General features: G+C 33.4%; 60 protein-coding genes (1 of these 60 running past the window's edge). 24 read left to right on the top strand and 36 right to left on the bottom strand.

What is annotated here, in order from left to right:
- The 4 genes in view from GW846_04355 to GW846_04340 are tightly spaced (at most 60 nt apart) and all read right to left on the bottom strand, a layout consistent with a single transcriptional unit that may run on beyond the window.
- On the bottom strand, positions 1-943 hold the 5' portion of the coding sequence (locus tag GW846_04355) for an NTP transferase domain-containing protein (GenBank protein ID NDK09987.1). It extends 242 nt beyond the left edge of the window; the window shows 943 of its 1,185 coding nt (coding positions 1-943); it begins with the start codon at positions 941-943; its stop codon lies off the left edge, out of view.
- Between the two features lie 59 nt (positions 944-1,002).
- Entirely contained in the window at positions 1,003-1,266 is a 264-nt protein-coding gene (locus GW846_04350; protein NDK09986.1) for a hypothetical protein, read from the bottom strand.
- Between the two features lie 60 nt (positions 1,267-1,326).
- Positions 1,327-1,899: a hypothetical protein gene (locus tag GW846_04345; GenBank protein NDK09985.1), complete on the bottom strand. Its 573-nt coding sequence runs from the start codon at positions 1,897-1,899 to the stop codon at positions 1,327-1,329.
- 16 nt (positions 1,900-1,915) lie between these two features.
- On the bottom strand, positions 1,916-2,506 hold the full coding sequence (locus GW846_04340; GenBank protein NDK09984.1) for a hypothetical protein: 591 nt from the start codon (positions 2,504-2,506) through the stop codon (positions 1,916-1,918).
- A gap of 297 nt (positions 2,507-2,803) precedes the next feature.
- On the opposite strand from GW846_04340, the gene gyrA reads away from it, so the two are divergent.
- On the top strand, positions 2,804-5,257 hold the full coding sequence (gene gyrA, locus GW846_04335; protein ID NDK09983.1) for a DNA gyrase subunit A: 2,454 nt from the start codon (positions 2,804-2,806) through the stop codon (positions 5,255-5,257).
- Positions 5,258-5,287: 30 nt separating this feature from the next.
- Here the strand turns inward: gyrA and GW846_04330 are convergent, their stop codons facing one another.
- On the bottom strand, positions 5,288-9,202 hold the full coding sequence (locus GW846_04330) for a hypothetical protein (GenBank protein ID NDK09982.1): 3,915 nt from the start codon (positions 9,200-9,202) through the stop codon (positions 5,288-5,290).
- Between the two features lie 198 nt (positions 9,203-9,400).
- Here GW846_04330 and GW846_04325 point away from each other — a divergent pair, with 198 nt between their 5' ends.
- Entirely contained in the window at positions 9,401-11,314 is a 1,914-nt protein-coding gene (locus tag GW846_04325; protein ID NDK09981.1) for an alanine--tRNA ligase, read from the top strand.
- Positions 11,315-11,330: 16 nt separating this feature from the next.
- Here GW846_04325 and GW846_04320 read toward each other — a convergent pair whose 3' ends face one another.
- Complete coding sequence (locus GW846_04320) at positions 11,331-11,798, bottom strand: hypothetical protein (GenBank protein NDK09980.1); 468 nt, start codon at positions 11,796-11,798, stop codon at positions 11,331-11,333.
- Between the two features lie 88 nt (positions 11,799-11,886).
- On the opposite strand from GW846_04320, the gene GW846_04315 reads away from it, so the two are divergent.
- The 3 genes from GW846_04315 to GW846_04305 all read left to right on the top strand — a co-directional run bounded on the left by GW846_04315 (position 11,887) and on the right by GW846_04305 (position 16,079).
- Positions 11,887-12,909 carry a YvcK family protein gene (locus GW846_04315; protein NDK09979.1) on the top strand — a complete coding sequence of 341 codons (1,023 nt, stop codon included), beginning with the start codon at positions 11,887-11,889 and terminating at the stop codon, positions 12,907-12,909.
- A 181-nt stretch (positions 12,910-13,090) separates the two neighbouring features.
- The gene (locus tag GW846_04310) at positions 13,091-14,365 is read left to right on the top strand and encodes a ribonucleotide reductase (protein NDK09978.1); all 1,275 of its coding nucleotides are present in this window, start codon (positions 13,091-13,093) and stop codon (positions 14,363-14,365) included.
- Positions 14,366-14,408: 43 nt separating this feature from the next.
- The gene (locus GW846_04305) at positions 14,409-16,079 is read left to right on the top strand and encodes a ribonucleoside-diphosphate reductase subunit alpha (GenBank protein ID NDK09977.1); all 1,671 of its coding nucleotides are present in this window, start codon (positions 14,409-14,411) and stop codon (positions 16,077-16,079) included.
- Positions 16,080-16,145: 66 nt separating this feature from the next.
- Here the strand turns inward: GW846_04305 and GW846_04300 are convergent, their stop codons facing one another.
- The 3 genes from GW846_04300 to GW846_04290 are packed head-to-tail and all read right to left on the bottom strand — an operon-like array spanning position 16,146 to position 17,515.
- Entirely contained in the window at positions 16,146-16,703 is a 558-nt protein-coding gene (locus GW846_04300) for an NADAR family protein (GenBank protein ID NDK09976.1), read from the bottom strand.
- Positions 16,704-16,737: 34 nt separating this feature from the next.
- On the bottom strand, positions 16,738-17,112 hold the full coding sequence (locus GW846_04295; GenBank protein ID NDK09975.1) for a hypothetical protein: 375 nt from the start codon (positions 17,110-17,112) through the stop codon (positions 16,738-16,740).
- 34 nt (positions 17,113-17,146) lie between these two features.
- Positions 17,147-17,515: a hypothetical protein gene (locus GW846_04290; GenBank protein NDK09974.1), complete on the bottom strand. Its 369-nt coding sequence runs from the start codon at positions 17,513-17,515 to the stop codon at positions 17,147-17,149.
- 137 nt (positions 17,516-17,652) lie between these two features.
- Here GW846_04290 and GW846_04285 point away from each other — a divergent pair, with 137 nt between their 5' ends.
- Positions 17,653-18,567, top strand: a complete 915-nt coding sequence (locus GW846_04285; protein NDK09973.1) for a hypothetical protein — start codon at positions 17,653-17,655, stop codon at positions 18,565-18,567.
- A 20-nt stretch (positions 18,568-18,587) separates the two neighbouring features.
- On the opposite strand, the gene GW846_04280 is transcribed toward GW846_04285, so the two are convergent.
- The 7 genes from GW846_04280 to rsmH all read right to left on the bottom strand — a co-directional run bounded on the left by GW846_04280 (position 18,588) and on the right by rsmH (position 24,551).
- Positions 18,588-19,955, bottom strand: coding sequence for a hypothetical protein (locus GW846_04280; protein ID NDK09972.1), 1,368 nt, complete (start codon positions 19,953-19,955; stop codon positions 18,588-18,590).
- 62 nt (positions 19,956-20,017) lie between these two features.
- A complete protein-coding gene (locus GW846_04275; GenBank protein ID NDK09971.1) occupies positions 20,018-21,271 on the bottom strand; it encodes a hypothetical protein in 1,254 nt (417 codons plus the stop codon).
- Between the two features lie 100 nt (positions 21,272-21,371).
- Positions 21,372-21,548, bottom strand: coding sequence for a hypothetical protein (locus GW846_04270; GenBank protein NDK09970.1), 177 nt, complete (start codon positions 21,546-21,548; stop codon positions 21,372-21,374).
- A gap of 39 nt (positions 21,549-21,587) precedes the next feature.
- Positions 21,588-22,496, bottom strand: a complete 909-nt coding sequence (locus GW846_04265; protein ID NDK09969.1) for a hypothetical protein — start codon at positions 22,494-22,496, stop codon at positions 21,588-21,590.
- Between the two features lie 2 nt (positions 22,497-22,498).
- A complete protein-coding gene (gene recR, locus GW846_04260; protein NDK09968.1) occupies positions 22,499-23,107 on the bottom strand; it encodes a recombination protein RecR in 609 nt (202 codons plus the stop codon).
- A 109-nt stretch (positions 23,108-23,216) separates the two neighbouring features.
- Complete coding sequence (locus tag GW846_04255) at positions 23,217-23,585, bottom strand: hypothetical protein (protein ID NDK09967.1); 369 nt, start codon at positions 23,583-23,585, stop codon at positions 23,217-23,219.
- A gap of 24 nt (positions 23,586-23,609) precedes the next feature.
- Positions 23,610-24,551 (bottom strand): 16S rRNA (cytosine(1402)-N(4))-methyltransferase RsmH, encoded by a 942-nt coding sequence (gene rsmH / locus GW846_04250; GenBank protein ID NDK09966.1) that lies wholly within the window; start codon positions 24,549-24,551, stop codon positions 23,610-23,612.
- Positions 24,552-25,012: 461 nt separating this feature from the next.
- Between rsmH and sufC the strand changes: the two genes are divergently transcribed.
- Genes sufC through GW846_04215 form a run of 7 tightly spaced genes read left to right on the top strand, consistent with a single transcriptional unit; the run spans position 25,013 to position 30,150 of the window.
- The gene (gene sufC, locus GW846_04245) at positions 25,013-25,612 is read left to right on the top strand and encodes a Fe-S cluster assembly ATPase SufC (GenBank protein NDK09965.1); all 600 of its coding nucleotides are present in this window, start codon (positions 25,013-25,015) and stop codon (positions 25,610-25,612) included.
- Positions 25,613-25,628: 16 nt separating this feature from the next.
- Positions 25,629-27,026: a Fe-S cluster assembly protein SufB gene (gene sufB, locus GW846_04240; protein ID NDK09964.1), complete on the top strand. Its 1,398-nt coding sequence runs from the start codon at positions 25,629-25,631 to the stop codon at positions 27,024-27,026.
- 13 nt (positions 27,027-27,039) lie between these two features.
- Positions 27,040-27,435, top strand: coding sequence for a hypothetical protein (locus GW846_04235; protein NDK09963.1), 396 nt, complete (start codon positions 27,040-27,042; stop codon positions 27,433-27,435).
- 1 nt (position 27,436) lies between these two features.
- Positions 27,437-28,117 carry a SufD family Fe-S cluster assembly protein gene (locus GW846_04230; GenBank protein ID NDK09962.1) on the top strand — a complete coding sequence of 227 codons (681 nt, stop codon included), beginning with the start codon at positions 27,437-27,439 and terminating at the stop codon, positions 28,115-28,117.
- A gap of 1 nt (position 28,118) precedes the next feature.
- Complete coding sequence (locus tag GW846_04225) at positions 28,119-29,345, top strand: aminotransferase class V-fold PLP-dependent enzyme (protein ID NDK09961.1); 1,227 nt, start codon at positions 28,119-28,121, stop codon at positions 29,343-29,345.
- A gap of 4 nt (positions 29,346-29,349) precedes the next feature.
- Positions 29,350-29,751: an iron-sulfur cluster assembly scaffold protein gene (locus GW846_04220; protein NDK09960.1), complete on the top strand. Its 402-nt coding sequence runs from the start codon at positions 29,350-29,352 to the stop codon at positions 29,749-29,751.
- Between the two features lie 3 nt (positions 29,752-29,754).
- Positions 29,755-30,150: an Rrf2 family transcriptional regulator gene (locus tag GW846_04215; GenBank protein NDK09959.1), complete on the top strand. Its 396-nt coding sequence runs from the start codon at positions 29,755-29,757 to the stop codon at positions 30,148-30,150.
- A gap of 47 nt (positions 30,151-30,197) precedes the next feature.
- Here the strand turns inward: GW846_04215 and GW846_04210 are convergent, their stop codons facing one another.
- Positions 30,198-30,698, bottom strand: a complete 501-nt coding sequence (locus tag GW846_04210; protein ID NDK09958.1) for a multicopper oxidase domain-containing protein — start codon at positions 30,696-30,698, stop codon at positions 30,198-30,200.
- A 94-nt stretch (positions 30,699-30,792) separates the two neighbouring features.
- On the bottom strand, positions 30,793-31,494 hold the full coding sequence (locus GW846_04205; protein NDK09957.1) for a 50S ribosomal protein L1: 702 nt from the start codon (positions 31,492-31,494) through the stop codon (positions 30,793-30,795).
- Between the two features lie 202 nt (positions 31,495-31,696).
- Here GW846_04205 and GW846_04200 point away from each other — a divergent pair, with 202 nt between their 5' ends.
- Positions 31,697-32,713, top strand: a complete 1,017-nt coding sequence (locus tag GW846_04200; protein ID NDK09956.1) for a hypothetical protein — start codon at positions 31,697-31,699, stop codon at positions 32,711-32,713.
- A gap of 97 nt (positions 32,714-32,810) precedes the next feature.
- Entirely contained in the window at positions 32,811-33,245 is a 435-nt protein-coding gene (nrdR, locus tag GW846_04195; GenBank protein ID NDK09955.1) for a transcriptional repressor NrdR, read from the top strand.
- Here the strand turns inward: nrdR and yidD are convergent.
- Positions 33,242-33,484, bottom strand: coding sequence for a membrane protein insertion efficiency factor YidD (gene yidD / locus GW846_04190; GenBank protein ID NDK09954.1), 243 nt, complete (start codon positions 33,482-33,484; stop codon positions 33,242-33,244). The two genes, nrdR and yidD, sit on opposite strands and share 4 nt — an antisense overlap.
- A gap of 65 nt (positions 33,485-33,549) precedes the next feature.
- Between yidD and ruvA the strand changes: the two genes are divergently transcribed.
- Both ruvA and GW846_04180 read left to right on the top strand, forming a co-directional pair.
- On the top strand, positions 33,550-34,149 hold the full coding sequence (gene ruvA / locus GW846_04185) for a Holliday junction branch migration protein RuvA (GenBank protein ID NDK09953.1): 600 nt from the start codon (positions 33,550-33,552) through the stop codon (positions 34,147-34,149).
- Position 34,150: 1 nt separating this feature from the next.
- Positions 34,151-35,167: a hypothetical protein gene (locus GW846_04180; protein NDK09952.1), complete on the top strand. Its 1,017-nt coding sequence runs from the start codon at positions 34,151-34,153 to the stop codon at positions 35,165-35,167.
- Positions 35,168-35,220: 53 nt separating this feature from the next.
- On the opposite strand, the gene GW846_04175 is transcribed toward GW846_04180, so the two are convergent.
- Positions 35,221-35,778: a prepilin-type N-terminal cleavage/methylation domain-containing protein gene (locus GW846_04175; protein NDK09951.1), complete on the bottom strand. Its 558-nt coding sequence runs from the start codon at positions 35,776-35,778 to the stop codon at positions 35,221-35,223.
- A 227-nt stretch (positions 35,779-36,005) separates the two neighbouring features.
- Between GW846_04175 and tig the strand changes: the two genes are divergently transcribed.
- Positions 36,006-37,322, top strand: coding sequence for a trigger factor (gene tig / locus GW846_04170; protein NDK09950.1), 1,317 nt, complete (start codon positions 36,006-36,008; stop codon positions 37,320-37,322).
- Between the two features lie 36 nt (positions 37,323-37,358).
- Here tig and GW846_04165 read toward each other — a convergent pair whose 3' ends face one another.
- Positions 37,359-37,916 carry a methyltransferase domain-containing protein gene (locus tag GW846_04165; GenBank protein ID NDK09949.1) on the bottom strand — a complete coding sequence of 186 codons (558 nt, stop codon included), beginning with the start codon at positions 37,914-37,916 and terminating at the stop codon, positions 37,359-37,361.
- Between the two features lie 125 nt (positions 37,917-38,041).
- Here GW846_04165 and GW846_04160 point away from each other — a divergent pair, with 125 nt between their 5' ends.
- The 3 genes from GW846_04160 (at position 38,042) to GW846_04150 (ending at position 42,169) form a co-directional block, all read left to right on the top strand.
- Positions 38,042-38,404 carry a hypothetical protein gene (locus GW846_04160; protein NDK09948.1) on the top strand — a complete coding sequence of 121 codons (363 nt, stop codon included), beginning with the start codon at positions 38,042-38,044 and terminating at the stop codon, positions 38,402-38,404.
- A 1-nt stretch (position 38,405) separates the two neighbouring features.
- Complete coding sequence (locus tag GW846_04155) at positions 38,406-38,804, top strand: hypothetical protein (protein ID NDK09947.1); 399 nt, start codon at positions 38,406-38,408, stop codon at positions 38,802-38,804.
- A gap of 119 nt (positions 38,805-38,923) precedes the next feature.
- Positions 38,924-42,169, top strand: coding sequence for a leucine--tRNA ligase (locus tag GW846_04150; protein NDK09946.1), 3,246 nt, complete (start codon positions 38,924-38,926; stop codon positions 42,167-42,169).
- A 49-nt stretch (positions 42,170-42,218) separates the two neighbouring features.
- On the opposite strand, the gene GW846_04145 is transcribed toward GW846_04150, so the two are convergent.
- From GW846_04145 to GW846_04130, 4 genes are read right to left on the bottom strand one after another with little or no spacing between them, the layout of a single operon-like run.
- Entirely contained in the window at positions 42,219-42,917 is a 699-nt protein-coding gene (locus GW846_04145; GenBank protein NDK09945.1) for a hypothetical protein, read from the bottom strand.
- Position 42,918: 1 nt separating this feature from the next.
- Positions 42,919-43,569, bottom strand: a complete 651-nt coding sequence (gene trmD, locus GW846_04140) for a tRNA (guanosine(37)-N1)-methyltransferase TrmD (protein ID NDK09944.1) — start codon at positions 43,567-43,569, stop codon at positions 42,919-42,921.
- Positions 43,569-44,144, bottom strand: coding sequence for a hypothetical protein (locus GW846_04135; GenBank protein ID NDK09943.1), 576 nt, complete (start codon positions 44,142-44,144; stop codon positions 43,569-43,571). The genes trmD and GW846_04135 overlap by 1 nt, the downstream gene beginning before the upstream one ends.
- Before the next feature lie 59 nt (positions 44,145-44,203).
- Positions 44,204-45,328 carry an aminoacetone oxidase family FAD-binding enzyme gene (locus GW846_04130; GenBank protein ID NDK09942.1) on the bottom strand — a complete coding sequence of 375 codons (1,125 nt, stop codon included), beginning with the start codon at positions 45,326-45,328 and terminating at the stop codon, positions 44,204-44,206.
- Positions 45,329-45,456: 128 nt separating this feature from the next.
- Between GW846_04130 and GW846_04125 the strand changes: the two genes are divergently transcribed.
- Positions 45,457-46,686 (top strand): hypothetical protein, encoded by a 1,230-nt coding sequence (locus tag GW846_04125; protein ID NDK09941.1) that lies wholly within the window; start codon positions 45,457-45,459, stop codon positions 46,684-46,686.
- Positions 46,687-46,749: 63 nt separating this feature from the next.
- On the opposite strand, the gene GW846_04120 is transcribed toward GW846_04125, so the two are convergent.
- Together GW846_04120 and dnaK are read right to left on the bottom strand one after the other, a co-directional pair.
- On the bottom strand, positions 46,750-47,286 hold the full coding sequence (locus GW846_04120) for a hypothetical protein (protein ID NDK09940.1): 537 nt from the start codon (positions 47,284-47,286) through the stop codon (positions 46,750-46,752).
- A 585-nt stretch (positions 47,287-47,871) separates the two neighbouring features.
- Positions 47,872-49,767: a molecular chaperone DnaK gene (dnaK, locus tag GW846_04115; GenBank protein NDK09939.1), complete on the bottom strand. Its 1,896-nt coding sequence runs from the start codon at positions 49,765-49,767 to the stop codon at positions 47,872-47,874.
- Positions 49,768-49,989: 222 nt separating this feature from the next.
- Between dnaK and GW846_04110 the strand changes: the two genes are divergently transcribed.
- Positions 49,990-50,289: a hypothetical protein gene (locus GW846_04110; protein NDK09938.1), complete on the top strand. Its 300-nt coding sequence runs from the start codon at positions 49,990-49,992 to the stop codon at positions 50,287-50,289.
- A 39-nt stretch (positions 50,290-50,328) separates the two neighbouring features.
- Here GW846_04110 and rplT read toward each other — a convergent pair whose 3' ends face one another.
- From rplT to GW846_04065, 9 genes are all read right to left on the bottom strand, one after another.
- Positions 50,329-50,676, bottom strand: a complete 348-nt coding sequence (rplT, locus tag GW846_04105; GenBank protein ID NDK09937.1) for a 50S ribosomal protein L20 — start codon at positions 50,674-50,676, stop codon at positions 50,329-50,331.
- Positions 50,677-50,725: 49 nt separating this feature from the next.
- Positions 50,726-50,920, bottom strand: coding sequence for a 50S ribosomal protein L35 (gene rpmI, locus GW846_04100; GenBank protein ID NDK09936.1), 195 nt, complete (start codon positions 50,918-50,920; stop codon positions 50,726-50,728).
- A gap of 19 nt (positions 50,921-50,939) precedes the next feature.
- Positions 50,940-51,452: a translation initiation factor IF-3 gene (gene infC / locus GW846_04095; GenBank protein NDK09935.1), complete on the bottom strand. Its 513-nt coding sequence runs from the start codon at positions 51,450-51,452 to the stop codon at positions 50,940-50,942.
- Positions 51,453-51,468: 16 nt separating this feature from the next.
- Positions 51,469-51,774, bottom strand: coding sequence for a 30S ribosomal protein S20 (locus tag GW846_04090; GenBank protein NDK09934.1), 306 nt, complete (start codon positions 51,772-51,774; stop codon positions 51,469-51,471).
- A gap of 123 nt (positions 51,775-51,897) precedes the next feature.
- Positions 51,898-54,267, bottom strand: coding sequence for a phenylalanine--tRNA ligase subunit beta (gene pheT, locus GW846_04085; GenBank protein ID NDK09933.1), 2,370 nt, complete (start codon positions 54,265-54,267; stop codon positions 51,898-51,900).
- Positions 54,268-54,382: 115 nt separating this feature from the next.
- On the bottom strand, positions 54,383-55,291 hold the full coding sequence (locus tag GW846_04080) for a hypothetical protein (protein NDK09932.1): 909 nt from the start codon (positions 55,289-55,291) through the stop codon (positions 54,383-54,385).
- 113 nt (positions 55,292-55,404) lie between these two features.
- Positions 55,405-56,391: a recombinase RecA gene (recA, locus tag GW846_04075; protein ID NDK09931.1), complete on the bottom strand. Its 987-nt coding sequence runs from the start codon at positions 56,389-56,391 to the stop codon at positions 55,405-55,407.
- 117 nt (positions 56,392-56,508) lie between these two features.
- A complete protein-coding gene (locus GW846_04070; GenBank protein NDK09930.1) occupies positions 56,509-56,736 on the bottom strand; it encodes a hypothetical protein in 228 nt (75 codons plus the stop codon).
- Between the two features lie 12 nt (positions 56,737-56,748).
- Positions 56,749-57,357: a 3'-5' exonuclease gene (locus GW846_04065; GenBank protein NDK09929.1), complete on the bottom strand. Its 609-nt coding sequence runs from the start codon at positions 57,355-57,357 to the stop codon at positions 56,749-56,751.
- A gap of 153 nt (positions 57,358-57,510) precedes the next feature.
- Here GW846_04065 and GW846_04060 point away from each other — a divergent pair.
- Positions 57,511-57,671, top strand: a 161-nt coding sequence (locus GW846_04060; GenBank protein NDK09928.1) for a hypothetical protein, incomplete at its 3' end; no start/stop codon positions are given.

Below are 57,671 nucleotides of genomic sequence, written 5' to 3'. Positions count from 1 at the left end.
AGGAAAGATGAGGTATTTTTGTATTGTCTCAGATGTAGCTATTTTTTACTTCAACTGAAAATCATATTTTTCCTCCTTCTCATAGTGAAGTATTTCATCTTACATAAGCATTTGGCCCAATGATTGTATTTTTTCCAAAATAACAATTTCATTCTATATACGTTCCTGATTTTATTACGGCTCATTCTTCAAGAATAATATTTCATTGTATTTGAACATTCTCTTCTATTATTCATCTAATATCTGATGATTTCAGATTTTCTAGATAATATTTATTGGCATCAAGGAGATTCCACGCATATCCTATATCAAGTATATCCTCAGTCAGTCTTTGGAGATAGAAGTCATGTGTATTTATGAATTTTTGAATTGCATCGGTTATTTCATATTCTCCTCTTGGAGAAACACTAATGTCTTTGGCAAGAGAAATAATCTCTCCTGATACGAGAAATCATCCCATATTAGCAAGATTTCCTATATGAGTATCAGGTTTTTCTACTATTTTTATTGCTTTGCCGTTTTTCTCTTCAAATATTCAGTATATTTCAGGATTAGATACTTCTTTTACAAGACATCAAAATTGACATGTAGATATAAGTGTTTCTAATGTTTGTTTTGGGTAAATTGAATCTCAGTAGAGTATAATTACTTTTTCATCTTGCTGTATACCATTAATATCAGATATGGCAGCTCATGTTCCAGCAGTATCTCACTGTATATGGTAGCTCAGCTTCATGTTTCAAAAGCTCTTTCAAAATGCTTGTTGAAATAACTCATGTTTATATTTCACTACGATAATACATTCTTCTACTAATTCACTGAGTATTTCTAAATTATATTGTATGAGAGGTTTTCAGAGTATTTTTATAAGTGGTTTTGGAGTTGTGTCAGTAAGAGGTCGAAGTCTAGAACCTTCTCCAGATGCGAGTATTATTGCTTTCATAATATTTATAATAAAAAAACTTTCTCAGATATTGTATCGAGAAAGCAGATGAGGGCAAACTAAGTCTTTGTATTTTCTTGAGTATCTCAACTTCCATTTCAATTGGGAGAATAGAGTTTCACAGTGTATGGAGATGAATTGAGATTACAATCAGTTCCAGTAACTCCGGATAAATAACAGATTTCTTCAATTATTTCTTTTGTTTTACATTGCACAATTATTATATCTCAATCTTGTTTGGATTCACACGTTCATTCTGCTGCAACTCAAGTAGCTGTTCAAAGAGCTAATCAAGCTCAAAGTATCATTCATTTAAAATTCATAGAAGAATTTAGGAGTTAAAAACACTGGCTCATTTATATTATATCACTTCACTCTCTTTTTTATATTTGTTCATCTCTTTGACAAAATTTAATTTTTTCAGTTATTACTTTCTTTGAAGTGTTTCAATCAAAAGGTGATAGAAAAAATGTATGTGTATCTCTCATATTTTCACTACACTGAACTCATGTTTCATCTATTTGAGTTTCTTCGCTACAGGTAAATACATTTTTATTTCAAGAACAATCATATGATTCTGGAAGTATTGTATAGACTCAGTTTCAATTGGCATTAAATTGACCAGTTTTTTTATTCATGAATATTTCCAAATCTACATCTCAATCATTATCCGCATCTATAGATAATGCTTTGTCTAGAGCTCAATATCCCATTCATAACAAGTCTGTAATTTCTCAACTACTACTCACTACATAATTTCATGTTGCAGCTAATTTGAGCTCATCCATTTTTTGTTTATTCACACAAGTTAAAATAGTTCAAATATCTATTTTAGTAGCTCAACAAAAATCTCAAACATCAAAAAATTTTACATTATTTATTTCTTGTGAAGATTCTTGTGCAATTGCTCACGTTCCAGATAATGCAATTACTGTAGCTCATAGTAAATTTTTCATATTATTTTTAATAGTATTATAATGCTGTTGATAGATCGTATTGTGTTGTATATGTTGATGTATTATTAATAATCTCATCAGGATCTCATTCAATTTCTCTCTCTTTGTATAAATCTAGAGTGATTGAATCAGTAAGTCTTGAAACAACGGGAGAGTATGGAACAGCTAGAGTTTTTCACTCATTACAGGTTCCTAATCAATGTGATATAACACAATCAATTACTTCATCTAATTTTCAATAACTTACTTGTCATTCTACCAAATTTCACTGCAAACTATTGCTTATAAATTTTTCATTCACACCGTCTCAATCTAGGTCGATGCTTTCATTTATTATAACTCAACTTGGAATTTCAAATTCTTGTCTAATTATTGCAATCATAGCATCAGCGGTATCTCCACGCAGAATGCTTATTGCTTCTCAGATTTCTACAAAATCCATATCTGGTAATCACTCAGTCTTGGTGCAAGTCACGATTGTATTTTCATCTCACATAATTGCAGCACAACCCAGTGGAATCTCAAGCATTTTCAGCTCTTTATTTTCTTGTCACACTGCTGACGTTCAAGTTAAAATAATTGCAGCAGCTCACAGTATGTTTTTCATATAATAATAAATTATTAAATAAATTTATACATATTAAATATATAATTTATATATTGTCAAATAATATTTGTAGTATAAGTTGATAAAGCTCTCTTTTTCCTTGCGAAAAGCCAATATTTTGGTATATTAGGTATAGTAAAATACACAAAAGTGAGAACTTATTTCTTATAATATTAATACATGGCTGAGCAAGATAATTTGAATGCAGACGGAGCATTAAATACAGATGAACAAGAACCAATAATCCCTCAGGGTTTAGTATATACCTGAGATAGTGCTCGAAGTATTTCTGAGGAAATGGAGAGTTGTTATATGGAGTATGCGATGAGTGTTATCGTAAGTAGAGCGCTTCCTGATGTTCGTGATGGTTTTAAACCAGTTCACAGAAGGATTTTGTATTCTATGCATGAACAAGGACTTCGTCCAAGTGCAAAGTACAGAAAATCAGCTACCGTAGTCGGGGATGTACTGTGAAAATATCACCCACATGGTGATAGCTCTGTGTATGAAGCGATGGTTCGTATGGCTCAGGATTTCTCACTTCGTTACCCGCTTGTGGATGGTCAAGGGAACTTCGGTTCTATGGATGGTGATGGAGCTGCTGCGTATAGATATACGGAAGCAAAAATGACAAAGATGGCTGAAAATATGCTGATTGATATCGAAAAAGAAACGGTAGATTTCAGAGATAACTTTGATACAACGAGACAAGAGCCTACCGTTATGCCAGCTCGGATTCCTAATCTCCTTATGAATGGAGTTATGGGTATTGCTGTTGGTATGGCTACAAATATTCCTCCTCATAATCTCACTGAACTTCTTAAGGCTATTAAGCATCTCTTGCTTTCAGAAAATGTCGGCGAAGTGACGATTGAAGACCTCATGGAATTTGTTCAAGGTCCAGATTTTCCAACGGGTGGTATTGTATATGATAAAGAAGCTATTCTTACTGCCTATTCAACTGGTCGAGGATCAGTAACAGTGAGGTGAGTTGCAACTATTGAAGAAAATAAAAAAGGGAGAAAAATTATTCATATCTCAGAAGTTCCATACGGGATGAATAAATCGACATTTATAGAAAAAATGGCTGATCTTGTTCGTGATAAAAAAATAGTAGGGATTTCAGATATCAGAGATGAATCATCTAATAAAGATGGAGTTCGAGTTATCGTAGAACTCAAAAAAGATAGTTTTCCTAAAAAAGTTCTCAATCAACTCTACAAACTTACAACCCTTCAAACAAGTTTTGGGTTTAATATGATTGCTCTCTGAGAAAGAGGGATTCAGCCAAAACTCTACAACTTAAAAGAAATGCTGATTGAGTTTATCGACCATAGAAAAGAAGTAGTAACTCGTAGAACTATTTATGAACTGAGGATCGCTGAAGCAAGAGCTCATATATTAGAAGGACTTAAAAGAGCTCTTGATCATATTGATGAGATTATCAAAACAATTCGAGCGAGTCAAGCTCGAGACGACGCGAAGCAAAACCTGATGGCTAAATGGGATTTCTCTGCACTTCAAGCTGATGCAATTTTAGAAATGAGACTGCAAAAACTTGCTGGTCTTGAACGTCAAAAAATAGAGGATGAACTGAATGAAAAACTTATTTTGATAACAGACCTTAAAGATATCCTCGCAAAACCTGAGAGAGTTATATCTATTGTTGATGGAGAAATCGACGTTATTCAAGAATCATTTGGAGATGAGAGAAAAACTCGAGTGAATGCTGGAAAAGTTTGAGAGTTTAATGCTAAAGATACGATTCCTAATGAGGACATCGTTATCGTACTTTCAAAAAATAATTATGTAAAACGACTTAAATCAAGTGCGTTTAGAACACAACGAAGAGGAGGGAAATGAATCATTACAGCAACAAAAGAAGATGATGAGATTTATCTTGTAGTTCCTACTACCAATCACGCTGACCTACTGTTCTTTACGACAAAAGGTCGAGTATTCACACTTCCAGCGTATGAAATACCTGAGACAACTCGTATAGCAAAGGGGCAACCTATCGTGAATCTCTTAAATCTTCAAAAAGATGAAGAGATTGCTGCAATTATGGATATCACTCGTGAAGAAAATAAATATCTCTTCTTTGTCTCGGAACTCTGAGTCGTGAAGAAGCTCAATACTGACTTAGTTCGAAATATTCGAGCAAATGGACTCAAAGTTGTATGAGTTCGAGATTGAGATAATCTCAAATGGGTAAAAACAACAACCGGTCATGATAGTATATTCATCGCAACTCGTGAATGAAAAGCTATTCAATTCCACGAAGATGATGTAAGAGAAATGGGAAGAGCTGCAGCGGGGGTAAAATGAATCAATCTCAAAACTTGAGACCATGTAATAGAAGTTGCTATTGTATGAGATGAAAATAAATTTGTATTTATTGTGACTCAAAATGGACTTGGTAAAATCTCTGAAATAGAGGAATACCGAAATCAAAAGAGAGGTGGCTCTGGTGTCAAAGCAATGGCTATGACAGCAAAAACTGGGAAACTCGTATCAGCTAAAATCTTGACGGAAGAGGATAGAAAAGAGAGTGATATACTCCTGATTTCTAAAGCTGGTCAAACAATCAGACTTAATCTCAAAGGAGTCAGACAAACATCACGTGTGACTCAATGAGTGATTCTGACAAAACTCAAAAATAAAAATGATGAAATTGTGAGAGCAAGTATTATCAGAGGAAGCGAAGACGAGGAAGTCCTTGACACTCTCGATATTGATAATATTAAATAGTATAAAAAAATCCTCTTTAGAGGATTTTTTTTATGCTTTTAAGGCTTCTAGAAATGCTGCAGTTTTAAATCATACAAATCCAGCATCTTTCGGTGCAAATTTTTCTCTAAAGAGTGTTTCAATTACTCATCATCCTTCTCACACTGAACTTTTGTCTACTTGTCAGAAGAATCAAATTTTATTTTCTCTTCGAATTACTCTCATAGTTTCTACTATATTAGATGGAGTCGTCTTTAATTCTGGTACTTTATCTTTTCATAGTGTTGCGTAAGTAACCTTAGAAAGAAAAATATTGAGTTCATTTTCTCCAATATAGTCTCAATCTGAAATATTGAAATTAAGACTTCAGATAGCTTTAAATATTTGATGTCGAAATGGAAAACACGACTGCATGTTATTTTCGTCTAAAGTTTTTTTGAAGTGAATAAATCATTGTTTTTCTTTTTCACTTGAACCTATGATTCTGATTTCTTCTTCCGTAAGACTTTTTGCCTCTTCTGGAGTAAGATTCAGTTCAGATTTGATGCTATCGTAAGTAGCTTGTAGGTTTTGAGAAGAAATATTGTTTGATTTATGTTGTGGGTTTGCTTTATTTCAATCAGATTGAGTCTTGATATTTGGGTAGGAATAAGAAATTTTTCAAGAATCATAATCATTGTCTAAATTTTGATTAAATTCATCAACTGTATCAGGTCATTTAACAATTCTCTCAGCTAATCAATCGGGATCAGTTATTTGTGCTTCTCTTTTTGCTCACTGTTTATCCTTTTCTAATGTTATAGTAATAAGTTTAATTAACTCAATATTAGTTACTTTATTCTCTTCTAAAAATTTACTATAGTTTCTGTTATCTGAATACTTTAAATTATTTTTATCACAAAATCTTTTAAATTCTCAAACTAAACCTTCTATATTAGAAAGGTGAAATTCATTCGTTTCTTTATTTAATTCAAAATATTTAAGTAATGTTGAAGGAAATTGTTCTTGTTCTATTCAAATTTGTGTTCTCTCTTCTCTTTCTTGCTGTTCTTGTTCTTCAACACTTTCTAATAATCATTGCGTAAACAACGATATTTTTTCTTCATCATTTCAAAATACTTCTGTAATCAAAGTAGAAATACTTCAATCAATAAATCATCTTTTATTTATTTCTAGTAACAAAACTTCTTTTTGTTCTACTGTTCAAGGAAAATTAAGGGGATTACTTAGAAAACTTTCTATCAAATTAATTTTTTCTCAGTCTTCGTTTACTATATCTTTTAATGTTTCTATAGTTCATTCAATAGGAATAATAGAATTGTATTTAATTTTTATTTTATCAAAAATGGACAGCAATATATCAATTTTTTCTTTTGAATAGGAAGTTGGAATATTTTTACCGATTTTTTCTATTTTTTCTTCAGTCATATCTGCCCAGATTAAATTGGCAGTTTTTTTCTCATTATTTCCAAATCATCTGTAAACAGCAAAAATATCGTCAACTCCTTCAATATTTAGAAACTGTATAATCTCGTTCAAGTCGTTTTCACTACAGATTTTTATAGTTTCTTCAATAACGAGTGGACTTGACCTATAACTATCATTTAAAGATTTTGAAAATGAAGTTCACCTTTTGTTTATTCAACTTAAAACCAAGTTAAAATAGTAATTCTCTGATTCATTAAAAGGAATATTTGGTATTATTTGTTGTAAAAAATAAGTTGGAAAATATGATTCATTTTTTACTAAGTACGCAAAACCTGTTTTAACTTCTTCAATTCAATATTTATTTAGGTATCATAATAAAATTGATACGTCATCAATATTTTCTCATCTTTCTCGAGAATTGTCGTATCATGGCTGTCTCATTTTACTTATAATGTTTTCAAATTCTTCTCTTTCTTCAACTTCCAATTTTTCTGCTTCTCTTTTTATTCATATAGTATCTAATTCAACTTCATTAAATTCAACATATAATTGTGAGTTTTTTATAACATTTTTTATATTATTTATTTGAAAATCTTCATATTTTCAATCTTCGGAAATAAGTATTTGAAATATTGCTTCCTTAAGATTTCATAAATTATCTAAATTAGCAGTGATGAATTTGTTTATAATACTTTTTTCTGAATACTTAACATTCATTAACAGCATATTGAGTAATTCTGTTGAATTTGCATCTTCAATTACAAATGTATCTGAGGAAATTAGATTTATATTTGACCAATTGAATCATGATAATTTTCAAAGAATTTCAATATCTCATCTTAAGCTTTTATGAATTTCTGAAATGTTAATATTATTTCCATCATACGCTAAAAGCTTTAATAAATTTTCTTTATTATCAATGGTTGAAATTTTAATCCTATTATTTAAATAATCTTCAATATTTTCATTATTTGAAAAATCTATATTTCTTTTAAATAAAATCTTATTCTCAAAATCAATTGATGATCAAATATTATAATATTCATTTCTTGATATTTCTAATTCTTTACTTGTATTGCTTTGCTCATATAACCATAATCTTAACTGTTCTTTTTTTCTCTCAAGTTGTATCGTTAATAAATCTCTTTTTCTATCATTTCAGACTGAACTAGTTCATTCTAATTGTCTAAGTTTAGAGGATAAATTATTTATCTCAACTCTTAAACTTTCTATTCTATTCTTAGCATGCTTAAGTTTTTCAATATTTTCTGTAAAACGATTCAATAATGAATTAGATGAAAATAAACTTTCAAGATAGTTCGATTGAGCTGTTCAAAAAAGTTCTAATTTTAAAGAATTATCTTCATTATATTTACTTATCATATCATTTATACCTTCAAATGAGAATGAAATTTTACCAGTTGAATCCATTCAATTTCATTGCAATGTCATAATCAGCATTGCTTTATAAATTTCTGTAACACCTGGTATTTGAAAATAAGTAATCTTCATAACATTAATTGATTCTTGGGCAACTATTGTTCTTCGAGCTTGTTCTATGATAAACCTGTACATTCCATCATTTATTCCAGATAAATTTTCTTGTCAGGCTATGTTTTCTAATTCAGAAATATCTTTTCCTTCATATATGTAATCAGAAAAATATGCACTTATCTCTGTTTTTATTTTATTTTTTTGTTCAATATTCACGCCATCAAATAACAGAGAAAGGACTTCTAATCCATCTCTTTCTAAAAGTATTTGTGAATAGTTAAGATTCTCAATTCAGTCTACAATTTTACTTAAATCTTTATTTTCTAAAAAAAATTGTTTTGCACGTCATGAATTATCGTCTCCATTTTGCGTATTCCATAAATTACTTAGTGCAATAATATTTTGAGCTCACATAATTTCAATTAGTTCCTTCATCCCAAATTTTCATTGTTCTGAAATCATCTTGAAATAATTAATTAGAGCCAATTGATTCCACTCGCTTGGATCTTCATTTTTTAAAGTTTTCTCAAATTCTTCCAGAGATACAACAAAATTTCAATCAATATTATTGTATCAAAGTAAGTTACCTTCACTATCAAATCAATTATTTACCACATCAGCTCAATACATAAGCATAAGCAATCAACTCTTGGCTACATTTGCTGCTTTTGAGGCAGCATCTAACTCTATTTTTTCTATTCACTCTAGTTCATTATTTTTAGATACTAATTCATCATATTCTCTCTTTACTTGACCTAGTTCTCAATAATCAATATCACCCTCAGAGTACTTAAATGCATCAATACTTCCTCATTGTCATAACTGAGCTTTAATTTCATCTAAATCACTCTGAGTTTCAGCTTTCAAATTTACGAGAGCTCAGATTGTTGCATATCTCACATCAGAGTATTCTTTTTTTATATCTTCATTATCATTAAACTTTGCTTTCACTTCCTCAGCTTGAGCAAGGATTTTTAAAGTTTCTTGTTTTATTAATTCTTCTCACTTAGAATTTTCGATAGATGATGTAAGAAAATCAGCCATTTGAGTGCTCTTGCAAAATAATATATTACATTTAAAATATCATATTATGAAGATTCTTACGAGATATATCTCTTGACATAATTTGTAAATAATCAATTATACTGAAAAAGATATATTTCTGGCTTGAAACAGGAGATTTATTCGTATAATACTGAGGATTTATTTTGTGAGGTTTATCCTTACTTTTTTACACATATTATGAAAATATCGAGTCAAGAAATGCGAGAAAAGTTTCTCAGTTATTATGAAGCACGAGGACACACTCGAGTCCCTTCAGCTTCACTCATTCCTGAAAATGATCCTACTACTCTTTTTACCGGAAGTGGGATGCAACCTATGGTACCATTTCTTCTGTGAGAAAAACATCCATCTTGAACTCGAATCGTAGATTCACAAAAATGTTTCCGAGCTGCTGATATTGATGATATCTGAGATAATCGTCATACGACATTTTTTGAAATGCTTGGAAACTGGTCACTGGGTGATTATTTTAAATCTGAACAAATTCAGTGGGCTTTTAACCTTTATATCAATGAATTTGGACTTGATCCAAAACGAGTGTATATCTCAGTATACCGTGGAAATGAAGCATTCTGAATTCCAAGAGATGATGAAGCTGTGTGATTATGGCAAGAGTTATTTGCTGCTTCATGAGTTGAAGCTCCAGCTATAGATATGGCAGAAGAAAAATGAATGCAAGGAGGACGAATATTTTACTACAACGAAAAAGAGAATTGGTGGAGTCGAGCATGAGTTCCAGAAAAGATGCCTGTTTGAGAACCAGGAGGACCAGACTCAGAAATGTTCTGGGACTTTGGAGAACATCTCGGTTTACATGAAAAATCTGAGTGGACAGAAAGTCCATGTCATCCAGCATGTGATTGTGGGAGATTTCTTGAGTTTGCCAATAATGTATTTATGCAATACAAAAAGACAGAAGATGGATTTGAGGAACTCGCACATAAAAATATAGATTTTGGAGGAGGACTTGAGAGAATTGCTGTTGCTATAAATGATACTCCTGACGTATTTATGGGAGATCTCTTTGATGGAATACGAGAAAAAATAGAACAATTTTCTGGAAAAAAATACGGAGAAAATGAAAAAGAAACGAAAGCTTTCAGAGTTATTATGGATCATCTACGTGTTGTGGTATTTCTGATTGCTGATGGAGCGACTCCAAGTAACAAAGACCAAGGATATTTCACAAGACGAATGCTCAGACGAGCTATTAGATTTGCTCGAGATTTAGGAATTGATTCTGGACTCTCAGCAGAAGTTGCACAAGTGGTAATCGCTGAATATAGTAGTCACTATAGTGAGCTCGCGACACAAAAAGACTTCATTATTACTGAAATAGAAAACGAAGAAAAACAATTCCTCACAACGCTAGAGAAATGAATTAAAGAGTTTGAAAAACTTATAGCGTGATTTCAGATTGCTTTTGAGCGAAGTGGAAAAAAAGTCACTCAAATTGCAGGACCAAAAGCATTTAAACTCTATGATACTTATGGTTTTCCTGTTGAACTGACAGCTGAGCTTGCTGAAGAAAACGGTCTTACTATAGATATGGAAGGTTTTGAAAAAGCATTTGAAGAGCACAAGGCTTTATCTCGAGCTGGAGCAGAGCAAAAGTTTAAGGGGTGACTTGCTGACGCTTCAGAAGCGACTACAGAGCTTCATACAGCTACGCATCTCCTGCTTGCTGGACTAAGAAAAGTACTTGGGAATCATGTATTTCAAAAAGGATCGAATATTACAGCAGAACGACTTAGATTTGATTTTTCTCAAGAGGATAAAATGACAGCTGAGCAACTTCAAGAAGTAGAAGACTTCGTGAATGCAGCCATAGCAACTGGATTTGATGTGACGATTTCTGAAATGCCAAAACAGGAAGCACTTGATATGTGAGTGGTAGGAAGTTTCTGGGAAAAATATCCAGATGTAGTAAAAGTATACACTATGAAAACTCAAACAGAAATGTTTTCAATAGAGCTCTGTGGAGGTCCTCATGTTGCGAACTCAAAAGATATGGGACGGTTTAAAATCAAAAAAGAAGAAGCAAGTTCGAGAGGAGTCCGAAGAATAAAAGCAGTTCTCATAAAAGATTAAATAAAAAAAAGAAGCCTTAGGCTTCTTTTTTATTTCTGATTTTTACTTCCCAGGCTATTCTGTCCCAAGGGTCGCTTCATTCTATGATATCATTTTCAATATTTAGTTTCCATAAAAGTATTTTTCCAATTACTTCAATATTTTTATTTATTGCTTCGTATGTTCAAATAATGGAATAATGATTTAAATAATCTCAGTGAATATTTTTCCAATCATAAAATGTTTGTAAGATTCAAATTATATCATTTTCACTCTCAGAATATTCTTTTATAGTGCCTTGAGTATGTATGTACTGATTGAACTGTCCTTGAAATTCTAAAATATCTCACATAGCTTGTTCTAAATTTTCAGAATTCACTCTTTTTATTTCTGATTCTGGTATTAAAAAATTTCAAGCTGCATTAGCTACATCTTCTCTAAAACGAACAATATTTCATTTGAAATTATTATCATTACTCGCACTATGAATTTTTATTTTTTCCATAACTTATGTTTAATAATTTATATATTCCTCTCTATTTTACATTAAAACAAAAATAAATACAATTACTAAAATATCCAACCAACAAACAATGCCTGGAAACACATTTAACATTACGGTGATAGGAGGAGGAAGTGGTACATTTAACGTACTTTATGGACTCAAGACTTATCATGATGACTCAGATACAGAACGAAAAAATCTAGCTGCAATTATTGCGATGACAGATTCAGGAGGAACTACTGGAGAAATACGAGACAAGTTTGGAGTGCTTCCTCCTGGTGATCTCAGACGAGCTGTTGCAGCTCTCGCAAGAGATACTGGACTCGTTCGAGAACTTTTTGAATACAAATTTGAGTGAGAAACTTGAGTAATTGGGTGAAATAAGATTGGAAATATTCTTATGACGGCGCTTGCTGACATAACGTGAGGATTTGAAAAAGGTTTAGATGAAATGTGTAAAATGTTCGATGTGCATGGAAAAGTGATTCCTGTTACATTGGAGGATGTGCATTTATGAGTTCGTATGGAGGATGGAGTTGAAGTAATAGGTGAAAAGAACATTGATGTTTCAGATAAAAACGTCTTTGAAAGACATCATAATCTTGATCAAAATGTAAAAGATGCTTTTTTAGTGTGAGGAGAATGAAACCTCAATCCCAGAGCAAAGGATGCGATTATTCATTCTGATATAGTGGTCATTTGACCATGAGACTTTTATACAAGTGTGGTTCCTGCTCTTTTATCTAAGTGAATCAGACAAGCATTTCGAGAATCAAACGCAAAAGTGGTGTATGTTGCCAATATTATGACAAAAAAGGGAGAGACTACGAACTATGAACTTCCTGATTTTATTAATAATGTTGAGAGATACGCGTGAGACGTGATTGACTATGTTCTCGTAAATTCATGAATCATTACAGAAGAAAATATTGAAAAATATAAAACAGAAGAAGGAAAAAAACCAGTTATGCTGAAAGAATGAATGGATTTTTGAGATAAATCCTACAAAATAATAGCGCGAGATTTTGTGAACGAATCGGATGTCGTGAGACACGATCCTCATAAATTAGCTGCGGTGCTTATTGACATTTGCCGACAATGGATTAAGTAAAAAAATAGAGAAAATAAATTGGAAATAATGCAAGTCACTTTGCATTTATTTTTTGCAAAAGTTTTCAAAAAACGTATACATAGATAATACTAATTTTTACTACATATAGTGTTTCGTAGTTGTTATAAAACTATATATAGTCAAATGAAAATATGTTTACTTTTTAATAAATTGTAGTTTTATGTGAATAAAGAACATTAAAAAACGCTCAGGAGAGCTCGTAAGCTTTGATAGAGAAAAAATAATACATGCCGTTTCAAAATGTTTTTTAAATCTCTGACATGAGGATAATGAAGCAGCCGCAAAAATTTGAAAAAAAGTAGAAAAAAGAATCGATAAATTTCACAAAGATCATAAAGATTTTATTCCAACCGTTGAAGAGGTTCAAGACATGGTAGAATTTGAAATGATGAAAGAAGGATTCTTTGAAGCTGCAAAAGCATATATCCTCTACCGAGAAGAACGAAAAAAAGATCGAAGTAGAAATATATTTAAAGCTCGAATGAACCTCAAACCATACGAGTATCCTGAGTTGCTTGAATATGTTGACGCGATTCGTCATTCATACTGGGTACATACTGAATTTTCATTTACATCAGATATTCAAGATTTTAAAGTAAATGTCAGTCCACTCGAAAGAAGTGCTCTGCAAAATTGTATGCTGGCTATTGCTCAAATAGAGGTTTCAGTCAAAACATTTTGGGGAGATATTTACAAGCATCTTCCAAAACCAGAGGTCGGAGCAGTAGGGCAAACATTTGCTGAATCAGAGGTCAGACATATGGACGCATATTCTCACTTACTGGAAGTACTCGGACTTAATGGAGACTTTGAGAGAATCAAAAATATACCTGTGATGAATAAGCGAGTAAACTACTTACAAGATGCACTCAAAAGTTCTAAGTCAGATGATGATGAAGAATATTCACATTCTATTCTTCTCTTCTCACTCTTTATAGAGCACGTATCACTCTTCTCACAGTTTCTTATCATCATGGCCTTTAATAAGCATAAGAATATATTCAAAGGTATCTCAAATGTCGTAGAGGCAACATCAAAAGAAGAACAAATCCACGGACTCTTTGGAATCGAGCTTATAAAAATTATTAAGTCAGAACATCCAACTTGGTTTGATGACGAACATAACAATATGGTAAAAAAAGCTTGTTTGGAAGCTTATGAATCAGAGATGGAAATAGTAGATTGGATTTTTGAAGATGGTGAAGTAGATTTTCTCCCAAAAGCAGTCATTAATGAATTTGTAAAAAATAGATTTAATAAGTCATTGGAATGAATCGGACTTGAAAAAATCTTTGAAATAGACGAAACACTTCTATCTGAAACAGATTGGTTTGATGATGAGATTATGTCCACAAAACACTGAGATTTCTTTGTAAAAAGAAGTGTAAACTACAATAAACGAAGTAAATCAATCACTTCAGATGATTTATTCTAATACGATACTAAAAAAATATTTATACCTTTAATCTTGCTCTATTATGGAATGGCTCAACGACTACTCACGAAAGTTTCTGGATAATGGTTACCTTATAAATGGACAATCTGCAGAAGAAAGAATCCGATTTATGGCAGATACAGCAGAAAAAATTAACGGGACAAAAGGTCTTGCTGATAAAATCTATGATTATGCTTCGAGAGGATTTTATAGTTTTTCGAGTCCAGTTTGGTCAAACTTTGGACTTGAGAGAGGTCTTCCAATCTCTTGTTTTGGGTCATATCTTGGAGATGATATGTCTAATATTCTCTATACGAATGCTGAAGTTGGGATGATGAGTAAATACGGTGGAGGTACTTCTGGTTACTTTGGTGCACTTCGACCACGAGGAGCAGAAATTAAAAATAACGGAGCTTCTTCTGGAGCCGTTCACTTTATGCAACTCTTTGACAAAGGAATCGATATCGTATCACAAGGTGCCGTTCGTCGAGGATCATTTGCAGCCTACTTACCAGTTGAGCATGATGATATAGAAGAATTTCTAGAAATAGGAAAAGAAGGGAATCCAATCCAAAGAATCACAACATGAGTAACCGTAACGGACGCGTGGCTTAATGATATGAAATCTGGAGACGCGAAGAAACGAAAAATCTGGGCGAAGGTGATTCAAGCTCGAGGGGAAATGGGATATCCATATATTCTCTTTACAGACAACTGTAACAATGGAGCTCCAGAAGTATACCAAGATAAAAATATGAAGATTCAAGCAAGTAATCTTTGTACTGAGATTATGCTTCCATCAAGTACGGACGAATCATTCGTTTGTTGCCTCAACTCTATCAATATTGCAAAATACGATGAATGGAAAGATACAGATGCAGTAGAATGTATGATCTACTTCCTCGACGCAGTGCTTCAAGAGTTTGTAGATAAATTGGCAAAACTCAGAGATTCAGAAGACAAAGATGATAGACTTGCATTTACATTCATGGAGAGAGCCTATAACTTCGCTCACAATCACCGAGCACTCGGTCTTGGAGCATTAGGATGGCATTCATACCTCCAATCTAAAATGATACCATTTGAGCATCCAGATGCTATGGCACTCAATAAAGAAATTTTCCAACTGATTCACGATAAATCATACCAGGCTTCAGAAGATCTCGCTAAAATGCTTGGAGAAGCTCCACTTCTCAAATGATATGGACGAAGAAACACAACTCTTAATGCTATTGCACCAAATACTTCATCTGCCTTTATACTTGGGCAAGTATCTCAAGGAATCGAACCATGGTGGTCAAATACCTACGTAAAAGACCTTGCGAAGATGAAAGTAACTATCAAAAATACTGAGCTTGAAAAGCTTCTAGAAGCAAAAGGAAAAAATGACCGAGATACGTGGGCATCAATCAGAGATCACGATGGATCAGTTCGACATCTCGATTTCCTTTCTCAACTCGAAAAAGACGTATTCAAGACATTCTCAGAAATTAACCAATTTGTCATTATAGACCAAGCTGCCGACAGACAAAAGTTTATCGACCAAGCTCAATCACTCAATCTCATGGTTCATCCAGATACATCTGCAAAAGATATCAATGCACTCTATATGGATGCGTGGGAACAAGGAATCAAAACTCTCTACTACCAACACTCTAAATCAGCAGCGCAAGAGCTCTCAAGAAAGATTAGTTGTGTATGATGTGAAGCATAGAAACAAGTTGCAAAGTAGAAAAACTATGAAATAATACAAAACCTCAAGAGTAATCTTGAGGTTTTTTTATTCATACTCATTCAATCGTGCGAGTAAATCGTCTCTGTATTCCATGAGAAGCTTCCCGAGAATATTCCTACCGGTACGAGTCGTGTTTGATATTCAGAAAAACTCATCTCACCAGTAGGTGAATTCGATAATTTCTCTGTCTCCGGTCTCAAGCAGTTGCGTATTTCTCCATTTGCTTCCGTTGTATTTTTGCGTGATAGCATTTCTCATGAAGGTTATTCTGTCTTGCTCATTTTGATTGAGAAGCTGATGATATTTATAGGCCTGTTTTTTTGATTGTCCTTTTACTTTTGAGGCTTCAGAGATTTCTCTTTTTAATTTAAGATTATCTGTACGTTGCGACATATAGTATCATTCACTATCTCAATAATCTATTCAAAACTCATCTACGATAGGATATTTGAGCTGACTAAAGTTTGATGCTCTGGGAAATGCGTCATAAAACTCTTCTCTTGTAATATCGTATCTCTCAAGTATTTGAGGATGCAAAATGAGATAGGCTTCTTGAATTCTGGTAGCTTCGTAAAACTCTGCTGGATAATTATTTAATCACATAGTATTTTTTAACTCAAGTATTGATTATATTCTTTTATTTCTTAAAAAAATCCCAGGGGCCCAAAGGCCCAAGGGAATTGCGTGTGTTCGAAAATACCACTCAGGCAGCGCGCTGAAACGCACGTCTACCGAGAATATCTTCGATTCCTGCTTGTCCAGGATTCCTAATCCTGCTGACAGGAAGACTCCGTGGCTGTGGCCAAGCGTCTTTCTTTTTTTGGAAAGTTGGCCTGGTTCTGAGTTTTGGGTACTCAGAATTTTGAAGATTCATAGCCTGTTCTTCCATCACTTTTGCCCATTTGCAGGCATTTTTCAGAGTTAAAAAGGCTGCGCAGACAATTATCACTCGAGGGTCTTTACAACCCTCTTTGTAATAATTGAGTTGGAAAAAATAAGTCTTCATTGGCATTTTATATTCTCCTGCCTATTAGTTTGTGTTTTTGTTACGCTTGCATTTCTTCACTTACTTTGGTTTTGTCTTTTTTTCGAATGATGAGACCTTCAGAAGTAAATTGATCGATTTGAGATTGAATCAAATTTACATCTTTGAGAAAATCACCAAATCTCCCATTGAAATTTATTCTTTTTTGTCCTTTCAATACGAGACGTTTCACTTTCTTTTTTCTATCTTTCGGTCCGATTTCTAGGTCTTCGAGCCTAGAGTAGTCAAAGATAATCTCTATAATCAGTAAGGTATCAGGATCGACTTTCAAAGCGCGAGACTGAATCTCAATAGGTACTTGTGATTCAGCATAGTCTGGATCATTGGTCGATATGATAGTGATACCACTAGCGTTAATTCTAACGAGCATGATTCTTCTCCTGTATTTTTATTTTTGCTTAATTATTATTAATAAAATACTATTTTAGTCAAATTACTTTTGAACTATTTTGACATTCTGTCTCAAAAATATATAGTATTAAAACTATAATTATTATAAGAGTCAAAATGCCAAATATATTGAGTGTTGATACGAGTCTAACGCATAAATGATTTACAAATCCTAATTTTAGGGCATTTGTCATTGATTTTTATTCAACCTTGTGAATTGATACTGTGGATAGTACGCTTGAAAATATTTTTGAAGTTATCTTTTGAGATTCTAATATATATAAAAAATTTCTTAATTTTTGTAAGGAAAATAATTTTTCATTTATTGAATCTACAGAGAATAAGAATGTTAATATTGCTGTGATTCTCTTAGCCTTTGAACAAGCGAAGTTTTATATTGAACAGGGAATAACTCAAAGTGTTTGGAAAATTTTATGACTCAGAGAAACAATCATAGATTTAGAGTTTGCAAATCATACTATTCCTGATACACAGGGAACATTCCTGAGTTGATTAATTAACTCTGCTCATAGAAACAATATGCTGAATAGTACAGGTGAAGTTATTTACTATTTAGGTGAAGAGTTTGGATATCAAATGGTGTATTCTAGAGAACGTGGAGTTCATTATGTAGATTGAGATGGAAATGTGATAGATCTCATAGAATACAATATAAACGAGAGAATTGAAATTCTATGGGAATTATCTGAGAATTTTACTGACGTCTTGCTGGCACATCAAAGCGAATTTACAGATGAAGAAGCATTGAGACTGAGAGAATTGAGATCCGAATTTGAAGAGAGTACAAGAACAGAGTTTTTAGGAACGTTAGAGGAAGAATTTCGTTTTAAGTCATGGGTGTTACATCAGTACCGAGAATCTCTGCTTTTATTTGAAAATGTAAAAGCTGAAGACGTGAGAAAAACAAGCCTTTCATTAGTCTGATGAACAGTAGTATGAGATTGAGAATGAGTACACTTAGAGAGTTCAAATGCTTTAAAAAGAAGAAAATCAATAAGATTGGTGAAATAAAAAAATCCCGTTCAGGGATTTTATTTTTGTATAAAATGATTATGAAGTGCTACTTGTCATGCTAGAGCAGTTTCTTTGTCACGAAAAACAAGAGAAATTTCTCATTTTGGTCACATTTTGATCTGTCATCAACTTTCTTCAATTCATATATTTCTCAAAATTTGAGTGACCATTTTAAATAATTTTCACAAATCTGACATATTTTCTCCCATGAGGTATACATTATGGTTTCAATCTGTGTTTTGTGATTGACGTCAGTAGACTCAATCATCAGATCATCAGTTATAGTCTCTTCAAAGCACAAGTTGCACTCAAGAACTTAATATATTTCAGTCCTTATCTATAAGTGCTTTATCAGAATCATCTGTTGGGTTTCAAACAAGTATTTTGATAGCTCTTGATTTTATCCTTTCATCTATTGAGTGAGCATTTATAAGTCAGGCTCCAGCTCCTTTGTGTCAGATAGCTCTCGAAACGAGTTCGTAACTGAGGTTATTTACTGATACTGCCTCAGAGTCTCTTTCTCAAAGTATTCGTGGATCAGTCGATTTAAAACCGTAGAGTTTCTGAATATAGAGTAAAACCTGATTATACACTCCATTATCATAGAGGGCAACAGCAGATCTTGAAGCTGTATAATCAGTATATCATCTTCATAACAGAGGCAAGATTCCTCACTGGATTCATCATATAAATCAGGGTATTATGGGAATTGCTAGTGGGTCATTTGCACATATTTCAGAAAATTTGTTTCATAAAAATGCTTCAACAGATACTCAGAGATTTCATCTGTTCAAATTTTGTAGTTGTGTTGTATCTACATACTGAGCATTAATATTTTTATATCGTAGATATTTTACAAAAACCTTTGCTGCGATGACTTCTCCAATTCACAGGAGAGAAAAACATTTTTTAGATACTCACGTTGTATAATCATGAGCTTTATCGCAGAATTCTGAAGAAAATTCGTTTGATAAAGATTTTTTATACTCAAAAAATAATTTTTTTGCGTATTTCAGCAATAACTCTGTTTCTGATTCAGGTGATTCAATCAGTATTTCTGTAAGCAACTGAATGTGAAAATTTTCAACTTCACCCAGAATTTGCATGATAGAATCTTTGTTTTTAGATTCTCAAGCTTCAATGAGTTTGTCAGTGGTGTTAAAATCTACTTTACTATTACGAAATGCAGAAACAGCATATGTTTGAGTAATATTATTTTTTTGTAGTACACGTGCAACTTGCATATTAGGAGTGATAAGTCACATATTATCACCTCAAATCTTGTGAGCGACAGCTAAACTTCCATCATCTATTATATATCTATTCACTCATGTATGCTGTATGTCTATACGAATAGGTTCTTCTGATTCTTTATAATTTATCATTATCGTTATCTCTAAATAAAAGCTGTTTTTTTACAAACAGCTATTTGGGTATGTTTTTTATACTAATTTCTCACAAGAGTATCTGTTTTCTTAGTTTTTTTTCTCAATGTGAGCAATGCTAATAATCAAGATCATAATGCAAGTCACGCAGGAATACCAGGAACTGGAGATGGAAAACCTGGACCTGGACCTGGACCATTTGGATTTCCACCTGTTGTAGGTGGAGTAGGAGGAAATAATGGACCTATTGGTGGCATTGGGAAGAGAGGAGTTCATGGTGTACCTGGTGTTCCAGGATTTTGAGGAGTCGTAGGAATTCAAGGTATTGAAGGAGTAGCTGGACCATTGGGAGTATATGAAACTGGAGTTGGTGTTCAAGTGCTTATAATCGGCTGTCAGTTTATATTTCTATATGTTGGTTGAACATTTTCTTGTGACTGAGTAATGATTTGCTCAAGAATGAGAATAGATTCAGCACTTTTTGGTAAGTATGTAACATTTCATCCACATGATCTTGCCATAAGAACAACATCTCAGTTTTTAGTTACAATTGCGTTTACTACATCTAGTTGCGCTGCTATATCAGTGGAAATTTTGATTCCTCCATTGATTCAATCAGGATTATTTCATGAACCAAAGACATTATAGAGATACTCATAATCATCGATATTAAGTCACATTGAAATCATCACTTCTTCAAGACTTCATGACGTATTACTTTGGTACATCGCTTCAGCAAGTTCTGCTCCATTATTTCCTCTGAGTAAACTCTCTATATTCAGACTGCTCGCGAATTTTCCGGATGCGTTTCGAACTTGATGTATAACAGTATCACGAGACTCTGGGTTACTCCCTTGGTTTCAAAGTCTGAGAGATTCTTCGAGCAGAAGTGTTACTTCATGTAAATCTAGAGATTCATTTTTATAGGCTTCATCCAGTTTATCAGCCATAATTTGACCGTTTATAGTTCTCATATCCCACCCTATTACTTCTGGTGATAAAATCATACTCAAAGAGTCAACATCTATTTCTCAGGTTTCTGACATTTCTCTCACAATTCTGTCAGCTACGAGTGTCGTAATAACAGGAGTATTTTTTATAAGAAGCGCTATTTCACTTTGATCACTTAATCCTGTGGAGTTTAAAAAGGAAGGAGAAAAATCAGCTGTATCATAGGGATGGGTATTTTCAGTATCCAATAATAATGATACTTTTTCGCTATTTGAAAAAGTTTCAGTCTGAGTTGCAGCTGAGGCTGGAGAAGAAGCAGCGATTCAAAGAGCACTCACTATTCATAAAATATCTTTTTTAGACATAACATATAGTAATGAAATATATAGTTATATATTAGTGAAATATTATAATTGTCAATGGATAATAAGAAAAAATTTTAAAATGTAATATAAAAAATGTATATTAAAATACATCATCTATTTTTTGTTCTAGTTTCTGAACCTCTGTAAGTTTTTCAGCCTCTTCCTCTGCTTTGTGATCCTCAGCTAACTGTTCAGCTAGTCTGTACGCTTCTTGTTGTTTGCGAAGTTGAGCCTTAGTGACTCTCACTTTAGGAGGTGGTGGTGCAAATTCTGACATAGGAGAAATATTAAAATTATACTATGAGTCTAAATAAAATTAGGTCAGTTTCAAGATATTTTTTACAATATAATTTCAAAGTTCAGATGAAATAAAATTATTTGTAAGTCAGGGAGCAGAATTGAGTTCAAAAATTTTTAGTTCTCCATTAGGTCATTGTCATACATCAATAGAGTAATATCTATGTTTGTATTTTTTACTACAGTAGGATTCTATCGTCTGTATTATTTTTTGAAGTTCTACAGGTATTTCCCAATCTTTGAGATCAATAAATCCTCCATTTCTAAAAGTATTAGCAATGTATGTTCCAACTTCTGGCTGACGCAGAAATTTTCAAATTATTTTTCCATCTAAGAGTATAATCCTGCAATCATGGAGTCATGGGAATTCGTAGAATCACGCTGAAGTATCAAAAAAATCTTGCAAAATATATGGGAAATTCTTTGTTTCTAATATTTCATTATCAGGAAGATTTTCTCCAATAAATATTCATCTGCTTCGGGTACCATCTCTCGGTTTTAAAACTTTAAGGCGAGATGAGACATTTAAAAAGTTATGTACTATATCTTGATAATTGAGACAGAGTTTTGACTTGAGCGTTATTTCTGGAAATATTTCTTCGATGTTACATTTATTTCTTGTGAGGGTATGCATTGAGTTAAAGATATTTTTTACTCAAGCTGGAATCTCAAAACCAAGGACTAAGTCTGCGTGAACGGTTCAGGTATAGGGAAACCACGTGTTTCATATTTTTTGAAACTGAGGACTAAATTCCTCCCCTCAACAATAACTATGTTCTCAACGAGCCATAAAAACTCACACTTCTGAAGGAAATGACCCAAGAAGTGTATTTTGTTTTTCTTCTGCGTTTCTTAATTCTTGATATGGATGTGTGAGATCTATAGTATGATTTTTGAGAGGAAAAAACATTATGACATTTTTCTTCATATTTATATTTCTTTACGTTCTCGAAGAGCACTCACTAAACTCATAGTATCAGCGTACTCAATATATCCAGAACTCAGTCATCTTGAGAGTCTTGTCATTTTTACTTTATACTTAAGTTTTCTCTTTTCGATTTCTTCGGTAAGGAAACTGGTCGTTGCTTCTCACTCTAAATTTGGATTGGTAGCAATAATAATCTCAATTTTTGAGTCTGCGTTATCGATTCGTGAGAAGAGTTTTGAAAAATTGAGGTCTCATACAAAGACTCCATTAATTGGTGAAATTGCTCATCCTAATACATGATAGACTCAGGTAAATCCTCCTGACTGTTCAAGAGTGAGAAGATCCAAGTATTCTTCTACGACACATATTTCTTTGTGATTTCTTGAGCTATTGTTACAGATGTTACAAATATCCTTTGGAGCGTCGGTGATAGCACCACAAATATGACAAATGGCAGTTTTTTCCTTTATGGTAAGAATATTTTCTCTGAGTTCTCTCAGGTAGTTTTCGTTGGTCGATAACAAAAAAAAGGCAAGCTTCGTAGCTCTGTTTTCTCAAATACCAGGAAGAAGAGATATATTGTGAATAAGACGTTTAAGGGCTTCAGGCACTGATGATATTTAAAAATATTATTCCTTAAATTGTAGGAATTTTTGAGCTATTGGCAATAAAAAAAGACTTACATTTTATAAGTCTTTGATGGGATAAGGTATGTTTGTATTAGTTTTTGAAAACATATTGTACATTACTCTTATACACAAGATAATTTGGATCCTCAACTTGTTGCATGTTGTTCAAAGCATCTTCAGCCCCGATACTATCTAAACTGTCTATTTCAGCAATTTTTACATTGAGTCTATCAAGTTCTACTTTCAGTTCGTTTTGATTTTTTTCAAGTTGTCTAATGGTGTATCCTTGTGTTGCATTTGCGTTAAGTATCCATACATAGTACAAAAGTAAAAATCCAATGAGACCTAAAAGTGCACTATAGGTAGACTGGTACCCAAAGGTAAGTTTTTCTTTTTCTTGTTTTCTCATTGATGAAAAGTGAGAATCTGGATGTTGTTTGTGTATGAGTCTTGGATTCACGATTTACAAGGAGATTAATAGATATTATATTTTTTGAGCCTGTCTTGCTTTTGCACTCCGACTTCTTCTGTTTATCTTTTGTTCTTCTTCACTTGGAAGGATTGGTTTTTTATTCAGGAGCTTCAATTTCGCAGTATGTTTACATGTGCAGATGATATCACGACAGATACAATCTTTACTTTCTTGCTTAAAATATTGTTTTACAATCCTATCTTCGAGAGAGTGAAAGCTTATCACAAATATTTTTCCATCTGACTCTAACAATTCTACTGCTTGAGCGAGAGATGATTGTAACACCTCAAGTTCCTTATTTACCTCTATTCTCAGTGCTTGAAATACTCTCGTTTTCGTCTTTATATGTTTATTTAAATGTTCATCTAATAGGTCTGTGAGGTCCGTAGTTGTTACAAATCTTCGTTGTTGCCTTCGTTTAAGAATACTGACTGCTATCTTTCTAGCATGGGGTTCTTCACCATACTCTTTCAGTATTCTATATATTTCTTTTTCCTCGGAATAATTTATAATGTCTGCTGCGGTTCTTCATGACTTTGTATCAAATCTCATATCGAGAGGTCACTCGAGTCTGAGAGAAAATCATCTTTCTGCTTCATCAAAATGAAGGGAAGAAACTCAGAGATCATAGTAGATTCCAGTGATTTTGTGTATTTCGTGTTCAGCAAGTTTTTCAGTGAGTTCCGAGAAATTTGCTTGAATCAGGATAATTTGTGTTTTTGTATTCAGTGCTTCTAGGTTTTGTCTTGCAAGGACGAGATTCCTCTCATCAGCGTCAAATCCAATAAATATATCATTTGGGTTCATTTTTTTAACAATTTCACATCCATGACCAGCGAGTCAAAGAGTACAGTCGACGATGATATTTTGTCTATCATCAAATATTGTAATACTTTCAACAAGCTCTGGGAGTAAGACAGAAGTATGGATATTTGCATCAATTTTTACTTCCATAATCTTCAATTTGTTAAAAAGTTGTGAATTTCTTAATTTTAACTGTGTAAAATAGAGAACTTCTATATCTATTTGTATGTTTTTTGGGAGCTAAGTCAAACACTATATTTACATTGAACTAGACAAATACGACAAAATATTTTTGTCTATTTTAAAGCAAGAAACTTGAGTTCTTCACATTTTCTTCACATTCGGCAATTTTAAGCAAAAGTATATAATGTGTATATATACAATAACAGTCAAAATATCCACAAATAAATCTTGTAAATATTTAAATATGAATAAAATAGTAATGTTTAAAAATAATATAAAATATACACGTGATACAGATACAAGACTTAAAAGTTTCCGTTTGAGATAAAGAGATACTAAACGGAATTTCCCTCAAATTTGAACTTGGGAAGAATTATTGCCTCTTATGAAAAAATGGTTCAGGAAAATCAACGCTTTCAAGTGTTCTTATGGGGCATCCTAAATATGAAGTAACATGAGGAAGTATTTCTATCAATGGAGATGATCTCCTTGAGATGGAACCAAACGAGAGAAGTAACGCAGGAATCTTTCTGAGTTTTCAAAATATTCCTGAAATTAAATGAGTAAAACTCTCTGAATATCTCAGGACTATTTTCAATATTTCAGAAAAAGGGAAAAATGCAGAATTTACAGAGCTCTCACCATTTATCTTTAAAAGATTCATCAAAAAACATATGCAAGAACTGCAGATTGATGAAGCATTTTTGGATCGAGATCTTAATGTGTGATTTTCAGGAGGAGAGAAGAGAAAAATAGAAATCCTTCAAATGAAACTCATTGGACCAAAATATATTATTCTCGATGAGATTGATTCTGGTCTTGACCTCGATGCCTTTAAAACCGTAGCGTCAATGTTACAGTCTTTAAGTTCACCTGAAAACTCAATTATTATTATCACGCATTACTTCACGATTCTTGAATATATCGATGTCGACACAGTATTTGTTATGAAGGCAGGAAATATCGTAAGAGAAGGTGGTAAAGAACTCGCACAAGATATTAGTGAAAGTGGATTTGGAGAAGTATAATTTAAATAAACAAAATATGTGAACCGTTACAACTTCAGGAACTTGGGATTTCTCGGACGAAGTCATTTATAAAGGAACGGCTGTTCAAGGAATAAATGAAATCGTGGTACGACAAATCTCTCATGCAAACGAGGAGCCAGAGTGGATGCTTGACCTTCGACTCAAAGCACTCAAAATCTATGAAGAAAAAGCAATGCCAAGTTGGGGGCCTGATTTATCAGACCTTGATTTACAGAGTATTTATTATTTCGCTCAACCAGAAGGTGCTTGAAATAATAAATCGTGGGATGATGTCCCTGAAAGTATAAAAAATACTTTTGATAAACTTGGGATTCCTGAAGCTGAGAAAAAAGCACTTGCAGGTGTTGGTGCTCAATATGATAGTGAAACAGTCTATCATAGTCTCAAACAAGAAATAGCTGATCAAGGTGTTATTTTTGACGACCTCTCAAATGCTCTCAAAAATCCAGAGTATGAAGCACTCATCAAAAAGCATTTTTCAAAATCTATTCCTCTCACAGATCACAAATTTGCAAGCCTACATTATGCTGTTTGGTCTGGTGGAACATTTTTGTACGTCCCTAAATGAGTCAAAGTCTCTGAGCCACTTCAATCATATTTCCGTATGAATGTGAAGAAAGGTGGACAGTTTGAGCATACGATGATAATTATAGAAGAGGACGCAGAAGCTCATTATATAGAATGATGTTCTGCTCCTAAATACGATGAAAACTCACTGCATGCTGGTTGAGTGGAGATTTTTGTTGGAAAAAATGCAACGATGAGATACTCGTCAGTTGAGAACTGGTCACTTGATACTTATAACCTCAATACTAAAAGAGCACTCCTTCAAGAAGCTGGATATATGGAATGGGTATGAGGAAATATGGGATCTAATACTACTATGCTCTATCCATGTTCGGTTCTTATTGGTGACAACTCTCGAGCTGACCATCTTGGGATTGCATTTGCGAATGCTGGACAAACTCAGGACACTTGAGCGAAAGTGATTCATATAGGGAAAAATACTTCAAGCTCTATCGTGTCTAAGTCTATCTCAAAAGCTGGTTGATTGTCTACCTATAGAGGTTTAGTAGACATCAAAGCCAGTGCGACTGGTTCAGTAACAAAGATTGAATGTGATGCTCTTCTCCTTGATGATATATCTGGTTCAGACACGATTCCAGAAATACGATGTGACAATGCAGACTCTATAGTCGCTCATGAAGCAAGTGCTGGTAAGATAAATGAAGATGATTTATTTTATCTCCAATCTCGAGGAATCGATGAAGAACAGGCAGCTGCGATGATAGTAAATGGATTTATCTCTCCTATCGTCAAAGAGCTTCCTCTTGAATACGCGAGTGAAATGAATGTCCTGATTTCTATGGAAATGGAAGGAAGTATTGGATAACTCTTATATGATTATGCTACAACTCGACAAAAAAACAGTTTCTGAATTTGAAAATGCTGGAGTAAAACAACTCAAAGTGTTTTTTTACGAAGCTGGTTGTTCAGGTAATAAAATAGATATGCAAACTGATTTTGAGTTAACAGACGATATAGAAATGATAGACAGTGAGTACTTATTTTCACTCTATGTTCCAAAAACTGATAGAGTCTATTTAGAAAATGCAAAGATTACGAGAGTGGTCAAAGCTGACCATACGGGCCGTGAACAAGTGAGATTTATATTTACAAGTTGAGAAGTACTTGATAGATGTGGTTGTGGGACGAGCTTTGCATTTGAAAAAAAACAACCAAAAATAGACCTAGAAAAACTTAAAAAAATGAGAGAAAATTTTAAAAATAAACATGCCTAGTATGAAAATCCTTTCAGAAAATAGACTGTATATGAGTGATGAGCTTGAGAAAGAAATTCATATTGCAGACAATGCCATAGTTCTTATATATGATGAGAAAAATGTACTTGAAAAAGTTACTTTTTGATCTTGTGCTTCACTCAAGTATTTTGGGTATTTTGAAACTGCAGAGAAATTTGATAAGTATTTTCTCATAAATGGAGAAGATGCCAAATGTGAAATATTCTCGCTTCTGAGTTCAACATGAGAAAAAATTACTGCAAAAATTAATGGTGAACTTGCTGCAAGTAGAGCTTTTCTGAACATGCATATTGTAAGCTTTGTTTCTGATGGCTGACTTATTGATTTAGATGGAATCGTACATATCACCGAAGGAATTGAAAAAGTAGAATGATATCTTGTAGAAGAGAATATTTTTCTTGGAGCAACAGGGAAAGTTCGAGGACTTCCTACGCTCTTGGTTCATAGTAATGACGTCAAAGCAAGTCATGCTTGTAATATGGAGAGAATCTCTGATGATAAACTCTTTTATCTCAGAAGCCGAGGACTTCCACGAGAAGATGCAACGGTCCTAATGCTTGAGAGTTATATTGCAAAGATATTTTGAGATCTTGAATGAGATAATGCTGAACTTTTTAAATCAACCAAAGAAAGAATTTTAGAGAGAATAAAATCAAAATAATATGCAAGACTATAAAAAGGATTTTCCCATATTTCAGAATCATCCAGATTTAGTATATTTAGATAGTACTGCCACGAGTCAAAAACCTACTGTGGTTATTGATGGAGTAGCAGATTATTTAAGAAACAGCTACGCGAATATTCATCGTGGAAGTTACGTGATATCAGAAATTTCTGAAAGACTGTATGAAGACTCTAAAAAAATAGTCGCGAAAAATCTCTGAGTCGAAAATTGGAGAGAAGTCATATATACAGCCAACTCTACCTACGCTCTCAATATTCTGGCTCAAAGTATCTGGAGAACAGGACTTTTAAAAGCTTGAGATACCGTACTTCTGAGTATCGTAGAACATCATGCCAATGTCGTTCCTTGGCTTATACTCAAAGAAGATTATGGAGTCAATGTCGAGTTTGTAGGAGTGACCGATAATTTTGATTTAGATTACAATGATTTTCGAGATAAGTTAACTGACAAAGTAAAAATAGTATCGCTCACTCATGTATCAAACACAACAGGACAAATATTTGATATAGAAAATGTAAGCTCTTTGCTTGCTGTGAGGTATTGAAACAATAAACCACTGTTTATAGTAGATGCGTCTCAAAGTGTTCCTCATTTTGAAGTAGATGTTCTAAAACTATGATGTGACGCGCTATTTTTTACTGGTCATAAAATATTTGCTGATTCGGGGATTTGAGTTTTATGGGCAAAAGAAACACTTTTAAATGTTCTCAATCCAATCTTTTCTGGTGGTGGAGCTATTGAATCTGTTTCTGAGTCTTGATTTACTCACAGTAAGAAACTTCCAGATAAATTTGAACCAGGAACCCCAAATCTTTCCGGAGCTGTGAGTTTACTGAGAGCTTTTGAGTATCTTGATTCTATATGAGGATATAGATTACTTGAAAATCATGAACGTGAACTGGTTCACTATAGTTTGGAAAAATTTGCATGACTTGAGAGTGTGAAGCTTATTTGAAGTACAGCCTCAAAAAATAGAGTATGAGTTTTTACCTTTGTAGTAGAAGGTATTCATAGTTTTGATATCTCTGACTATCTCGCTGATAATGATATTTGCGTGCGTGCTGGGCAACATTGTGCTGAGCCACTTATGGATTTTGTGGGTCAAAAACATAGCTGTCGTATGAGTATACAAGTGTATAATACAAAAGAAGATATCGATGCTTTTTTTGAAGTATTAGAAAAAGCAATTAAAGAATTAGCCTAAAACAATGCATAACGAAACAATAACATTTTACTCTAAGACTCCACCAAATAGATGAGTGTTAGATGATTTTGATATTTCTTTTTGGGAAGAAAATAGGACGTGTGGAGATGATCTCAAGGTATATATAAAAATAGAAAATTGAATCATAAAAAAATGGTCTTTTCAGTGAGATACAGCTATCATTACAACAGCATGTGCAAGTATTTTTGGTGAAAGTATTATAGATATGAAGATAGAGGAAATCTTTGCTTTTTGATACAAATATATTGAAGAGCTTATCGAAATGCCAATTTCAGATCGGAGAAAACAAGCTTCTGTACTGTGACTCTTAACAACTCGAAACGCACTGCATACATATTTACAAGATGGAAAAATTGACACTTTTGATGATGTTTTAAAGATATAAGAAATGATTAAACTTTCCAAAACATGAGACGATGCACTTAAAGCTCTTTGCTATATTGCTGATAAATGAGAATTGGTACAGATTCGTGATATCGTTGCATCACAGGGTATGAGTGAAACCTGCCTTCGCCGTATTATTCCTGAATTACAAAAAGCCTGAATACTTTTATCAAAACAAGGACGATGAGGATGAGTGATGCTTGCAAAAGTGCCAGATACCATCTCTCTTTATGACATATTTGTAGCAGTCGGAGAAGAAATATGAATATCAGATTGTACAAAAAATATATATTGTGAGAAAAAAACTGATTGTTACACTACAAATGCACTTTGAAATCTACAAAGATGATTTAATAGTTTACTTAAGATGCAGACACTAGATAAAATAATGAATAAATAAAAAACTCTCAATATGAGAGTTTTTTATTGTAATGTCTGAGAAGAAAACTACTCAACTATGAGTGTTCCAACCATCCCATTTGCTCGATGTTGACCAACTGAACAATAGTATTCAAATGTTCCAGTTTTATCAGCTATAAATGTAACCGTTGTTTCACCATCTGTTTCTACCTTTTCAGTAGCAGCATCAAATTCATCTACGACCCAGTCGTGGAAACCGTCTACTGATCTAAAAGTAATGCTTACTTCATCTCCTTCTTTGACTCTCATTTCTTTAATATCATATTCATAGTTGCTTCCTAGAACTGTAAATGAAGCCTCACCTGGAGTCTCATCTCAGGCAACAGCGTCACCACCAACAAGTGTATCTCCATTTTCATTCACACTTGGTGTTTCTTCTCCTGCGAGCTGAGTAGAACTAGCATCAGAAGTACTGTTTATTTCTACGGTATTGTTAGGAGTGACCGTTTCATCATTTGTATCAGCACATGACATAAGACCAAATAAAAGAGCTATACTGAGAGAACCAATCAATAATTTTGATTTCATAGTTTTTAATTAAAATATAATACATATATATTATATGTATTTCATAAAAAAACTCTAAAGAATTTCTTTAGAGTTTTTTTGTGAAAAGTGATAATTATTTTTTATCTGTATTCATATTAAGTTTAATTCAAGGTCCCATAGCGTTACAAACAACCACAGAAGTGATATACTTTCCTTTTGCTCCAGTAGGTTTCACGTCTTGGATTATTTGAAGAAATGCATTGAGATTTTCTTCAAGTTTTTCCTTTCCAAATGAAAGTTTCCCAAAGATAGAGTGAACATTTCCATGCTTATCAGTCTTGAATTCAAATTTCCCACCTGCAATATCTTTTACAACTGCGAGAAGGTCAACTCCAACTGTTCCAGTTTTAGGATTTGGCATAAGTCCTTTTGGTCCGAGTACTCTTGCGATTTTCCCAAGATGTCTCATCATTGATGGAGTAGCCACACAAACATCAAAGTCGAGTGCTACGTTTCCAGCTTCGATATCAGCGATGAGTTCCTCACCACCTGCTTCAGCAGCTCCTGCTTTTTTAAGGTCTTCTGCAGAAACTGTATCAGTAAATGCACATATTCGAGCTGTTTTACCAGTTCCGTTTGGAAGAGAAGCTGTTGTTCTAATCATTTGATCTTGATGTTTAGGATCAAGATTGAGAGTAAAGTGAACCTCAACAGTTGGGTCGAACTTTACAGTATTTGTTTGTTCAAGAAGCTCAACTGCTTCAGGAACCGTGTAAGTCATATCTGGACTCAAAAACTCGAGAGCTTTTTTGTATTTTTTTCCTCTTGCTGCCATAATAGTATAATCAAAAAATAAAAGGTACTTGCGTTTGATACATGTGTGAATATCGAAACTTCCTTTAGAAGGCTGCTGTATTATAGTGAATATTTTAAAAAATCAACACTTTTGGCTTATATTACTGAGAAAGTATAAATAGTAGGAATACTTATAATATTTTGTATTGATATTATAGATAATAATTTGCTTAAGTTAGGGTATGTATGATACAATTATGTGTATATTACTCAATAAAAATAAGCTCTTGAAAAATTTTATAACACTCTTTATTATTCTGAGTATCTGTGTTCTTCAACTAGACTCAGTATATTCTGCTTCAGATGAGGTCTCACCGAGGGTAGTGAAAGTGCAAGCAGCTTCTTTAGCTTGAACTCCAACAGCTCCATCATGAATGGATAAAAAAGGATTTGTTTGAGAAATTATTTCAAATATATTTGAAAATATAAGTGGAGCACAAAAAATAAAAACGGTATTTGTATCAGCGTTTCAAATAATTGCTGGATGAAATAACAATAATATTCCAAAATGGGATGGATCTAAATTTTTAGTTGGGCTCATTACAGATACAGGAACGAGAATATGAGTTAATAGGTCATCACCGAATTATACGCTCGACGTAAATGGAATAATAAATGCAACGAGTTTTCGATGAAATGGAGCAAATATTACGAGTATTAATGGGGCTAACATAACCAATGGAACAATTTCTTGAGGTAAAATTCAGGATGATTCTATTAACACTAATCATATAATAAATAATAAAATAATAGCAGAGGATATTGCAGCTGGAAGTATTTCTCGAAGTGAGTTAGCTGACAATGCTGTTGAATCAAAACATATAAAAAACGGTGAAGTTAGGTGAGAAGATTTACTCAATTCTTGAACTTTTACTATGTGAAACCTCAATATCACGGGAAAAATCAGTACTACAAGTCCAACAAATAATAATCATGTTGCTACAAAGAGTTATGTAGATAATCATAAACTTTCATGTAGACGTACAAATGAAGTGAGAGGGTGGCCTCAAAACGCAGTGGCATCTTGTAATAATAACGAATTTTTAACATGATGAGGTGGGCGATGTGAAGTTCCCAAAGACGATTGGATGGACTTAAGTCAACCTGATAGCTCATTATCAAAATGGGAAGTTGGATGTACAACAAATGAATGAAATAACGCTGCATCGTATGCATACGCAGTTTGCTGTTCTTATTAAGTAATTTCTCAAAAATTTTAATGCAAAGTGTAGTTGAAATTGTAAAAAATATTTTCTCACCTATAATTGAGGAAATATTTTTTATTATTAAAATAATATGAACTGCTCAAATTGCTGAAATACAGACACCAAGGTACTCGATTCAAGAGTATCTGATGATGGAAAAACGGTCAAACGAAGACGAGAATGTGAGAAATGTCAAAATAGATTTACGACCTTTGAGAAATGAGCAGTGAGTAATCTCATTATCGTGAAGAGCTGAGACGTCAAAGAACGTTATGACAGAGATAAACTTGAAGATAGTATTCTCAAGGCTACAAATAAAAGAGGAATTAGTATTTTAGATGTAGAGAGAGCTATTGATGAAATAGAGAGTGAGCTTGGAACTTGAAAAGAAATAAAGGCCCGTAGAGTTTGAGAAAAAGTACTCGAAAAACTAAAAATACTTGATGATATCTCATATATTAGATATGCGTCAGTATACCACAACTTCACTTCAGCAAAGGATTTTCTCGATTTTATACAGGATTAGTTTTTGTCTACCGGATCATATCAACCTTTGTTCCAGGGCATACATCTGAGAATACGTCCTATTCATTTTAGTGAGCCCATCAAGGCTCATTTTTTTTCGATAGCTTCTTTGGTATATTCACTACATGTAGGATAGTGCTTGCAATAGGGAGGATTATTATTTTTTCTTGCCCAAAAACTATGATCTGGTGAAAGATATTTTTGGTAGACTTCAATGATAAAAATAAGTATTTTTTTCACGGTGGATTTGGGATTATGCTGAAATCATATATACTCAAAGTATAATATCTTTAAGAAAAATTACAATGATTGGATATATATCAGGGAATATTATTGAACTCAGTGAACATTCGGTCCTCATACATACTCAGGGCTGACTTGGATATGAAATTTGGATTCATGAAATCACATTTTCTCATCTTATAAATACTGAAAAAACGGAACTGTATGTGTACCATCATATCACTGAAAATGCTCAGAGTTTGTTTTGATTTACAAGCTTAGATGAAAAAAAACTCTTTACGGAGCTTATTAAAATATCCTGAGTATGAGGAAAAGTCGCTCTCCTTATATTATCTCTTTGAAAAGATTCGCTCATACAAGCAGTACAAGCTGATGATAAAAAAGTTATAGAATCGGTAAAATGAATTGGTAAAAAAATGGCTGAAAAAATAATTCTCGAACTGAAAGACAAGGATTTCGTAAAAACTCATATTTCTCAATCAATCCAGCATGGGGTTTCACCACATCAAACTACGCTTCCAGCAACTCTTATGGAAAATATAAAAATGACTCTTACTACTATGGGATACCAAGGTCGTGATATAGAAAGAGTCATGGCTACCATTCCTGAGGAATTAACACAACTACAAGACATACTTCCTTATATGATACGAGAATTATAATATGAATATTTCAATATTTGCAGCAGTAGGATCTGGCAACCTCGGAGATGAACTCATATTAAAAAATGAAATAATACTCCTAAAAAAAGAGTTTTGAGAAGACACTCAATTTCGAGTATTCACCTATGATATTCAGGATGTGTTTTACCGTGACCCACAAGTAAGTTATTTAGAATATTTCCCAATTGATTTTAGGAATATTAAAAAATTAACACGTAATATTACAAATTTTAAAAATTTTGTGATTACTTTATTATGGTCACAAAGAGTTGTTATCTGAGGATGATGAATTATGTATGACTCAGAACTCCAGTCAGTTTGAAATCCTCTCAAACAATGGGAGTTTCGAACAAAATGGGCGCGATTTTTACGTAAAAAAATATATTTTTACGCAGTGTGAATTGATATAAAACAACAAGAAAATTTTAAACTTCTTGGTGATATATTCAAAAATGCTTGGAAGGTAACGGTACGTGATCAAAAAAGTAAAGATCAGCTAAAAAGTATTTGAATAGACAGTCACATTATAGATGATCCAGTTTTACATGATAATAGTATAGATGAAAAAAAATGAAATGTCATCAGCGTACATGCTTCAAGAACTTTTAGAACGAGTGATTTTGATAGCTATGATTTTAGATGAAAAAAAATATGACTTGCTCTGAGGAGTTGATACTTTTGAACCAGTTGAAACACTCAAATTGAAGTTCTCATAATAGAAGAGCTCTGTAAATATTTAGAATCCAGATGAGCGAAGCTTATTTTTCTCCCCCATAGTTTTCATCCAACGGATACGCTCGCAAATGATTATGAATTTATGAAACAGTTTCTCACACTTGACAGAGAAATATGTGCGAGTATGTGAGAGGTCTATACTATATACAATCACCACCTTGTTCACACAGTTATATCTATGAGACTCCATAGCATTATTCTGAGTTACGTATATGGAATAGATCAAATAGTTCTCAGTTATTCTCAAAAAACAGAGGAACTCCTCAAGAAACTAGAACAATAAAAAAACTCTCAAGATTTCTTGAGAGTTTTTTTTGCTATGAGATGAAACTCATATTAATTACATGCTTTAGAAAGAAGAAGACTTCAAGCGAGTACTTGACATGTTTGAGTTGTAACTCCTGGAGCCACAGTAGTAACAACAGTAGCAACATCAATCCCAATTTCAAATCTAGAATCATCTGCTCCATTATCAACTACTTGAGCTGCTTTAGAGGTTACAGAACCTGCAGCTTCAAAAGCTGTAGAAAGTTCATATTTCCCATTATCAATACCAGCATCTTGAGCTGTAGTATATGCGTATACACACGTTGTAGTTCCACCAGAATCATTACAATTTTGACCATTTTTAGGATCTTGTGGAATAAGTTCTATATATGAAGATACAGCTGATATAAATTCTGCTTGCGTTGCATCAGGATATTGTGATTCATCTTGATATGCTTGTTCTACAGATGTTTGAAGAGCCTTAATATCATTGATACGAGTTGTATCTCGAGCTTTTTGTATTTGAGATGTAAATACCGTAACAGCACCAGTAGCAAGGATACCAATAATTGTAATTACTACAAGTAACTCAATTAGGGTAAAACCGTTCTTTAGATTATATTTCATATTCTAAGCATAGTAAATAAATAAATAACTCGTTTATTATAGTATGAGATATGTAAAAATAGAAAATCTATTAGGTATTTTTACTTGCTTATTTTTATTTTAATTTTTTAATATAATAATTTTAGCTGGTGTGAAAATTTGAATAATATTTTTTTTTGGCTATACTCGGGCTCACTATTTTTAGAACTTTTGAATTTATCAAGAGGAAATTAAACACCAGTACACTTATGAACGTTGAAATTAAAAAATTAGGGAATTCAAGACTCCAACTCACTATTGAACAATCTACAGAAAATGTAGCAAAATACAGAAAAAAAGTACTTGCAAGCGCAAGTAAAAATGCAAACATTAAAGGATTTAGAAAAGGAGCTAAAATTCCAGAAGATGTTATAATTAAAGAATTCGGAGAAGAAAGAATTTTACAAATGACGGTGGAACAAGCAATTGATGGGCTCTATAAAGAAGCTCTGAAAAAAGAGAAGCTTATGCCCGTTTCACAAGCTGAAATAACTGAGGTCGTATCTCAAGATCCATTAAAAGTTCTTATAGAAGTGGAAGTATTTCCAGAAATAGAAATAGAGGATAGTTATAAAAAAATCAAACTCGAAAAACAAAAATTATCTGTAAGTAACTCTGAAATAGAGGATGCTCTGCAGGATATTAGAACACGATTTACTCATTTTCATGACGCTGATTCAAATTACACAGCAAGTATGTGAGACAAAGTAACTATCGATACTGATGGGTATGATACTGAAGGGAAGCTTATGGAAGCGACATCTATGAGAGAATATCCACTCGTTCTTGGGTCAAATCTACTGGTTCCTGGTTTTGAAGAAGATATGGTAGGTATGAAATCTTGAGATGAAAGAGAGCTTGATGTTACATTTCCAGCTGACTATCACAATGCTGATTTTGCAGGAAAGAAAACAAAATTTAAAGTAACAGCAAAAAAAATAGAAAAAGCACATGTTCCAGAATTTGATAAAGAATTTATTCAAAAACTTAGAGGAAAAGATCTAGATTTAGACGGATTTAAAGCATTACTGAAAGAAGAAATACTTGAAACAAAAGAAGCAAATGATGCTATGGAACGAGAAAGTACACTTATTGATGAACTTCTCAAAGTATCAAAACTTGAAATAGGAAGTGAGTTACTTTCTCGTCAAACAGATCAAGTATTTGAAGAAATTAAAGAAAATGTATCGAAAGATGGAGTAAAAATGGATGATTATCTTGCTTCTCTAAATCTGAGCACTGCAGAGTATAAAAAACAACATGTAGAATCTACAGCTCAAAAAAGACTTCAAGGTGAGATTATTTTTAATAAACTCATGGAAATTGAAAAAATCGAAGCTTCTGACGAAGAGTTACAAGCTGAAATTCAAAAAATAATGAGTCGATATCAATCAGAGGATGTTTTAAAGAGATTAAAAGAACTCTATGTTCCTGGAACTTCATACTATGAAGAACTCAAAAGAAGAATGACATACAGAAAACTTATAGATAATTTCTTTACAGAAACGAAAGCAAAGAAAAAATAAATACGTGATTATAAAAAAATAGAACTCATCTGAGTTCTATTTTTTTATAATCATAATCCCGTCATCATCATCAATCTGGATTACTTCATACGCGATGTTTTCTGTATTTAAATACTCATATAAACTCTCCATTTTGTATCGAAATTTTATAACATCATCTATCACAATGATAGCATTTGGAAGTGTTTTATCCCAGACAAGTTTCAAGAAATTGAGAGATTCCTTTTTCAGTCCATCTATAAATATAAAGTCATATTTTTCATCTAAAAGTGGTAATACCTCTCTGGCATCTCCAAAATAATGAGTGATATATTGGCTGAGTCACACTGCTTCATAGTTATCTTGAGCTTCTTCATAGGCGAGTTGTGAAAACTCGATTGAAGTAATCTTTCACTCATTTTTTTGTATTTCAAGAGCAAAATGAATCGTCGAATACCCATTAGCACTCCCGATTTCTAGTATTTTTTTACACGTATTTTTTGCTATGATTTCACGTAGAAAGAGTGCATTTTTTAAACTCACATTGGGGATATTGTTTCTTTCTCAGTGAGCTTTGAGTTCTTGAAGAAATGTTGTAATTGCATCAGAGTCCATAAATTGTATTTAATAAAAATATAGAACTAATATAAGAAAATACTCAAAAATGGAATAAAAAATTTGCGTTTCTCTTACAAGTTTCATATAATTAACTCGTGATTTTATTATTTATTTATAGAGAAATGAAAAATATTTTGAAACTTGGTCTCGCTTCAGGAGTTGCAGCTCACGCTCAATTTGCAAGTGCAGCAATAAACGTAACTGGAACAAAAACTAATACTACTGGTGATAACGGTACGAGTGGTGATTTTGTAGGAACACTTGATAATATTTTAGGATTTCTTATTGGTCTTCTCTATTTCGTTGCAGTAGTATTCGCTCTATATGGATGATTCCAAATTCTTACAGCAGGTGGTGATGAAGAAAAAGTGAAAAAAGGAAAAACAACACTTATTCAAGCTGTTCTTGGTCTTATCGTTATATTCCTAGCGAGTCAAATAATCAGATGGGTTATCTCTATTGGTACTAGTGATGTTGTTGTATAATATGATAGGAAAAATATTTTTCATACTCTGTGCGTACTTTAGTATTATTCTTCAAGCTTGAGCTGTTGAAGCTCAAAATGCTTTTGGAGTAGGAAGAATTACTCCAAACCTGAGATTATGAGGAAATGATCTCGTTTTTACTCTTGATAATATTCTTGGATTTATCATTGGGCTCTTCTATTTCATCTCAGTAGTTTTTGCTATTTATGCTGGTTTTACTATCCTAACTTCTGGTTGAGATGAGGAAAAAGTAAAAAAAGGAAAAAATATTTTGATATATGTTGTAATTGGTTTAGTCGTAGTATTCTTAGCGAGTCAACTTATACGATTTGTTATATCTGTTATGTCTGATGAAGATATTATTTGATCAACTTCTATACTTTTCCAACAGTTGGTATAAGCTTACATATTCAATATGAAAAACTTCGTTGTAAAACGAAGTTTTTTTGTACTAACTAAACTTAGATAATTCGATTTTTTCGCTATAATAAAGTTATATTACTTCCTCAATTGAGATTTATGTACCAACATCAAGAGCTAGAAAAAAAATGGCAAGACTATTGGCAAGAGAATAATACTTTCAAAACATCAAATACGTCATCTAAGCCATGATTTTATGTTCTGGATATGTTTCCTTATCCTTCATGAGCGGGACTTCATGTGTGACATCCAGAAGGTATGACTGCCAATGATATAGTCGCAAGATATAAACATGCGAAGTGATATAATGTCCTTCATCCAATGGGATGGGACGCTTTTGGTCTTCCAGCAGAAAACTATGCCATTAAAACTTGAGTGCATCCTCGTATTACTACTACTGAAAATATAGCGACCTTTAAAAGACAGATACAATCACTTTGATTTTCGTATGATTGGGATCGGGAAATAGATACTACTGATCCAGAGTATTTCAAATGGACGCAGTGGATATTTTTGAAGCTCTTTGAAGCAGGACTCGCATATGAACAAGACCTCCCAATAAATTATTGTCCAAGTTGTAAAACGGGGCTTGCTAATGAAGAAGTACTTTCTGATTTTTCTTGTGAGCGATGTGGAACACAAGTAGAAAAGAAAAAAATCAGACAATGGGTTCTCGCAATCACAAAATATGCAGATAGACTACTCGGTGACGTTGATGACCTTGATTGGCCAGATGGAATCAAGGATATGCAACGAAACTGGATTGGAAAATCACAAGGCTGTGAGTTTGAACTTAAAAAATCTGATGACTCATTAAAATCAATTCGAGTGTATACTACACGAGTCGATACTGTTTTTGGTATGACTTACGCAGTTATTGCTCCAGACCATAAAGATGTACAGGACTTTATCACTCCAGAAAATAAGGCTGCAAGTGAGGCGTATATCAAAAAATCAAATAACCAATCTGACCAAGATAGAACCTCAGATGGAAAAGAAAAAACCTGAGTTTTTACCGGTTCATATGTCGTAAATCCATACAACTGAGAAGAAGTACCTCTCTGGATTGCTGACTATGTTCTTGGAAATTATGGAACCTGAGCTGTTATGGCTGTACCTGCTCATGATGAGCGAGACTTTGAGTTTGCTCAAAAATTCAACTTAGAAATAAGACAATCAATTATAGCTCCTAAAACTTCTAAAAATGATTTAGAAAAAGCAATTACTCAATATTGAAATTTAGTAAATTCTTGAGAATACAACTGACTCACTTCAAAAGAAGCAATTGCAAAATTTTCTGAGCTTGCTGAGAAGCTAGGATTCGGTCATAAAAAAATAAACTATAAGCTCAGAGATTGGCTTTTTAGTCGACAAAGATATTGGGGAGAACCAATTCCTTTGATCCATATTTCTAGTGAAGATATAGACGCACTCCCGACTTCAGCATCTCCAGATGCCTGGGTGAAAGATGAGACTATTTTGATGGTTGGAGAAAAGGAGTTTTCAAAAATCTTTGATGGAATCTATGGGAAAATAGTATGCGATTATAATCTCCCACTCGAGCTTCCACAAGTTGAAGCATACGAACCATCTGGTGATGGACAAAGTCCTCTCAGCCAAGTTCCAGAGTTTATTCATGTAGATATTGCTGCAAATCTAATAGGACAGAGAGAAACTAATACGATGCCTCAGTGGGGGTGATCATGTTGGTATTATCTCAGATTTATGGACCCAAATAATAGGGATGCACTGGTTGGAAAAGATGCTGGAAAATATTGGGGAAGTGTCGATTCCTATGTTGGTTGAGCTGAGCATGCAGTGCTTCATTTACTCTATGCGCGATTCTGGCATAAATTCCTCTTTGATATTGGAGTAGTTTCAACAAGTGAACCATTCTATCGACTGAGAAACCAAGGAATGATTCTTGGGATGAGTTATAAAAATACTGGGTGAAAACTTATAGCTTCAGATATGGTTGATGAAAAAGATGGAAAATTTATAGATAGAGAAACAGGTGATATCCTTGAGAAAATTCCTGCAAAGATGTCAAAGTCACTTAAAAACGTTGTCAATCCAGATGAGATAGTGCAACAATACGGAGCAGATACTCTCAGACTCTATGAGATGTATATGTGAGATTTTGCTGATACGAAACCTTGGGATACAAAGTCTATAATTGGTCTTCGAAGATATTTAGATAAAGTTCATGCTACATTTATTGATGGCAAAGATAGAAGTGCTCAGAACGATGAGGAGGCTATGAAAATGCTCCATAAAACTATTAAAAAAGTAGGGCAAGATATAGAAAACTATAAGTTCAATACGGCAATTGCTCAAATGATGATTTGTCTGAATACAGGACTTCCAAAAGATGAGTCAAAAATGCAAGAATGGAAAATTAAGTATACACAGCTTCTCCATCCATTTGCTCCTCATATGGCAGAAGAAATCTGGGAATCTATTTCAAAAAAGAAAATTCCAGTTCTCAGAGCTTATTTTGCAACGGGAAATGAAGGAAAAATAAAACGAGCTCAGAGCGTCCTTGATACACTGAAATCTCAAATGAAATTAGAATCTATTCCTGATTTTATAGATGTAGAAGAGTCGGGTTCAACTCCAATGCAGTGTGCCATGCAAAAAATAGAAGCTTATAAAAGTGCTTGATATACTATTCCAGTTATGACTGCTGATACAGCTGTCTATTTTGAAAACCAAGATTTTGATTCGACTCATGTTCGTAGAGCTGCAATAGAAAAATCTTGAAAAAAAGAATCAGACTTATCAAAATTGGAAATAGCAGAAATTATGGTTGAGTTTTATAAAGATATTGCTCGAAGAAACGGCTGAGAAATAGATTTTCATTATGTAGATGCTTTTGTGGTTCTTTTTCCAAATGGCGAAATGAAGCAAATTGAATACAAGAGACATTATACCCTTACAGATATTCATAAGTGAGAAATATATATTCATGCACCAATGCGATGACTTTATATCTCAAAAGTAACGTGAAAAAGAGCTGATGAGTCTACTATGAAAGATTATATTAAAGAATTCTCTTGTTTAGCTGAAGCATTCAAAGAGTTATTCAGTCTTAATGGAAGTTCAATATTCTTTAGTGATTGGCCAGAGTATGATGAAGCTATGACAATAGATAGTGAAGTCACTATCTGAGTACAAGTTCTTGGGAAACTTCGAGGAGAAATAAAAATTGCAATTGATGAAGACAAAGATTCAGTTCTCGCGAAAGCTAAATCTAATACTGATGTTATGAAATGGACGGAAGGAAAAGAAATCGTTAAAGAAATCTACGTTCCAGGGAAGATTGTTAATATTGTAGTGAAGTAATATTATAGACACTATATAAAAAAGAGACTGATTCATTCAGTCTCTTTTTTTATTTTTTATTCTTTTTATATTTCTTTCATTTTTTCTGTGATACTGGTGGAATAGAATTGTTTGAAACTATTTTTTCAGTGACTCATTCATCCGATTTATTTTGAGTTGTACTGAGCTTTTCAATTTCTACTTTTTGAGGAATTTCTGTTCCTAATTTTTGGAAGATTGCTGCCTTTTTTACTTGTTTCTTCTGGCAATAAGGACATACATCCCACGTGTTTCGTATCTCTCTTTCACAATGAGAACAATCATGTTTTAGCTCGGTATGACAATTTGGACACTGTGTAAACTCTGCTTCAATCTGTATATCGCAATTTGGACAATGCAGAATCTGAGATTTTTGTAGTCTTTCATCAATAATTTCATTCAAAATATCGAGATTACTTTCAACTTCAAGTGACGACTCTTGCGATAACGTCTTTCTAGGTCTTGCTAAGAGATACAAAAATATTCACAGAGGAGTAAGAAAAATTATAATCATTATACCAAGTATTTGAACAATTTTGCTTTCTGTACGAAGTGAGATATCTCTGGCTACCCAAATAATGAGCGCTATCCAAATAGCAAAAAAGTACACTACAAAAAACTTGAGCATAAACTCAAGAGTTATGTTTTGCCAGAGGTAATCTATATATGGATGACTCGAGTTGGCAGTATTTTGGAGACTCGATTCTAGTGTATCAGCTTTATAATTCATATTAGTGAAGGTGTTGTTGTTTCCATTTTTCTATCTCGCTATGATTTCAATTTGTCAAAACTTGAGGGACTGACAATCACTGAAACATTGCAGGTCGAGTATATACAGGATACTCTTTTTGTCTACCAAGTTTTTTTGAAAAACTCTCTTCTTCGAGTGATTCAGGATTTCATAATACTTCTGGAATATGTCGAACAAGTGCATCAATCAGCACTTGGCTAGCTATTTCACCACCAGATAGTACATATTCTCAGATTGATATTTGATAGTCGACATAGAGCTCAATAATTCTCTCATCAATTCATTCATAGTGTCCACATATGATGATACATTCTTTTATTTCTTGGCTAAGTTTTTCAATTTTTTCCTGTTGTAAAAGCTCTCAACTGGGTGACATAAAAATAACGGGTATCTTTTTTCATAGCTTTTCAAAAATGAACTCTATTCCACGAGCTAAGGGTTCTGGGCTCATAACTTGCCCGTGCATTCCATATGCCTTATCATCTACCTGGCCAAATTTTTTACTTGAAAATTGACTGAGTTTATAGAGCTCCACTTCAAAAAGTCATTTATTTTTAGCTCTTCCAATAATACTACTTTCTAAAAAACTCGTAAACGAGTCAGGAAAGAGAGTAAGGATATGAAACTTCATTATTTTTTTAAGATATCAAGTACATCGTGAAGCACTTTTTCTGGTGACTGTGTGCCATCTATTATATGATCACAAATTTTTTCTGCATGATGATTTTCATCAGAAATACTATCAACTCTTTTTTCTAACTCATGATTACTAATTGAGGCATCTCGAAGAAGTATCCTCTCTCGAACCGTTGATTCAGGAACTTCTAAAAATATAGAAGTTATTTGCTCTTTTAATTCTGGATAGTCTGACAGTATTGTAACAAGCCCTTGAACATCGACTTCTTTTATCATTTTTTTTCATTGCTCAATCCCCTCAAGTACGTCTGTTTTTTTAGTTCAATAGTAGGCTGAGTTATGTACAAATGCATATTCTAAAAATTCTCAGGCTTCTACGTCAGCCAGAAACTGCTCCTTAGAAATAAAGTGATAAATATCTCACTCAACTTCTCAATCACGCATAGGTCGAGATACATATGATTTGAGATAATGTAGTTCATCATACTCTCACGATTCAAGATTTTTTCTGAGTGTTCCTTTTCCACTTCCAGATACTCCCATGATGAAATAGAGATGTCATTTATCCATGATTCTTGTCTAAAAAATATTGTTGCTTAGTATAGGCATAAAATATTCAAAATAAAGTTTTACTCTATCTCAAAGCTTTTTCAAATGACGTATCATTGACTCCATGCAGACTGGAGATTAAATCCTCATGTTTTTCCAGTAATATCTATAACTTCTCAAGCCATATAGAGTCAAGATACCAGTTTGGATTCAAAGTTTTTTGTAAGTTCATCGAGTATCACTCAGCCTCCTGTAACTTTTGCTTCATTCCAACTTCGCAGGTCATTAATATGAATCGTTCGTTGCATATCATCCTCTTTCAGAGAAAAAAATTTTTCTAATTTTTTGGTCATGGACTCACTATTAAATGTCATTTGGAGGCTAATATTGTCTCTCATAAAGTGAGCTTCATTTTCTGGTGTCACTCATGATTTTCTCATATATTCTCCAAGTCTTACAGCAGCGTTGTAAATCATAGGACCTGAAACTCAAAAATGTGTAAAGAGAAATGATCCATTACTTTCACTGTACACTAGCTCTTTTCAATCATAGAGTTGCATATCGAGAAACACAGTTGTTCCAGATATTTCTGTGTGATCCTCTCGACTAACCATTCCACAGAGTCATTTAAATGGCTCGTTTATAGTATGTCCAAACTGTTGTGCTATCCTGTAACCCCAACCGTCGGTTCCCACACTGGAAAAGCTCTTTCCTCAAGAGGAGAGGACTACTTTTTTAGTTTTAAATACTTGCGTTCAAGAATGCACTGTAAATACTCCATTACCTCAGAGCTCAAGAGTGTCTGCTCAAGCGTTGAGTACAATTTCAGTATTATTAGATATAAGCTCTCGTCTTAATAGATCTACGAGTTCGGTTGCTTTTCCAGATGCGAGAATGATTCTGCCTCGGTCTTCTATTTGAGTTGCCACTCATCTATCCTCCAAAAATCATATCATATCATAATTTGAAAACTGTTTAAAAGGGCTGTACATTGCCTTGGTATTTTGTCCGAAATAATCTCGTTCAGGTTCAATGTCTATGTTCGATACATTGCATCTTTCTCCACCTGACATGAGGACCTTGATTCAAATTTTGTTATTTTTTTCGAGTAAGAGTTTCTCCATTTTTTTTGGAGCGTGGATTGCTGTAAACATACCTGCTGCTCAGGCTCAGATAACTATGAGGTCATATATTTTTTGATTCATATTTTTTTCTTAATTTTATACAGTATAAGCACTAACTGTGTGCTACAAAATTTTTAGCTAATATATTTTGACAAAAATCAATATAAATTAATAATACTGCTCGACGTTTTTGAAAAATGGAGATATGAATGTCTAAAAATACAAATACAAAAAGTGGAATCATTGCTTGGGATAACAAATTTCCAGTAATCATTCCTTTTTTCCTGCTTGCTCTGGGTGTTTATTCACTGGGTCATGCTGGATACTTAGGTCATGTTGGTGAGTTATATGCAGAAGTTTTGCATATCAGTTCAATTCACTATGTGTTTATGTTAGTGGGACTTTGGTTTTTCTTTTTGCGTCTCGGTGCTGAAATCGAAATCAAAGATGTCATTGATGCTGGACCATTGGTGATATTTGCAACCTTGGGAGGTGTCATTCTTCCAATGTTGTTAACTACCTCACTAGTCTTCTTCATAGGTGGTACTGCGACCTTTGCGATTGCACTGTATGCTTCGGCTGGAGCTATGGCAACGGATGTTCCGATGGCACTTGGTTCAGCTCGAAGTGTTGAAAAATCTGTTGTAGCTGTTATGGCAATGGCACTCATGATTCTTGCAGTTGGTGATGACCTCATTGGGGTTGTTGCGATGACTGGTCTCTTTGCTGAAAATATGACACAGTTCTATGCTCTCTTAGGAGAAGCTGTGATTCTTTTGATTTGCTGGTTCGTTGGAAAGGAAGGACACATCAGCAAAAAACTTTTTAACCGTGAAACAAAAGAACTCATAAGCGAAGAAATTATCGACTACACCATCATCTCGCCAGTGTTTTGGTGGGTGATGGCAATTCTTAATACAGCCTATCTAGGTTTTGTTGGTATTGAACCAATTTTGGGTGGATGTCTTCCTTTGATTTTTGCTCCCACTGATGTTAAGCATTGTGTTGCTCGCCAAACAGAGGCAATTGCACTCTGGCTACTTCTTCCATTCGCTATGGTCGCAGGCGCGGTTGATATACTTTCTCCACAGGCTTGGGGAATCTTCACCTTACTAGCCCTATTAGGAGGATTCTTGGGGAAGTTCTTCGGAATCTTTCTTGGTGGATTCTATGGCCGGAGTAAGGCAGATTTAGATGGTGATTACGGAGTAAAAAATTTCACCACAAAGTCTCTTATTTCCATGTCTGTTGCTGGTGCCTGTAACGGGACTGTTGCAATAATTTTTGTTTCTGTCGCACAATCAAAGGGACTCATCCCGGATGATTTAGCTGGCCAGATGAAGATTGGATTTTTGCTGACAGTTCCTGCGTCATACATCATAAATATAGCTCTTGGAAATTACTGGAATCCAATTGCTAAAGTCCCTGTGGCTCAATAAAAGCGCTCGCACGGAATAAAATAATAAAAGGCCTCGCGTTATGCGAGGCCTTTTTGTAAACTATTAATTATATGGTACATTTTCAACTTCCGTATAAATAGGAGTTCCAGATGCTAGGAGCTTGAAATCTCAATCATTCGTGTCGAGATTTCATATTTTGAGACAAGGATCAAAAATTATTCAACTACATGTTTCATCATAAAATGAAGAAGAATTAGTAGATTCTCAAAGAGTAGTACTGATGGTATTTTGTGGTAATCATACTTGAGAACTTCCAGTTTTTACAGTGAGGGAATCCACATCAGTATCTTCATAACTCTGATCATATTGCTGGTTAAATTCACTAACAGAAAAATAATTTTCAGTTTTAGAAACCGTATTTGAGTCCCAAGATGTATCTCACATGAATTCTTCTCAATATATAACGTATTCACTTTTTTTTTCATCCGTCACCCCACTTCCATATTTATCTAAAATAGTATCAAGTGCAATTTGATATGATCAACTCCCACTCGAGTCGTCAGAAATATCCTCTGTGAGATTGAGAAATCCCCAGATCATAAATCAAAGAAAGAGTACAAAAAATAAAATACGAAACATAGAAACAATTGAGAATTAATATAATGTATTTTACTGATAAAAGTCTATTGTCAATGCAGTACTTTAAAAGCTTCTTATGTTTCATACATCATTCTTACGAAAAATATATAAAGAATATTTATAGTATTTAGTCAAAATATATTTTGCCAGTTTTCAAAAAATACTTATTATCTCAGTCCTTAAAAATAAAAGGAATTGCTAAGTGATGTTGTAGATTACATCACCCCGTGACTCGTCACTGAGTTATTGAGTTCTAGCTTTACATGTATCAAAAAAGGTCTCGCTTCAAGCAATCCTTTTTTCTTTATTAAAAATATTTGCTAAGATATAATTATTATTTATAATATATTAGAGTGTGGAGACAGACAGTCTAGAGAAAAATGTTGGACGATCATCCAAAGCACGTTTCTGAATGATAGTTAGTCTTCCACTCACCCAATTTACTTTGATGAGCCTGAATATAATTCATGTGCTCCAAAGATATGAATAAAGAGCCCCATTTTGGGCTCTTTTGCTGACTATATTTTAAAAAATAATTGAAATTAAAACTCAAAAAAATCCCCAGTTTTTGGGGATTTTTAATGACTATTTTTCTACTTCACCATCTTGAACATCATCTTCAGTTGGTGTTTCTGGTTCAGCTTCTGCTGCTCACTCTTGAGGAGCTCCAGCTGCATCTGCTTGAGAGTAGATTTTTTGTCCTACTTGCATGAGAGTTTCTTGGAGTGCTTTACTTGGAGTTTCATAATCATCTTTTGATGCATCTGATTTTCCGAGTACTTCTTTTACATCCTTAATTTTATCTTCGAGAAGTTTTTTATCTTCGTCAGATACTTTATCAGCATTATCTCTTATAAGTTTTTCACCTTGAGCTACTGCACTGTCAGCTTCATTTCGAGCTGTTACGAGTTCTTTTTTCTTTGAGTCTTCATCTTTTTTCGCTTCTGCTTCTTTTACGAGTTTATCTACTTCTGCTTCATCCATACCAGTAGATCCTTGAATCGTGATTTTTTGTTCTTTTCCAGTTCCTTTATCTTTGGCAGTGACGTGGAGAACTCCGTTTGCATCGATATCAAATGACACTTCGATTTGTGGAACTCCTCTTGGAGCAGGAGCAATCCCGTCGAGCATAAATCTCCCGAGTGATTTATTATCTGCAGCCATTTCTCTTTCTCCTTGAAGGACATGTATTTCTACTCCAGGCTGATTATCTGCAGCCGTTGAGAATGTCTCAGTTTTTTGAGCAGGAATGGTTGTGTTTCGAGTAATCATAGCAGTTCTTACTCAACCCATAGTTTCAATACCAAGAGTGAGTGGCGTAACATCAAGAAGAAGGACATCTGTAACGTCTCCACCGATAATACCTGCTTGAATCGCAGCACCCATAGCAACAGATTCATCTGGATTAATCCCTGTATTAGGTTTTTTTCCGAAGAATGCTTCTACTTTTTGCATAACAAGAGGCACTCGAGTAGATCCACCAACCAGGAGAACTTGATTGAGGTCACTTGCTTTTATACCTGCATCTTTTAGTACAGCTTTTGACGGTGCTATTGTTCGTTCTACCACGTCACCAATAAGCTCTTCAAACTTATTTCGTGTAAGTGTCATCATGAGATTTTTAGGTCCTGAACTATCTACCGTGATATATGGGAGATTAATATCATAATCATTCGTAGTTGAGAGCTCTTTTTTCGCTTTTTCAGCTTCATCTCGGACTCTTTGAAGTGCCATAGGGTCATTTCGAAGATCTATTGCTTGATCTTTTTTAAATTCATCAATAATCCAATCTGTTACGATTTTATCGAAATCATCACCACCAAGATGCGTATCACCATTCGTAGCAAGTACTTCAAATGTTCCTTCGTCTGAAAGTTCAAGGATAGAGATATCGAATGTTCCACCACCAAAGTCATAAATCGCAATTTTTTCATTTTTCCCTTTTCAAGCTCCATAAGCAAGTGCTGCAGCTGTAGGTTCATTTACGATTCTTTTTACTTCTAGACCAGCAATTTTACCAGCATTGATAGTAGCTTGTCTCTGATCATCATTAAAGTATGCAGGAACAGTAATAACTGCTTCTGTAACACTTTGACCGAGATACTTTTCAGCATCCGCTTTGAGTTTCATAAGAATATGAGCTCCAATCTCTTCTGGACGTACTTCTTTTCCATCAAATACGATGAGAGCAGCACCGTCTTTTCCTTTTACAACTTTATAAGGAACGTTTTTAATTTCATCTGCTACTTCATCAAACTTTCGTCCAATAAAACGTTTTGCAGAAAATATAGTTCCAGCTGGATTTGTGATAGCTTGTCTTTTTGCTGGAGTCCCAACAATAATAGAGCCATCTTTATGAGCTACGATACTAGGAGTTGTTCTATTTCCTTCTGCGTTTGGGATAATTTTCGCTTCACCACTTTCCATAAAGGCAACTGCTGAGTTTGTTGTTCCCAAATCTATACCAATAATTTTTCACATAGTTGTATAAATTAATTTATAATATTTGTTATCTAAACAGTCGGTTTTAACGACTTGTATAAATAATATTCAAAAAAATATTCCAGTCAAATCTTTTTTAGCACTTTTTTACTTTGTGTGCCAGAAATCAAAAAATATATGGTATATCTATGTATTGTTTGTAGTTATTTGCGATGTATTTTAATGTATGATAGTATTGTTTATATATAACAAAAATAAGAAATGTCTGAAAATACTCTTCATACTCAGCAAAATAAAAACTCTCAAAATGGTTGAGAGCTTTTAAAGAGTTTTGAGGATAAAATCTCTGATGAAACAGTGAAAACAAAGTTTCAAATAGAAAGAGTATTTATACTTTGAAAATTTTTTCCGTTTTTACTTGAAACCTCAGACTTTGGAGTACTTATAGATGAGTTGCAATATGACAGAAATCCAGGGGAATATGAAAATCACGAAGACGAACCACTCATTGATAGAGTAGGCAATACTAATAAAGCACCTGAAAAACTCAAAGTAGCCTAAGCTACTTTTTTTGATAAAAAAAAGAACTAATCGTGATGATTAATTCTTAACTGATTTAACAAGTACTTTAAATGCTTCTGGATGACTGATAGCCATATTAGAAAGAACCTTTCTATTAAGTTTTACCTTCTTAAGGTATAACATATTAATGAATTTAGAGTACGTTGTTCATTCTTGTCTCACAGCGTTGTTAATACGAACTGTCCAAAGTCTTCTGAAATTTCTCTTTTTAAGTTTTCTTCAGATATATGAATTGATCCCAGCTTTCATCCAAGCGTTTTTAGCTCGAGAGAAAACTCTATTATTTAACATTCGGAAACCCTTTGTTGCCTTGATAACTTTTTTATGACGTTTTTTTGTCATGAGTGCTCGTTTTACACGTACCATGATTCTTAATTTTAAGAGATAAAGAGAAATCTAAAGATTCTCATAATTATTATATACTGTATGGAATTTGTCTTTTGATTCTTGAAACTTCAGCAGCAGCTATAACAAGCCCGTATTTATGTCGTCCTTTTGATTTTTTAGACTTATTCATAAGTAAATGCTTTTTACCAGCTTTTGAAACCATGATCTTTCCAGTTCAAGTTACCTTGACTCTTTTTTTAACACCACTTCTTGTTTTTAACATAATAGAAAATTAAATATAATTATTTTTTTGGTTTTAACATCACATTAAATGTGTTTCATGTTCTTTTTACTGGAGCATCTGCCTTATAGATATCTGTAAGACTCTCTATAAATGATTCCATTTTTGTTCCAGCGAGGTCACCGTAATGGTTTTCTCTTCATCTGAGCATAAGACTTACCTTAAGAGGATGTCCATCTGCTGCAAATTTCTCCGCTTGTTTTCGTTTTACATCTAAATCATGTTCTCAGATTTTAAATGTAATTCGAATTGTCTTAAGATCTGGAGCTTTTCATTTTTGTTTTTGCTTTTGTTCAAGCTTTTTCTGTCTATAGAGATATTTCCCGTAATCGAGCATTTTCACAAGAACAACATTATCTTTTTGACCGATTTCCATTAGGTCAAGTTCTTGGCTTTTTGCTTGAGTCAGGGCATCACTTAGAGTCATTTCTCCAAGATTCTCACCATCGTCAGTAATTACTTGTACGAGCTCAGCTCGTATATCTGTATTCAGTCTTTTTTTCTTTTCTCTCATTTATTGGGGTAATGAACTAAGCTTGCTCTAGTTGTTTCAGCATTCGTACAAATTTTGATTTTTTTCTAGAACCGTTGTTTGCATGAATTATATTCTTTTTTACGAGTTTATCAATAACAGATTGGAGTCCAGATCTTTTTGTATTCCCGTTCTCATCTACTTTATTGAGGTATATTTCTTTTGCAAGTTTTGCGTCTCAAGCTTTGATAGCTTTTTCAAAAGAAACTCTCGCTTCTGTATACATTTTTTTAAAATGAGTATTTCGAGCGTTCTTCTTTCTACTTTGTTTGAGCGCTTTTTTTGCAGATGCTATGATAGGCATTGTAAGATAGTATTATCGAGTAAATATTTTTTTGAGTTTGGGGCTCTACATTTCGTAAAATGTAGCACTAAGCTGGGGGATTATATAGAAAATACTATGCTAGTCAAAAGATTTTATAAGAAATTATCTTAAAGTTCCACCTACTTTTGATACTTTGTCTATAATTTTTTCTATAAGTGTATTTTTTATAGAATCGCTCAGAGTTTCTAAATCTGATTGTATATAAATTTTAAATGTGAGACTTCTTTTTCCTGGCAACTTTTCTTGTGATTCATAAATATCCTTAAGTTCCACTTTTTGAATAAGTGCGTCAGTCTTTGAAATAGCTGTTTGAATCTTTTTTCCAGGTGTTTGAGTATCTACTACAAAATTTAAGTCAAAATTATTTTGTTGGAAATTAGATATTTCTTTTGCTGATACCAGTCAATAAAATGCTGGTTCTAGTGCACTCATATCAAGAGTGATAAATCATATTCTTCAAGTTGCTCCAAAATTTTTCGCAGCTTTTGGATGTATTTCACCGATATATCCAACTGTTTTTCCTCGTACTATCACTTGTGCTGTTCTTCAGCCATGTGCAAAGTGTGGAATCTCATTAGTAGATTCTAAGCTGTGAGAGAGAACTCAGAGTTTTGCAAATATATCATTGAGTGTATTTTGTATAGAGTAATACGCATTTTCTGTATGACTCTGCTCTATGAGTCATAGTTCATAATTTTCTGAAATACTATCAGTTCACGATGTATGAAATACTTTTTCACATTCGAATAATTTTAAATTTTTGAATTCTCTTGAATTATCTTCCAGTGCTTGGAGTAAGTTTGGAATCAGCATTGCTCGCATATGAGAAAGCTCTTCTGAAAGGTAGTTTTTAAGAGGAATATGAGTTTCTATATCTCCCAGAGCTTTTTCAATGACAGTTTTATTTGTAAATGAATAGGTATAGAGCTCAAAAAATCAATCAGAAACAAGATAATTTCGCACGTCTCTTCGTGCCTTGTAGAGTGGTGATTGCGTTACAGCTCCTATATTAATTCGTGGAATAGTCATTTCAATTTTTCCATATCCATCCAGTCGTGCTACTTCCTCTGCTATATCAGCTATATTTGTGAGATCTTTTCTCCATGATGGAGGAAGAAGCATTTCTCACTCAAGCTCTATTCATACTCGACTGAGTATTTCGACTATTTGGTCTTTGCTATATTCTTTTCCTAAAAGCATTGATATAAATTCTCCATTGTATGGAATAGTTACTGTTGACTCTTTCGTTGGATACACATCTTTGAAAGCCTCGAGCTTCATATTTGGAAGATGTTTTTCTAGTTCTTGGATGATGAGAGATGGGCCTATATCTCTCAAATCTACAATTAAATCTTTTTCAAATACATTCAGCGCATCTGTTCGTAGTCCGAGTCTTTTCCCAGTTTGCCTTAAAATCGCTTGATCAAACCAAGCTGATTCTATTATTATATTACTTGTTGTATCAGATACTGCGGAAGCTTTTCAACCTATAACTCAACCAAGAGCGAGTATATTTATCTCATCAGCGATAACTATATCAGAGCTTGAGAGTGTATAACTCTTTCCATTAAGTGCTTCAAATTGTTCTCAGTCTCTCGCAAATCTGATATGCATATCTCACTTAATGGTGTCAGCATCAAAACAGTGAGTAGGTTGTCAATATAAATACAGGGAATAGTTGGTAATATCTACCAGAAGACCTTTTGATTCTACACCTTGAGACTGAAGGACTTCTTTTATATAGTCTGGACTTTGAATATTTTGAACTCATGAAACCTTGATTCCCATGTATCTCTTTACCTCATTTTGAATATCATTTTGAATCGAAAACTCATTTAAATTTGAAAAATTTCTTTGAGCATGTTCATAATCAAGTTTCTTGCCTGCAATAGCAGAAACCTCTCGGGCTATACCTATATGTGAAAATAAATCAGGTCTATGGTTAATAGCCTTGTTATCTATTTCCAAGATAATATCATCTTTTCAAAGGACTTCATCAAGTGGAGTTCCTGGTTTTGCTTGAAGGTGTGTGAGATCAATAATTTCAGTTTCTGTTTTTGCTGGAAACTCATCTTTGAGTCATATTTCTTCAGCTGCACAAATCATCCCAGAACTCTCAACTCATCGAATGGCTGTTTTTTTCATGATAACTGGATCTCATTGTCCATGCCAAAGGACACTTGCTCCAATTTTAGCAATCGCTACTCATTGTCCAACTTGTAGGTTAGATCCACCACACACTATTTGAGTATCAGACTCTTCACCAATGTCTACCATACAAACTCTGAGAGAATCAGCATTATCATGTGGAATTACGCTTGTAATTTTTCAATACACAATATTTTCAAAATCTTTTTTTTGAGAATGCATTTCTTCCACCTCAGCAGTATGCATAATAAGGTCTTGGGCTACTTCTTCGGGAGACTTAATATCTGGAATATATTTTTTGAGGACTTTGTAGGATACTTTCACAACATTTTCTTAGAAACTAATATATCTTAAAGATAAGCATAAAGCTCCAAAAGGCAAGAAGGAGAAACAAAAAAAACTTTCAAATTTTGAAAGTTTTCTATGGAGTGATGTAAATCTATCTGAGAACAATTACTCTTTTTGCTCCATCAGTTATATCACCTTTGCTCGTTGGTACAAAATCATGCAGAGAATCCATTATTGTCTCATATGAATATGTGAAATTTTCACCCCGTGAAGTTCAAACATCATTTGTTAAAAAGAATTCTTCATTATATCAAACTATGACAAGCACATGGTATCTTGGTCCACCATCGGTAAAGAAGCTATTTCCGAGTTTTTTACCAGCAAATGGAGCAACAATTGGATGTCATTGAGCCAACTCCTGTTTGAGTTGTTCTACACTCGGATTATCAATAATTTCGTAATCTGTATATCAATAATAAGATTCAAGTATTTCAGCTGTTTCTTTCATATTTGTATCAACTCTACCATTTCAATATTTAAGCTCAACAAGTTCTGTTAAGTTATTAATATCTTCCTTATAGGTCGCTTTTGATAATGGCTCGTCTCTCACAAAATAAATTGCTTGAGCTATACTCGCTTCTTCACATGCTTCTTTCCATGGGAGAGTCCAAACACCATCTGGAGCTTGAGAAAAAAATGTAACTTCTAAATTTACTTCTTTTGGTATTTCTCAATTATTTTCTGATATTTTCTTTTTAGCTTCTTTTTTATCTACCGTCTCATCAACAGTTGGCATAGAACTTAAGGCATCTTCATTAACTTTTATTTCAGGAGCATTTTTTCATTCAGTATCTTCAATTTGACCAGTATTTTTTCTATTTTCAAAATATTCATCAACACTCACATCTTCTGAAATTCACATTTGTTGTTTAATAGATTCAGTATCACTTGATCCTACGTTAGTATCGCTCACACTTGCAAACGCTAAAGCACCTGCAAGAGTGAGAGACCCAATTGCAGCACCTATGACAGCAGTATACATTTTATTTTTTTCATTCATATATTTATTGTATTCCATTTTTAGAAAATCCACAAAATAATAGTCTTGACTTGTATGATATATGTATGAAAAAAAACTCCTACAGCTTTTGTAGGAGTTTTTTTAAAATGTGATTAAATACTGTTTTTTATTACTTCTTCTATTTCAGCTGCGAGTTTTGGATTTTCAGTCAAGAATGTTTTTGCATTTTCTCTTCCTTGACCAAGACGAGTATCACCGTAACTATAAAATGCACCAGCTTTTTTAATAACTTCTAGTTGAGCTCAAATATCTATGATTTCTCAAACTTTAGAGATTCATTGATTGTACATTACATCAAATTCAGCTTCTCTAAAAGGAGGAGCTATTTTATTTTTAATAACTTTTACTCGAGTTTTATTTCCGTTTATTTCTTTATCCATTCCAGCTCCAGATTCGATTTTTTCTTTTCTTCTGATATCTAGTCTTTGAGATGCATAGAACTTAAGGGCATTTCCTCATGTCGTAGTTTCCGGACTTCCAAACATTACTCCAATCTTCATACGAATCTGATTAATGAAGATAACCGTACATCCAGATTTACTAATAGACCCAGTAATTTTTCTGAGTGCTTGACTCATGAGTCGAGCTTGAAGTCCCATATGAGAGTCACCCATATCTCATTCTATTTCGGCTTTTGGAGTGAGTGCTGCTACAGAATCCACGATTATGAGATCAACAGCTCAAGAGTTTACAAGTTTCTCACATATCTCGAGAGCCTGTTCACCATAATCTGGTTGTGAAATAATGAGGTCTTTCGTACGTACACCGACACTTTCAGCATATCGTGGATCGAGCGCATGTTCAGCATCTATAAAGGCTGCTGTTCCTCAGGCTTTTTGTACTTCTGCAATAGCGTGGAGAGTAAGTGTGGTTTTACCAGATGATTCTGGTCCATAGATTTCTACGATTCTACCTTTTGCGTAACCTCCACCAAGTGCGAGGTCGAGACTCAGAGATCATGAAGAAGTAGTAGGAATCCCTTTTCCTATATCATCATCTCCAAGTTTCATAATAGATCCTTTTCAATATTGTTTTTCAATCATCGCTAACGCATTAGCGAGTGCTTCTTTCTTATCCATAGGAACGTATATTTATCTAATAAAAATGTTATATCTCAAAACTATGGTATATGTAGTTGGATATATAGTGAGTATATAAAGAGAATATATTTTTGCAAATTATTTTTTATATTTTCATTATTTGAGTTTGTAGTTATCTTTGAGTCATTGAAATGTTCCAATGACAATATTGTTTTGTGAGCAGACTTTACATATAAAAACATATCAACCTGGATTTTTTCTTTCAGTTTCGACGATTTTATGACAATCTTTACAATAAAAAGATACCTCTCATCTCTCTGTATCAAAGTTTTCTCTTTTTTCTCAAAACTCTTCTATGTTCACGAGGTCTCAAAAATTTCACATATATTAATCTGATTAAAATAAACTGAGTACTTCATCTTTTGTGTTTCATAAGATAACCACATCCTGATTCACGAGTTCTAAAAATGCCTTGAGTGTTGCTTCTACATCTGTCATTGCGTCATGTGCTCCTACAAAGTATTCTCCAAATAGTTTCTTGTAGAGCTCTCAGAGTTTTGGGTACTTAAATCTGAGTCCATTTCACTGAAGTTGACAGAAATCAACAGAACTTTTCATGGTACATATCACTTGATTTGGCTGATACTGATGTTGTTTTTGATACCTTCTCAGCTCTAGGTGTAACATATTTTCATCATACTCGATATTGTGTCAGACAATTATGTCTGCTTGAGCGAGAAACTGTGTAATTTCATCAATAACTTTAAGCATAATTGGTGCATTTTTTACATCTATATCATAGATATGATGTACTTGGGATGCTCCGTAGGGAATTGGAACTCATGGGTTGATAAGAATGTCTTTTCTACTTATTTCTTCAAATATTCAGTTGTTATATTCTCATAGTATTCAAGCAAATTGAATAATATAGGGCTGAGCATCCAGTGATGGATTTTTTTTATTTATAAATCAAGTTGTCTCTGTATCAAATACTAGTATTTTCATATGTTTTTTTTGTATAAATCAGTTTATATAAAGTTTATGTAATTAGTTTTAAATGACAATATGAATTTCATTTTTCTCAACTATGACATTTATTTGCAATTTTTAATGTTTGTATGATATGATAAGTGTAGTATTATTTTTTACATATTTTATATGAAAATTATTATCTCGATATTTGTGCTACTTTTTGTTTGTACAAATACTATCTACGCAGCAACTGATGCTGAAGTAAATACAAAGATTCAAAAAGTACAAGCTGTAGCTACTTGAGTTCCTGCAGCCCCAACGTGAATGGATCAAAAAGGTTTTGTCTG

Source organism: Candidatus Gracilibacteria bacterium (genome assembly GCA_010119145.1).
GTDB lineage: Bacteria > Patescibacteriota > Gracilibacteria > BD1-5 > UBA6164 > JAACSU01.
This window is presented reverse-complemented; position numbering and strand designations above follow the sequence as displayed.